This window comes from Streptomyces sp. NPDC049541, from assembly GCF_044465725.1.
Classification (GTDB): Bacteria; Actinomycetota; Actinomycetes; order Streptomycetales; family Streptomycetaceae; genus Streptomyces.
The window spans coordinates 195,154-238,681 of record NZ_JBITLY010000005.1 but is presented as its reverse complement, the minus strand read 5'-3'; the positions used below and the strand labels follow the sequence as shown (position 1 = coordinate 238,681).

Below are 43,528 nucleotides of genomic sequence, written 5' to 3'. Positions count from 1 at the left end.
ATGCCCCGCGCCGCCCCGGGGTCCGGGGACGCCACCCGAGAACTACACCACGACCGGCCTCTCCCACCGCCTCGCCCTCTCACCATGCGCCACGTCGACCGAGGGCCCGGGACGCCACCCGAGAGAAACAGCACGACCGATCCCATCCCGCCACCTCGCCCTCCGGCCACCTAGGAGCTGCTGTCGTGAAGGACGCCTTCGGCCTCCCCCAGTCCCTGCTCGTCCTCGGCGGTACGTCCGAGATCGCGCTCGCCACGGCCCGCCGTCTCGTCGCGCGCCGCACCCGGACGGTGTGGCTCGCGGGACGTCCCTCGCCCGCCCTGGAGCAGGCCGCGGAGCAACTGCGCGGCCACGGTGCCGATGTGCACACCGTCTCCTTCGACGCGCTCGACCCCGACGCCCACGAGACCGCCCTGGGCAAGGTCTTCGCGGAGAGCGACGTCGACATGGTGCTGCTGGCCTTCGGGATCCTCGGCGACCAGGCGCGCGACGAACGCGAACCGGCCCGGGCGGTGCGCGTCGCACAGACCAACTACACGGGCGCGGTGTCGGCGGCCCTGGTGAGCGCCCGCGCGCTGCAGACGCAGGGCCACGGCTCGCTGGTGGTGCTCTCCTCGGCCGCCGGCGAGCGGGCCCGCCGCAGCGACTTCATCTACGGCTCCAGCAAGGCCGGCCTGGACGTCTTCACGCAGGGCCTGGGCGACGCGCTGCACGGCACCGGCGTGCACGTCATGGTCGTACGCCCCGGCTTCGTACGGTCGAAGATGACCGCCGGCCTCGCAAAGACACCACTCACGACGACTCCGGAGGCGGTCGCGACGGCCGTCGAACTGGGGCTGCGGCGGCGCTCGGAGACGGTATGGGTGCCCGGCACGCTGCGCGTGGTGATGTCGGTGCTGCGGCACATGCCGCGCGGGCTGTTCCGCCGACTGCCCCTGTAGCCGCCCGGCGTCAGCGGGCCGGCAGGGAGCCGCGCTCCACGTGCCCGGCCTGCGGCGGCACCACCAGCCCGCCGAAGGGGTACTCCCGCAGCTTGCGCCACACGCCGTCCGCGCCCTGCTCGTACAGGGCGAAGCCGGTGCACGGCCAGTCGGCCTCGTAGTCGGCGAGCTCCTCGAAGGCGCGGTCCATCGCCTCGTCGTCGATGCCGTGCGCGACCGTGACATGCGGGTGGTACGGGAACTGCAGTTCCCGCGGTACGGGGCCGGCCGGGTCGCGGAGCTGCTTCTGCAGCTGGGTGCAGGCCTCGGCGCCCTCGGCGATCCGCACGTAGACGACGGGTGACAGGGGCCGGAAGGTGCCGGTGCCGGACAGCCGCATCGGGAACGGCCGGCCGGTCGCGGCGACCTCGGCCAGGTGCGCCTCCACGGCCGGCAGGTCACTGCCGTCGACCTCGGTCGGCGGCAGCAGGGTGACGTGCGTGGGGATGCCGTGAGCAGCGGCGTCGCCGAAGCCCGCGCGCAGCTGTTGGAGCAGGCTGCCGTGTGGCTCCGGGACCGCGATCGACACGCCGATCGTTACGGTCCCCACGTCGTCTCCTGTCGTCGTGACGGTTTTGTTCTCAGCCGTCGGCTATCGACTGTACGGCCACGGCTGGGTCGCGGGCAGGCGCAACCGTAGTGATGTGCAGCGCTCTGCCGGGTGGCACATACGTGCGCCGGGGTGCGTCAGTGCTTGGCGGGCAGGAAGCCCACCTTGTCGTACGCCTGGGAGAGGGTCTCCGCGGCGACGGCGCGGGCCTTCTCGGCACCCTTGGCCAGGATCGAGTCCAGCGTCTCCGAGTCGTCCAGGTACTGCTGGGTGCGCTCCCGGAAGGGCGTCACGAACTCGACCATGACCTCGGCGAGGTCCGTCTTGAGCGCGCCGTACATCTTGCCCTCGTACTCCTGCTCCAGCTCGGCGATCGTCTTGCCGGTGAGGGTGGAGTAGATGGTGAGCAGGTTGCTGACGCCGGGCTTGTTCTCGGCGTCGTAGCGGATGACGGTGTCGGTGTCGGTGACGGCGCTCTTGACCTTCTTGGCGGTGGCCTTGGGGTCGTCGAGGAGATTGATGAGGCCCTTCGGCGTGGACGCCGACTTGCTCATCTTGATCGACGGGTCCTGCAGGTCGTAGATCTTCGCCGTCTCCTTCAGGATGTACGGCTTCGGGATGGTGAAGGTCTCGCCGAAGCGGCCGTTGAAGCGCGTGGCGAGGTCGCGGGTGAGCTCGACGTGCTGGCGCTGGTCCTCACCGACCGGGACCTCGTTGGCCTGGTAGAGCAGGATGTCGGCGACCTGGAGGATCGGGTACGTGAACAGTCCGACGGAGGCGCGTTCGGCGCCCTGCCTGGCGGACTTGTCCTTGAACTGGGTCATGCGGGAGGCCTCGCCGAAGCCGGTGAAGCAGTTCATGACCCAGGCCAGCTGGGCGTGCTCGGGCACATGGCTCTGGACGAAGAGCGTGCAGCGCTCGGGGTCGAGTCCGGCCGCGAGCAGCTGGGCGGCGGCGAGCCGGGTGTTGGCGCGCAGCTCCGCCGGGTCCTGCGGAACGGTGATCGCGTGCAGGTCGACGACCATGTAGAACGCGTCGTGGGACTCCTGCAGGGCCACCCACTGGCGGACGGCGCCGAGGTAGTTGCCGAGGTGGAACGAGCCTGCGGTGGGCTGGATTCCGGAGAGCACGCGGGGACGGTCAGAGGCCATGTTCACCATTCTCTCAGGTCTGTCGAGTCGATCCGGAACTGGTCGGAAACAGATGGGAACCGATCCGTCTGCTGCGGTGTAACAAGGGTGTGAGGACGCGGGAGGGGGGCCGCATCGTCGATGAGGCCGCGGTGATCGCACGCGTACGCGCCGGGGAGCCGGAGGCGTATGCGCAGCTGGTGCGGGCCCATACGGGCATCGCGCTCAGGGCGGCCGCGGCGCTCGGGGCGGGTGCGGACGCGGAGGACGTGGTGCAGCAGGCCTTCGTCAAGGCGTACTGCGCGCTGGGCAGGTTCCGGGACGGCGCCGCCTTCAAGCCGTGGCTGCTGTCGATCGTCGCCAATGAGACGAGGAACACAGTGCGCACGGCGGCCCGGCAGCGCACGCTCGCCGGCCGGGAGGCGGCCCTCGGTGAGGCGGAGCCGCTGATACCGGAGTCGGCGGACCCGGCGGTGGCGACGCTGGAGGCGGAGCGCCGTGCGGCGCTGCTGTCCGCGCTGGAGAAGCTGAGCGAGGAGCACCGCCTGGTCGTCACCTACCGCTATCTCCTGGAGATGGACGAGTCCGAGACGGCCCAGGCCCTGGGCTGGCCTCGCGGCACGGTCAAGTCCCGCCTGAACCGCGCCCTGCGCAAGCTGGGCCGACTGCTGCCGGATTTCGGGCCTCGGGAAGGGGGTGATGAGCGTGAGTGAGGGACGGGGTGCGTACGACGGCGGGGGACCGCGGGGGCGTGACCGCGGAAGGAAGCGCGAGATGAGCCCTTCCCGGCTGCCGGAGGAGCTGCGGGCGCTCGGCCGGTCGCTGGACGCGCCCGGGAGCGACGCCGACGGCCGTTCTCACGGCACCGAGACGATGGTCGAGCGGGTGCTGGGGCAGATACTGGCCGAGCATGTGCCGGTCCCGGTGGCCGAGCCCCGGGGCGCCCGCGAGCGACTGGGCGCGGTCCGCCGCTGGACCCGGCTGCGGTGGCGCACGCTGACCACGGTCCTGTGCGGTCTGCTGACGGTCCTCGTGCTCACGCCCCCGGTGCGGGCCGCGGTCTTCGACTGGTTCGGCTTCGGCGGGGTCCAGGTGCGGTACGACCCGTCGGCGGTGCCCTCGCCGGGCGCCTCGGTGCCGGGCTGCGGCACATCGGTGTCGCTCGGACAGGCCGGGCACCGGGCCGGTTTCGAGCCGCTGCTGCCGGGCGCGCTCGGCATGCCGGACACAGCGGCGGTAGCGAGCGAGCCACACGGTCGGTTCCTGGTGAGCCTGTGCTGGCGGGAGGGCGGGCGCACGGTACGGCTGGACGAGTTCCCGGAGCGGCTGGACGTCGGCTTCACCAAGGTCCTGCGCGAGGCGCCGGAGTGGATCGAGCTGGGCGAGGAGTCCTCGGCGGACGGTGTGCGCGACTACGCGCTGTGGTTCCCCCGCCCCCATCTGCTGAGCTTCTGGCTGGTCGACACCGAGGGGAACCGCTTCACCCGCCGGGAGCGGACCGCGGGGCCGACGCTGCTGTGGACCCACCGGACCGGGGCGGGGGCCGTGACACTCCGGTTGGAGGGCGTGGCGTCCGAGCACCGGGCCGTGGAGATCGCTAAGTCGCTGGAGAAACCCTCGAAATAGCGCGGTCGGGGTGGGAACCCCGACGGTTCGGGCGGTGTACCAGAAGTGACAGGCGGCTCGGAGAAGAGCCGTACGACACCGACCGCTGGGGGGACTTGATGCATGGGTGGCGGGACAGTCGGGCGAGGGTGCGGGTCGCCGCTCTCTTCACGGCGGTGGTGGCGGTGGCCCTGTGCGGAATGCCGCTGGCCGCGGCATCCGGCGGGGCGGGCGCGGCGGCCCAGGCACAGGTCCGGGACGTCCCCGACCTGGCGATGATCGTCGCGGGCGGCACCGGGCGGACGACGGTGCTGCGGTCCGGCGAGCCGGCCTTCGCCCGGCTGCGGCAGCTGTTACGGCCCACCTACGCGGGGACGGAGCGGGTGCCGGACGCCTGGGTCGAGGGGCGCCATCCACCGGTGGCCTTCACGGTGGTCTGGGGGCTGACGGGCGTCGGGGGCTGGCCGCAGACGACGCGTCCGCCGGGCGGTGACGTGGCCGTCGAGCGCCAGGACCAGCTGTTCGTGGCGGCGGACGGCACGCCCTGGATACGCACCGATCCCGCACCGGCCGTGCAGGACGACGACATCCGCTGGCATCGGGCACCCCGCTCGGTGTTTGTGCAGCTGGAGCAGGCGAAAGTGCTGAGCGGCCTGGGCGACGGGGCGGCCGGGCCCGGCGGGAGCGGCACCGGCGGTGACGGGGCCGCCGGGCAGGGGGCCGCACGGAGCGGTGTCCGGTGGGCGGTGCCCGGGGCGGCTCTTGGGCTCGTGGTCGGGGCGGGCGGGGCGCTGCTGATACGCCGCGCGGCGGCCCGGCAGGGTGCCGGACCGCCGCGGGAGGAACCACGCCAGGAACTCATCGAGCTCTGAGCGTCACCGGTCGCTGAGCCTCACCGATCTCCGAACGCCATCGATCTTTGACAACTCAAGAGAGGGCGCTGGTCAGCCCAGGTCGATCTCCGGGTACAGCGGGAAGCCGGCCACGAGGTCGGTGGCGCGGCGGGAGATCTCGTCGGCGATCTTCGGGTCGAGGACGTGCTGCGCCTTGGACGGGGCGCCCGACTTGGTGGTGCCCGGCTCGGCGGTGGTGAGGACGCGGTCGATCAGGCCCGCGACCTCGTCCATCTCGGCGGTGCCCAGGCCGCGCGTGGTCAGGGCGGGGGTGCCGATGCGGATGCCGGAGGTGTACCAGGCGCCGTTGGGGTCGGCGGGGATGGCGTTGCGGTTGGTGACGATGCCCGAGTCGAGCAGGGCCGCCTCGGCCTGGCGGCCGGTCAGGCCGTAGGAGGTGGCCACGTCGATGAGGTTGAGGTGGTTGTCCGTGCCACCGGTGACGAGGGTGGCGCCGCGGCGGATCAGGCCCTCCGCCAGCGCGCGGGAGTTGTCGACGATGCGCTGGGCGTAGTCCCGGAACGAGGGCTGACGCGCCTCGGCGAAGGCGACCGCCTTGGCGGCCATGACGTGCGGGAGCGGGCCGCCGAGGACCATCGGGCAGCCGCGGTCGACCTGGTCCTTGAGGGAGTCGTCGCACAGGACCATGCCGCCGCGCGGGCCGCGCAGCGACTTGTGGGTGGTGGTGGTGACGATCTGGGCGTGCGGGACCGGGTCGAAGTCGCCGGTCAGCACCTTGCCCGCGACCAGGCCGGCGAAGTGCGCCATGTCCACCATCAGGGTCGCCCCGACCTCGTCGGCGATCTCCCGCATGATGCGGAAGTTCACCAGCCGCGGGTAGGCGGAGTAGCCGGCGACGATGATCAGCGGCTTGAACTCGCGGGCCGAGACGCGCAGGGCCTCGTAGTCGATGAGGCCGGTGGCGGGGTCGGTGCCGTAGGAGCGCTGGTCGAACATCTTGCCGGAGATGTTCGGGCGGAAGCCGTGGGTGAGGTGTCCGCCGGCGTCCAGGGACATGCCGAGCATGCGCTGGTTGCCGAAGGCCTGGCGGAGTTCGGCCCAGTCGGCCTCGGTGAGGTCGTTGACCTGGCGGGCGCCCGTCTTCTCCAGGAAGGGGGCCTCGACGCGGTCGGCGAGGACGGACCAGAAGGCGACGAGGTTGGCGTCGATGCCGGAGTGCGGCTGGACGTAGGCGTGGCGGGCGCCGAAGAGCTCCTTGGCGTGTTCGGCGGCGAGCGACTCGACGGTGTCGACGTTGCGGCAGCCTGCGTAGAAGCGGCGGCCGATGGTGCCCTCGGCGTACTTGTCGCTGAACCAGTTGCCCATCGCGAGGAGGGTGGCCGGGGAGGCGTAGTTCTCGGAGGCGATCAGCTTGAGCATCTCGCGCTGGTCGTGGACCTCCTGGCCGATGGCGTCGGCGACGCGCGGCTCGACGGCGCGGATCACGTCGAGGGCGGCACGGAAGGCGGTGGACTCGGTGGAGAGGGGCTGCTGCTCTGACATGTCGTCGGCCTCCGGGTGGCGTGGCGTGCAAGCGGTCACGGTTCTCGGTCTGGCCCAGGCGCACGGCACTCGGTCACGCATGGGTCGCTCCCCGATGGTCCGTCCCATCCTTGCGCGCCAGTCACGACCCGTCGATCAGCCTACCGGCCACGCCGGAGAGCGCAGGTCCCGCGTCCACCATGCGAGCGACCATAGGAAGAGGGGGCCGCTGCAACCGCCACACCACCGGGAGGTCCCGTGACCACGACGGACGCGCTCATCGCCGCCGCCGACGCGCACAGCGCGCACAACTACCACCCGCTGCCCGTGGTCGTCGCCTCCGCGGACGGGGCGTGGATGACGGATGTGGAGGGGAGGCGGTATCTGGACCTGCTGGCCGGTTACTCGGCACTCAACTTCGGGCATCGCAACCGGCGGCTGGTGGAGGCGGCGAAGGCGCAGCTGGAGCGGGTGACGCTGACGTCGAGGGCGTTTCATCACGACCGGTTCGCGGCCTTCTGCTCCGAACTCGCCGAGCTGTGCGGTATGGAGCTGGTACTGCCGATGAACACCGGCGCGGAAGCGGTGGAGACGGCCGTGAAGACGGCCCGGAAATGGGGCTACCGGGTCAAGGGCGTGCCCGCGGAGATGGCGAAGATCGTGGTCGCGGGCAACAACTTCCACGGCCGCACGACGACCCTCGTCAGCTTCTCCACCGACCCGGAGGCCCGGGCGGACTTCGGTCCGTACACGCCGGGCTTCGAGATCGTGCCGTACGGGGATCTGACGGCGATGCGGTCGGCGGTCACGGAGAACACGGTGGCGGTGCTGCTGGAGCCGATCCAGGGCGAGGCGGGGGTGCTGGTGCCGCCCGCCGGCTATCTGCCCGCGGTGCGGGAGCTGACGCGCGAACGGAACGTGCTGTTCGTGGCGGACGAGATCCAGTCGGGCCTCGGCCGGACCGGAAAGACCTTCGCGTGCGAGCACGAGGGCGTGGTGCCGGATGTGTATGTGCTCGGCAAGGCGCTGGGCGGCGGGATCGTGCCGGTGTCGGCGGTGGTGTCGTCGGCCGAGGTGCTCGGAGTGTTCCGGCCCGGTGAGCACGGTTCGACGTTCGGCGGGAATCCGCTGGCCTGTGCGGTGGCGCTGGAGGTGATCGCGATGCTGCGGACGGGCGAGTTCCAGGCGCGGTCCGCGGAGCTGGGCGGTCATCTGCACCGGGAACTGGGGGCGTTGACCGGCACGGGCCGGGTGCGGGCGGTGCGCGGGCGGGGGCTGTGGGCGGGCATCGACATCGCGCCGCGGTACGGCACCGGGCGGGAGGTGTCCGAGAAGCTGATGGAGCGCGGGGTGCTGGTGAAGGACACCCATGGGCCGACGGTGCGGATCGCGCCGCCGTTGGTGATCGCGAAGGAGGACCTGGACTGGGGGCTCGCGCAGTTGCGGGCGGTGCTCGGGATCTGAGCGGCTCGACGGGGGCGATGAAACGGTGGCGTTCTGGGACCTTGCGTAGGTATGTGAAGCATTAGATCGGTGCGAGCGGATGCCGGGGCATCGCCGCTTCCTGTGCGTCTCCCCTACAGTCACTTTGTGATCTTTGGGATGGTGTGCGCGCTGGGCGCGGCGGTCTGCTTCGGTACCGCGACGGTTTTGCAGGCGGTTGCCACGCGGTCGGCCGGTACGGGTGGGGGCGGGGAGGCGGCGCTGCTGCTGCGGGCCCTCAGGCAGTGGCGGTATCTGGCCGGGCTGGCGCTGGACGGGCTGGGGTTCCTCTTTCAGATCGCCGCCCTGCGGTCGATCCCGATCTACGCGGTCGCCGCGGCGCTCGCGTCCAGCCTGGCGGTGACCGGGGTGGTCGCGGCGCGACTGCTGCAGGTGCGGCTGAGCGGGACGGAGTGGGGTGCGGTCGGGGTGGTGTGCGCCGGGCTCGCCATGCTGGGGCTGGCGTCCGGGGCCGAGGGGAATCGCGACGGGTCGACGGCGCTGAAGTACGCGATGCTCGCGATCGCCGTCGTGGTGCTGCTGCTCGGGTTGTTCGGGGGGTGGTGGTCCGGGCGGGGGCGGGCTCTGGTGCTCGGCCTGGGAGCCGGGTTCGGGTTCGGGGTGGTGGAGGTGTCGGTGCGGCTGATCGACTCGCTCGCGCCATCGGAACTGCTGACCAACCCGGCGACATACGCCCTCCTCATCGGCGGGGGCGCGGCCTTCCTGCTGCTGACGTCGGCCTTGCAGCGCGGCTCGGTGACCACCGCCACCGCCGGACTGGTGATCGGCGAGACGATCGGGCCGGCGGCGGTGGGTGTGGTGTGGCTCGGGGACCGTACCCGGGACGGGCTGGCCTGGCTTGCGGTGCTGGGGTTCCTGGTCGCGGTCGCGGCGGCGCTGGCGCTGGCGCGGTTCGGGGAGGCGCCGACCACGGACGCCACGACCGCGGAAACGGCCTGAGCGAAAGTCCGCGCAGAACAGTGCGATTACGGCTCTGCCGATTCCGGGAGTGCCGCGCACAGCGCGTCCAGGGTGCCCGCCCATGCGCTGTCCGGCGGGGTCCCGTACCCCACCACCAGCGCGTCGTGCGGTTCCACGGTCGCTTCGGGGTGCCGGTAGCGGTGCAGCCCGTGTACCGCGAGGCCCTGCCAGGCCGCTGCCCGTAGCGTCGCCTGCTCGGTGCCCGGCGGCAGCCGCAGCACCACGTGCAGGCCCGCCGCGATGCCCGTGGCGCTGACCTGCGGGGCCCTGCGCGCGAGTTCCGCGACGAGCGCGTCCCGGCGGCGGCGGTAGCGCAGCCGGGCGGCGCGCACATGGCGGTCGTAGGCACCGGAGGTCAGGAACTCGGCGAGCGTCAGCTGGTCCAGGGCCCCGCAGGAGTCGATGTGCCCCTTGGCCTTCGCCGCCTCCCGGGCGAGGTCCGGCGGCAGGACCAGCCAGGCCAGTCTGAGGCCGGGGGCGAGGGACTTGCTGGCCGTGCCCGCGTAGACGACGTGGTCCGGGTCCAGGCCCTGGAGGGCGCCGACGGGCTGGCGGTCGTAGCGGAACTCGCCGTCGTAGTCGTCCTCGACGAGCAGGCCGCCGGTGCGCCGCGCCCAGTCGACGGCGGCGGCGCGCCGGTCGCGGTGCAGGGTGCCGCCCATCGGGAACTGGTGGGCGGGGGTGAGCAGGACCGCGTCCTCGTCCGTCAGCTCCCCCGGGTTGGTGCCCCGTTCGTCGAACGGCAGCGGGACCGTCCGCAGACCGGCCTGAGCCAGCAGGTCCCAGTGCACGTACAGGCCGTACGACTCCACCGCGACCGTCCTCGCGCCGCGCTCCCGCAGTACCGCGCCGAGGATGCGCAGGCCGTGCGAGATGCCCGCGCACACCAGGATGCGTTCGGGGTCGGTGCGCACGCCCCGGGCGCGGGCGAGGTAGTCGGCGAGGGCGGTGCGCAGTTCGATGCGGCCGCGTGGGTCGCCGTAGTCGAGGGCCTGGTACGGGGCCGCGGTGAGGGCGCGGCGGGCGGCCTTGAGCCACGGGGCGCGGGGGAAGAAGGCCAGGTCGGGGGTGCCGGGGATCAGGTCGTAGGCGGGGCGGTCGACGGTGCGGGAGCGGGGTGCCGACGCGGCGGGCCGGCTCACCGCCCGCTCGGACACCCGGGTGCCCGAGCCCTGCCGTGCCGTCAGCCAGCCCTCCGCGACCAGGTCGGCGTAGGCGTCGGCGACCGTGTTGCGGGCCATGCCCAGGTCCGCGGCAAGGGTGCGGGAGGAGGGCAGCCGGGTGCCGGGGGCCAGCCGGCCGGTGCGGACGGCCTCGCGCAGGGCGTCGGTGAGACCTCTGCGGAGCCCCGGACCAGTCGGCTCCAGATGCAGGTCGACGCCCAAAGTGGCCCAGGATTTCGCCATGGGAATGGACCATACCGCTGGGCTGCCTCACTTCTAGGGTCGAAGGCATGACGACACAGGAAGCCACCGCATACGCGCCCGAGCAGCCCGCCCGGCTGCGCTGGGCCCAGCACACCCCCGAGGTCTACAAGGCGATGGTCCGCCTGGACGCGGCCGCCCGGCGGGGCCTCGACCCGAAGCTGCTGGAACTGGTGAAGATCCGCGCCTCACAGCTCAACCACTGCGCGTTCTGCCTGGACATGCACACCAAGGACGCGCTCGCGGCCGGTGAGAGCGTCGAGCGGATCGTCCAGCTCGGCGCGTGGGAGGAGTCGAAGCACTTCTACACGGAGAAGGAGCTCGCCGCCCTGGAGCTGACCGAGGCGGTCACCGTGCTGACCGACGGTTTCGTCCGGGACGAGGTGTACGAGCACGCCGCCAAGCACTTCGAGGAACCCGAGCTGGCGCAGCTGATCGCCGCGATCACGGTGATCAACGCGTGGAACCGGTTCGGCGTGACCTGCCGCATGGCTCCGGGCCACTACGAGGCGGGGCAGCACCGGTGAGCAAGGTGGACGTCTTCCGCGCGCTGCACAGGCGCCCCGCCCCGGACGACCCTCTCGTGCTGCCCGGCCCCTGGGACGCGGTGAGCGCCCGGGTGTTCGTCGAGGCCGGCTTCCCCGCGCTCGCGACGCCCAGCGCGGGGATCGCCGCCGCCCTCGGACACGAGGACGGGTCCACCCCGGCCGACGAGATGTTCGCTGCGGTGGCGCGCATCGCACGCGCCGTGGACGTGCCGGTGTCGGCGGATGTCGAGGGCGGCTACGGGCTCGCACCCGAGGAGCTGGTGGAGCGGCTCCTGGAGGCGGGCGCCGTGGGCTGCAACCTTGAGGACTCGAACGGGGGTGTCCTCAAGGACCCGCACGAGCACGCAGAGTGGCTCGCCGAGGTGCGGCACGCGGCGGGCGACCGGCTCTTCGTCAACGCCCGCGTCGACACCTTCTGCCACGGGGACGGCAACCCCGAACGGGCCATCGAGCGGGCCGCGTTGTACGTCGCCGCGGGCGTCGACTGCATCTATCCGATCGGCGCCCCGGCGGACGTACTGCCGCTGCTGCGGTCCGGGATCCAGGGGCCGGTCAATGTGCACGGCACGCTGGACGGCAAGGGCCCCTCGACCGCCGAGCTCGGTGAACTCGGGGCCACTCGGATCACGTTCGGGCCGGGGCTGCAGCGCTGGGCGGCGCTGGTGCTGCAGGGGATGGCCGAGCAGCTGAACAAGCTGAAGTGATCAGGACAGCCACGCCTTCCACGTCGACGCGTGGCTGTCCACCCACTTCTTCGCCGCCTGCTCCGGGGTCAGCTTCTGGTCGGCGATCATCAGGGAGACCTCGTTCTGGTCCTCGGTCGTCCACCTGAACTTCTTCAGGAAGGCCGCCGCCTTGCCGCCCCGCTTCGCGAAGTCCGCGTTGAGGTACTTCTGCAGCGGGGTGTGCGGGTAGGCGCAGGCGACCTTCGCCGGGTCGGTGTCGCAGCCCTCCTTGTACGGCGGCAGCTTCACCTCGGTCATGGGGACCTTCTTGAACAGCCACTGCGGCGCGTACCAGTACGTCAGGAAGGGCTTCTTCTCCTTGGCGAACTGTTTCATCTGGGTGATCTGCGCGGCCTCGGAGCCCGCGAACACCACCTGGTAGTCCAGCTTCAGGTTCTTCACCAGCGCCTTGTCGTTGGTGACGTAGGACGGTGAGCCGTCCATCAGCTGGCCCTTGCCGCCGCTCTCCGCGGTGCGGAACAGCGACGAATACTTGTTGAGGTTCTTCCAGTTGGTGATGTCGGGATGCTGCTTGGCCAGGTACGTCGGCACGTACCAGCCGATGTGGCCGGTCACCCCGAGGCCGCCACCGCGCGCGATGGTCTTCTTGTCGTCGACGTAGCGCTTCTCCTGGTCGGGGTGGCCCCAGTCCTCCAGGATGGCGTCGACACGGCCCTGGCTGAGCGCGTCCCAGGCGGGGACCTCGTCCACCTGGACGGTGTCGACCCGGTAGCCCAGCTTGTGCTCGAGCAGGTACTGGGCGACGGCCACGTTGGACTGCGCGCCCACCCACGACTGGACGGACAGGGTCACGGACTTGGCGCCCTGCGCGCCTGCGAACGGGGACGCCTGCTTGGTCATGTCGGCGGCACCGCAGCCGGTGAGCAGCACCAGGGAGCCCACCGCGGCGGCCGTAGCCAGAGTCGTACTCATCCTCGTACGAAGTCGCATGTCACGCTCCCTTCTTCGTGCGGCGTTCGGTCGGCTGGGTCACCCGGTCGAGCATCAGGCCGAGGCAGACGATCGCGGCGCCCGCCACCAGGCCGGTCGCCAGGTCGCCCTGCGCCAGGCCGAAGACGGTGTCGTAGCCGAGCGCGCCACCGCCGACCAGACCGCCGATGACGACGACGGCGAGGACGAGGACCACGCCCTGGTTGACGGCGAGCAGCAACGCCGGGCGGGCGAGCGGGAGTTGCACCTGGCGCAGCTGCTGGGCGGGGGTCGCACCGAGCGAGCGGGCCGACTCCAGGGCGGCCGGGTCGACCTGGCGCAGGCCCTGGGTGGTGATGCGGACGACGGCGGGCAGCGCGTAGACGACGGCGGCCGCCGCGGCGGGCGCGCGGCCCACGCCGAACAGCGCGACCACCGGGATCAGGTACACGAACTGCGGCATCGTCTGGAAGACGTCCAGGACGGGGCGGAGCAGCCGCTCGAACCGGTCGCTGCGGGCCGCCGCGATACCGATCGCGAAGCCCAGGACGAGGGTGACGGCGACGGCGGCCAGCACCTGGGAGAGCGTGTCGAGGGATGGCTGCCACACACCGAGCACGCCGATCGCGGCCATGGCGAGGACCGCGGTGAGCGCGGTGCGCCAGGTGCCGATCAGCCACGCGAGAGCGGCGACGACGAGCAGGACCGACCACCAGGGCAGCCCCTGCAGGCCGCTGCGGACCGGGTTCAGCACCCAGGTGGTGAAGTGGCCCGCCCAGTCGGCGGTGCCGCCCACGACGGGCACGCCCGAGTACAGGTGCGCGGTCATCCAGTCGACGGCACGGTTGACCGGCTCGGCGATGTCGAACGTCCAGGAGTCGGGCCAGTCGAGGCGGCCCGCCAGCCGTCCGGCGAGCGCGACGGCCACGGCGGCGGCAGCGGCGTAGAGCCACGGGCGGAGACTTCCGGGCTCCTCGCCGGACTGCTCGCCCGCGGCGCCGGTCACCCGGTCCAGTACGACGGCGAGCAGCACGATCGGGATGCCGGCCGCGAGCGCCGCGCCCACGTCGACCGAGGCGAGCGCCTGGTAGACGCGGTCACCGAGGCCGCCCGCGCCGATGACGGAGGCGATGACGGCCATCGACAGCGCCATCATGATCGTCTGGTTGAGACCGAGGAGGAGCTCCTTGCGGGCCAGCGGGATCCTGGCGGTCAGCAGGCGCTGGGGCGCGGTGGCGCCGAGCGAGTCGACGGCCTCCAGAACCTCCTTGTCGGCGCCGCGCAGACCGAGGGCGGTGAGCCGGGCCATCGGCGGGGCGGCGTAGACGACGGTCGCGAGGACGGCGGCGGGCACGCCCATGCCGAAGATCAGGACGACGGGCAGCAGATACGCGTAGGCGGGCAGCACCTGCATGGTGTCGAGGACCGGGCGCAGGCCGCGGTCGAGACGGTCGGAGAGCCCGGCGGCGAGCCCGAGGACCACGCCGACGGCGACCGACACGAGTACGGCGACCACCATCAGCGCGAGGGTCTGCATGGTCGGCACCCACATGCCGAGCAGACCGCAGGCCAGGAACGCGGCGCCCGTGCCGAGGGCGAGCCGCACTCCGGCGACGCGCCAGGCGACGAGGGCGCCGACGGCGGTGACGCCGGCCCAGCCCGCGGCGAGGAGGACCAGGTACACGGCGCGTACGGAGATCACGACGGCGTTGCTGATGTAGCCGAAGAAGTAGAGGAACAGGGGGTTGCTGTCCCGGTTGTCGATGATCCAGTTGCTGGCGGTGGTCAGCGGCTTGGTGAGGTCGACGGTGAGGGCGGCGGGCCAACTGCCGCTGGCCCACCTGGCGTTGGCGAGCGGGACGAGGACCGCGGCGGCGAGGGCGAGGAACAGGAGTTTCTGGAACGCGCGGTGCCTCAGCAGGCCGCCGGGCAGTGCGCGCGGGGCGGATGCAGTGACCGTTGCCATTACACGCCCTCCATGTCCGTGGTGGGGGGCGGGGTCGCCGGCCGACGCTCGGCCGGTGCCGCTTTCTGTGGGACGGGTGCCGCCCCCGCGGCACGACTGCCCGCAGCTGCGGTGGCTGTGCCGGCCACCACGCTCAGCAGCGTGTCCGCGTCCACCGTTCCGACGCAGTGGCCGTCGGCCATCACGCGGGCCGGGGCGCCTGCGCGGGCGACGGCCTCGATGGCCTCCGAGACCGTCGCGTCCGGGGCGAGCGCCGGTCCGTTGACCGGCTCCCCCGCGGGTGCGGTCCGCATGGCCGTACGCACCGTCATCACCTGCTCGCGCGGCACGTCCCGGACGAACTCGCGGACGTAGTCGTCCGCCGGGCTGCCCACGATCTCCTCCGGGGTGCCCAGCTGGACGACCCGGCCGTCGCGCATCAGGGCGATGCGGTCGCCGAGCTTGAGGGCCTCGTTCAGGTCGTGGGTGATGAAGACCATCGTGCGGCCCTCCTCGCGGTGCAGGCGGACCACCTCCTCCTGCATGTCCCGCCGGATCAGCGGGTCGAGCGCGCTGAACGGCTCGTCGAAGAGCAGGACCTCGGGGTCCACGGCCAGGGCGCGGGCGAGACCCACGCGCTGGCGCTGACCGCCGGAGAGCTGGCTCGGGCGGCGCTGCTCCATGCCGTCCAGACCGACCTTGGCGACGACCTCCTGGGCGCGTGCCCGCCGCTCGGACCTGCCCACGCCCTGGATCTCCAGGCCGTACGCCACGTTGTCGAGGACCGTGCGGTGCGGCAGCAGGCCGAAGTGCTGGAAGACCATGGCGGCGCGGTGCCGGCGCAGTTCGCGCAGCCGGGACCTGTCCATGGCGCGGACGTCCTCGCCGTCGATGGCGATCGTGCCGGCCGTCGGCTCGATCAGCCGGGTGAGACAGCGCACCAGTGTGGACTTGCCGGAGCCGGACAGGCCCATCACCACGAACACCTCGCCCTTGCGCACGTCGAAGGAGACGTCACGGACGGCGGCGGTGCAGCCCGTGCGGGCGCGGAGTTCGGCGGGTGGCAGCGAGGTCAGTCCGGCATCGGCGGGGACGCGGTCGGCCTTGGGGCCGAACACCTTCCACAGGCCCTCGACGGAGAAGACAGGTTTGCTCATCACGTTCGTCGCGTTCATCACACACCACTTCCGATCAGGTCTACGGCTTTCTCCCCGACCATCAGCACTCCGATCATCGGGTTCACGGCGGTCATGGTCGGGAACACGGAGGCGTCCGCGATGCGGATGCCCTCCAGACCGCGGATCCTCAACTGCGGGTCGACGACGGCCAGTTCGTCGTCGCTCGCCCCCATACGGCAGGTGCCGGCCGGGTGGTACACGGTGTGCGCGACCTTGCGCGCGTACTCGCTCAGTTCCGCGTCGCCGGTGAGGTGCGGGCCGGGGGCCACCTCGCGCTTGAGCCAGCTCGCCAGCGGCTCCGTCTGCGCGATCTCGCGGGCGATGCGGATGCCGTCGACCAGGGTGCGGCCGTCGTAGTCGTCCTCGTCCGTGAAGTAGCGGAAGTCGAGGGCGGGCTTGACCGAGGGGTCGGCGCTGGTGAGGTACAGCCGGCCGCGGCTCTTCGGCTTCGGGATGTTGGGCGTCATCGAGACGCCGTACCGGGGCCGTTCGTAGCCCAGCCGCTCCGGATTGTCCGTGAAGGGCACCTGGTAGAAGTGGAACATCAGGTCAGGGCCCTGGTGTCCGGGGTCGCGGCGCACGAACAGCCCGGCGTCGCTGTCCATCGCGGAGTTCTCGGGCAGGGGGCCGTGGGTCTCCCAGACGATCACCGACTCGGGGTGGTCGAGCAGGTTCTCGCCCACGCCCGGCAGGTCGAGCGCCACGGGTATCCCGAGCGCCTCCAGGTCCTGACGGGGACCGATGCCGGAGTGCAGCAGCAGCCGCGGCGAGTCGACGGCACCGGCGCAGAGCAGCACCTCGCTGCGCGCCCGTACGAGAATCTCCTCGCCGTCCTTGGTGCGGACGTGCACGCCCTCGGCCCGGGTGCCGTTCAGCTCCAGCTTGTACGCCCAGGTCTCCAGGAGGATCGTCAGGTTCTCGCGCTCGTCCATCACCGGGTGCAGATACGCCACCGACGCCGAGGACCGCTTGTTGTTCTCGGGGTGGTAGGCGAGGTCGAAGAAGCCCACGCCCTCGGTGAAGGGCGCGCGGTTGAAGCCCTCGATCCGGGGGACACCGAGCGCGTGCTGCGCGGCGTCGACGAAGTCGTCGGCGATGTCGTTCCGGTCCTTCTCGTCGACCGGGACGATGTTGTTCTTCAGCCGGGCGTAGTACGCCTCCATCGGCACCGCGCCCCAGCCCTTGGCGCCGGCCTCCTCCCACTCGTCCCAGTCGGACGGCAGCGGCTTGAAGGCGATCAGCGTGTTGTGCGAGGAACAGCCGCCGAGCACCCGGGCCCGGCTGTGCCGGATGTGCGAGTTGCCGCGTGGCTGCTCGGTGGTGGGGTAGTCGTAGTCGAGCTCACCGCCGAGCAGGCCCATCCAGCGGCGCAGCGTCAGCACGTCCTCACGGCCGACGTCACTGGGGCCGCCCTCGATGACGGCGACGGTGACGTCCGGGTTCTCGGTGAGGCGGGAGGCGATGACGGACCCTGCGGTACCGCCGCCGATGACGACGTAGTCGTAGATCTGGGTGTTCTCGGGCATGGGGGGTAACTCCTGGTAAGTCTTGAGGGGGGCGCCGGGAGCGCACCGAAGGGGCGCGGGGCTGTGGCGATGTGCGGCTCCGCCGCGCGGGCGCGATCAGCCACGAGGGCGCTGCAGACGACGGACGACCGCCGCGGCAAATCCGTAGTCGCCCGGCAGCATCAACCGCCGAACCAGCGCACAGGCCGAGGCGCCAGGTTCTGATAGACGTGCTTGCTCTCGCGGTACTCGGCCAGCCCCGCGGGGCCGAGCTCACGCCCCACCCCGCTCTTGCCGAACCCGCCCCACTCCGCCTGCGGTAGATAGGGATGGAAGTCGTTGATCCAGACCGTGCCGTGCCGCAGCCGGCCGGCCACCCGCCGGGCCCGCCCCGCGTCGGCGGTCCAGACGGCACCCGCGAGTCCGTACTCCGTGTCATTGGCGAGGGCGACGGCCTCGTCCTCGGTACGGAACGTCTCCACCGTGAGGACGGGCCCGAAGACCTCTTCGCGCACGACGCGCATCTCGCGGTGGCACTGGTCGAGGACGGTCGGCTCGTAGAAGTAGCCGCCCGCGGGGCGCTCCGGAGAGGGCTCGGGGCGCTGGCCGCCGGTCCGCAGCACCGCGCCCTCGGCCAGCGCGGAGGCGACGTACGACTCGACCTTGGCGCGCTGCTGCGCGGAGACGAGGGGGCCGCACTCGACGCCGTCCTCGGTGCCGCGGCCCAGGCGGATCCGGGCGGCGCGGCGGGCGAGTTCGGCGACGAAGCGCTCCCGTACGGACTCCTCGACGATGAGGCGGGAGCCGGCCGAGCAGACCTGGCCGCTGTGGATGAAGGCCGCGTTCAGGGCCTGGTCGACGGCGGTGTCGAACCCTTCGTCCGTCGCGCAGGCGTCGGCGAAGACGACGTTGGGGTTCTTGCCGCCGAGTTCCAGGGCGACCTTCTTGACGCTCGGGGCGGCGGCCTGCGCGACCTTGGTGCCGCTGACCAGGCCGCCGGTGAAGGAGACCAGGTCGACGTCGGGGTGCTCGGCGAGCCGGGCGCCGACCGTGTGGCCGGGGCCGGTGACGATGCCCGCGACGCCGGTGGGGAGCCCGGCCTCGGAGAGCAGGTCGATGAGAGCGATGGTGGTGAGCGGGGTGATCTCGCTCGGCTTGATCACGAAGGTGTTGCCCGCCGCGAGGGCCGGGGCGATCTTCCAACTGGCCTGGAGGAGCGGGTAGTTCCAGGGGGTGATCAGCGCGCAGACCCCCACGGGTTCGTGCACGACGACGCTGTGGATGTCGGGCGAGCCCGCGTCGACGACCCGGCCCGGGGCCTCGCCTGCCACCAGGTCGGCGAAGTAGCGGAAGGCGTCGGCGACGCAGTCGATGTCGACCCGGCCCTCCTCGACGGTCTTTCCGGCGTCACGGCTCTCCAGCAGCCCGAGCCGCTCGCGGTCGCGCACGAGGAGGTCGGCGACGCGGCGCAGCAGCGCCGCGCGCTCGGCCACGGGGGTGCGGGGCCAGTCGCCGTGGTCGAAGGCGCGCCGGGCGGCCGCGACCGCCAGGTCGGTGTCCTTCTCGTCGCCCTCCGCAACCAGAGCGAAGCCCTGGCCGTCCGCGGGGTCGATGATCTCGCGCGTGGCACCCGAGGAGGCTTCTCGCCATTCCCCGGCCACGTGGATGGTCGCCTGCGCGTCCAGCCCCTGGGTTTCCGCTCTCTCCGCCATGATCCGTATTGCCTTCCGTTCCTGTTCGGTGCCCCTGAGTGACACGTATGTCCCTCATGAGGACCGTGAGCGCCTGCCCCCCGCCTTCGGTTGCATGCGCAATCCATGGCGGAAAGTGCGCTGCGTCACTGAAAATGCGGGCAAACAGGGCGAAACAGGAACGGAATGCAAACGGAGAGCGGTCAGTCGGTGCCCGGGTCCGGGTCGCAGGTCGTGTAGGGCGGGCAGAACCAGTCCAACGCCGTGGTGAGCTGGGCGAGTTGGTCCTCGTGGCTGTCGGAGTCGGGGCCGTAGGAGGCGATGGCGTAGATGTTGCCGTCCGCCGCGGTGAAGCGCTCGTCGTAGACGTGCCAGGTGCCGACGTCGGGCTCGCCCTTGATCGTGTGGGCCTGGTACTCCAGCCGGGAGCCGGTGAACTCGCCGTCGTCGAGCTTCTGCAGATCGAGCTTCTTGAAACCGGCGGGCTTCTTGGTCTGGTCGGACAGGTACAGCTCGAAGGAGGATTCGGGCGACGACTCCGCGACCTGGTACACCTGCAGCCGGTGTGTCCGGTCGGCGCTGCGGTAGTTGACCACGGCCATCCCGAACATCGAAGCGACGCTGCTGCGCGACCAGCCCTCGGGTGTCGCGATCCGGAACCCCTCCGTGTCGTCACGCAGCTCGTACCCCGCGGGCGGCGCGGAGGCCGACGGGGACGGCGATGCCGTGTCGTCGGCGAACGGCGACTGGGACAGGTCCGGCGCAGCGGAGGCCGTCGCGGAGGGGGCAGGACTCGCCGCCACGTGCTGCTTCCCCGAGCCGTCGTCCTTGCCGACGACCAGGGTCAGAACGAGGCTCACGGCGACCCCGACGACGGCGGCACCGACGACCACGGACCAGACGAGCCGCCGGTTGAGCCCTGGGGCGGGGGCGGGCGCGGGGAGCGGCTCGGGTGGTGTCCAGGAGGCACCACTGGACCACTCGGGCACGGGGCCCCCGGCCCCCGGACCGTGCCAGGCGCTGTCCGCACCGCTGCCGGGCCAGCCCTGTGCGCCCACGGTGGGGGTGCCTGTCCCCGCAGGGGGAGTCTCCATCCCCACCGTGGGGGTCGAGGTCGGAGGTGCCGGGTAGTCCGGGGCCGTGATCTGCGCCCCCTCCTGCACCGGCGTCGGCAGCGTCGGTTCGGCCGCCGCGGGCCCGCCCGTGCCGTCCTCCCAGCGCTGGGTGTCCTCGTTCCAGTACCGCTGTCCCCCGCTCATGGTGTCGCGCTCACCGCCCCAGGAGGCCGGCCAGGGCGCCGGCGGAGGACAGGAAGGTGACCAGGGCCTGGGAGTCGGTGAGCAGTTCACGCAGACGCTGGCGGCGCGTGGGCGCCGCCTGGCCGGTGCGGGTGATCTCGGTCTCCGTGTCGGCGAGCGCCTGGCCGAGTGCGACCGTCTGCTCGGTGCTGTTCACCAGCGCCAGGTCCTCCCGCAACTTCCGCACGGCCGCGAGGAGTTGCCGGGTCTCCTCGTCCGGCTGCGCTCCCGTGCCCTGGTGGACATGGCTCTGGGCGCTTGCGTTGTGGCCGGCTGCGACCGCGTTGTTGCTGCCCGAGATGTCACCGATGTTGATGCTCGGCTGTTCACTGGCCATCGCTGTCGGCCCCCTTCTGCGGCGCCGCGCCGCCCGTGACATTGGAACCAGAGGAGTAGGACGCCGAGGCGGAGTTCTGCATGCCCGCAGCGATCGAGTGGTTGCTGCCGGAGATGTTGCCGATGTTGACGTCGCCGTTGCTGATGTTAACGATCTTCTGCATGAACTCGCCGGTCTCGTAACCGGCCTCGGCGAGGGCGGCACGCACCCCGTTGGCGACCCGGTCCTGCACGCTCTTGAGATAGCGCGCCACGTCCATCTCCTGGAAGAGCGAACCGGTCTGCACCGAGCCCAGTTCGCGCACCGACAGCGCCGGGCCGTCGGGCAGCGCGCCCGCGTACCCGCCGGTCAGCAGCCGCCACACGTACACCAGGCCGCGGCCGAGCTGGGCGAGCGAGCGCCCCGCCGAGGCGGGCACCAGGACGACGGCGCCGGCCGCCTTGCCCAGCACGTTGTTGTTGCGGAACCGGTGCGCCGTGCGGTCGGCGTCCTTGAACTCCGCACGCACCGGCGTCAGCACATGCGGTGCGATCTCCAGCATCAGCATCCGGCCCTGGGTGTGGATGCGCACGAAGACCGTGACGACCAGCTCCTCCTCCCAGCCGCCGACGCGGATGCGCAGGAAGTGGCGCCGCTTCTCGGCACCCTCCTCGACCGCCCGCGCCCGGTGCTCCTCGAAGGCCTGCGGGGTGTACGGCGCCTGGTCCCGGGTGAGCAGCCCCTCCGCGGGCAGGAACACGCACTCGTCGATCTCCAGCCAGCGCAGCCGGTCGCGGACGCCGGGGCCCGCGTACTCGGCCGGGACGCGGAGCTGTTCGAGCAGCGGGCGGATCCGCTCCAGGATCGCGCGGTTGCTGAGCGGCTGCTGCTTCTTCAGCTCGTCCCGCCGCAGTTCGACGGCGAGCACCCAGGTGTTGTACGCCGCTCCGGCCCCGCAGAACGGACGCGCCTCGTGGTACATGACCAGCGGTGCGTGCTGCTCGATGCGGATGCGCTGCTTCAGTCGCTGGAAGCGGGGGTTCTCGGCCTGCTCGGCCGGGTCGGAGGCGGCGTCCGGGAAGCGCTGCGGGGAGAGCTCGGCGGCCAGGGCGCGGCTGAACTGGTGGCGCTGGACGTGCACGCACCAGGCGATGAGCGCGAACACGAGGAGCGTGAGCCAGGCCTGCCAGGGCTTGATCACGTCGGCGATGCCGCTCGGCGAGAACGCATCGCTGACGCTCGGCGAGTCCGAGTAGCCGTAGCCGTAGTCCGAGCCGTACGAACCGTAGGAGGAGCTGTCGTCCGAGCCGCCGCCGAACGCGGCGACGACGAGCAGGGCCAGTATCGTCGCGAAGAAGGCACGGCCCCACCAGCGGACGAGGAACGCGGCGATCCGGCGGTACAGCGGCGGCTGTTCGCCGCGCCCCCTGACCCACGGCGCGAGGGCGAGCAGCACGCTCGGCCAGAGGAAGAAGAGCAGCAGCCCTCCGCTGAGGACCGAGCCGACCACCCACAGCCCGAGGATCGCCCCGGCCCACAGCAGCTCCTGGCGGCGGGCGCGCAGGGCGTGCGCGAGGACGCGGGCGGCGTCGAAGCCGAGCGAGGGCGCCACGATCCGCTGCTCGTTGAGGTGCAGTTCCTCGATCACGCGGTCGCGGTAACCGGAGTCCAGATAGGTGCCCGCGCACAGCAGCCGGGTCGCCTCGCTGGCGTGCGGCGGAGTGGGCGGTGGTGTGGGTGGCGCCCCTGTGGGCGTCGTCGGCTGCGGCTGCTGTGGCACATACGCGGTGCTCACGCGAACTCCCCCGATGCGTGGAAAGACCGTTGTCAGACGTTCAGTTGACAAACCATCAGCATAGAGGGGCGGGTGGGACGGGTGGAAGCGGAATGCCAAGGGACGGACACGGAGAGCAGGGATGGACGCCCCGATATTCTTTGACTAGAGTCAAAGAATGGAGCCAGGGCATACGGAGCCGGTGTCGACGGAGCAGGTGGCGGCGCTCCGCCGGTTCAACCGCTACTTCACCCGCCGTATCGGGGCGCTGGACGATCACTACCTCGGCCAGGACCGCCCGCTCGGCGAGGCCCGTCTGCTGTTCGAGATCGCCGAGACCCCGGCCGGGGTCTCCCTCAGGGAGCTCAGGAGCCGCCTCGGCCTCGACGCCGGCTACCTCAGCCGCATGACGAAGGCGCTGGAGACACAGGGCCTGGTGCGGCTCAGTGTGCACCCGGACGACAACCGGCTGCGCATGGCCGAACCGACGCCCGCCGGACGCGTCGAGGTCAAGGAGCAGAACCGCCGGGCCAACGCCCTCGCGGCGGGCCTGCTGGACAGCCTCGCTCCTGGGCAGCGCGCGCAGCTGATCGAGGCGATGGCCACCTCGCAGCGCCTGCTGCGGCTGGCCGCGATCACCGTCGAACTCGTCGACGGCGGCTCCCCCGACGCCCGCGCCTGCCTGGACGCGTACGCCGCCGACATCGACGCACGCTTCCCCGAGGGTTTCGACAAGTCCGACCTGGTGGGGCCGGAGGAGGTGTCCGGGGAGGCGGGCGCGTTCTTCGTCGCGTACGAGGAGGGCCGCCCGGTGGGCTGTGGCGCGCTGCGCCGTCTGGAGCCCGGTGTCGGCGAGATCCGGCACGTGTGGGTGCACCCGCAGGCCCGGCGGCTCGGCCTCGCCCGCCGGATCCTCGGCGCCCTGGAGGACGCGGCGGTCGCGCGCGGCTGCACGGTCGTACGACTCGACACCCATGCGAGCCTCACCGAGGCGCAGGCGATGTACCGGTCCTCCGGCTACACCGAGATCCCCGCCTACGTCGACCACGTCTACGGCGACCACTGGTTCGAGAAACGGCTGTCAGGCCCGGCCGGCTGACCACTGGGCCAGCACCTCCCGCACGGTCCGCCGCAGCCAGGCGTGGGCCGGGTCCGCGTCGTGCCGCGGATGCCAGGCGAGGCCGAGGTGGAGCGGCGGGAGCTTGAGCGGGACCTCGAAGGTGACCAGGTCCAGGCTCGCCGCGGCCGGCAGGGCCCACGAGCTGATCAGTCCGACGAGATCGGTGTCCCGGACGATGAACAGCGAGGCCGGGAAGGTGGCGACCGCCCCCACCACCCGCCGTTTCAGGCCGAGTTCGGCGAGTGCGGTGTCCACGGGCCCGTGCAGCCTGCCCCGCCGCGACACGGTCAGGTGACCGGCCTCCGAGGCGAACCGCTCCACGGTCAGCTCGCCCTCCAGCAACGGGTGCCCTGCCCGTACGACCCCCACCATCCGGTCCTCGTACAGGGCCTCCACATGCACCTCGGGTGCCGTCGTGTCCACCACCCCGATCTCGAGATCGGCGGTCCCCTCGCGCAGCACCGGTGCGTCCACATGGCTCTCCGCCAGGAACCGGACACGGATGCCGGGCGCCTCCTCGGCGGCGCGGGCGAACAGGGCGGCGCCGCAGGCGGCGGGGACGGCGTCGTGGCCGATGATCGTGAGGGTGCGCTGCACGGTCCTGAGGTCCGCGTCCCGGCCCGGCGCGAACAACGCGCGGGCCCGCTCCACCACCGCACTGACCTCGGCCCGTACGGCCAGCGCGTGCGGCGTCGGCACCATCTGCCGGCCGGCCCGCACCAGCACCGGGTCGCCGAGCGCCTTGCGGATCCGGCCGAGGGTGCGGGACATCGCCGGTTCGGACAGGTGCAGCCGGCGGGCGGCGCCGCCCACGCTCTGTTCCTCCAGCAGCACGTCCAGGGCGACCAGCAGATTCAGATCCAGCCCACTTGATTGCGTCACACGCATCGATCCCTTGCAAAGCTTGCACTGGAGTGCAGGACGTGACCGAGCCTACGGTGACAGGGCGTCCCACACCACCCGTCGAGCTCCCTGGGAGGAGCCATGCCCCCGCACGCCCTGAAACGGTCCACCCTGCTGGCGCTGTGCGCCTGCGTCCTGGTCGCCCAGAGCATGGTCGCCGCCGTCAACCTCCTGATACCGCAGCTGAGTTCCTCGTCCCTGCATCCCTCGCACGCCGAGATCCTGTGGACGGTCGACGCGTACGTCATCGTCTTCGCGTCCCTGCTGATCCCGGCCGGTGCGCTCGGCGACCGGTACGGCCGCAAGGGCGCCCTGCTGGCCGGCCTCGGCCTGTTCGCGGCGGGCGCGGCCGCCGGCGCGCTCGCGCCGAGCCCCGCCCTCCTCATCGCCGGGCGCGGCATCTCCGGGGCGGGGGCCGCGCTGATCACCCCGGCCACGATGTCGATCCTGATGCGCCTCGCCGGCCCGGAACGCCGTGCCCAGGCGATGGCCTCCTGGACGCTGGCCATCGGCCTCGGCGGCATGTTCGGCAACCTCGGCGGCGGTCTGGTCGGTCAGTTCCTCACCTGGCGCGCCCTGTTCGGCGCGATGGTCCCGCTGGCCGCGCTGCTCGCCGTCACCGTCGCGCTCACCACCCCGCGCACCCAACGAGCCGCCGGCAACCATCTCGACCCCCTGGGCACCCTGCTGCTCACCGCGGCCCTGGTCGCGCTCCTCTTCGGCATCATCGAGGGCCCGGCGTACGGCTGGGGTTCCGCGCGCATCCTGGCCGTCTTCGCGGTAGGCGCCGTGCTCACGGCCGCCTTCACGCTCCACGCCCTGCGCTCCCGCACCCCGCTCTTCGACCCCCGGGTGTTCCACTCCCCCGGCCTGCGCGCCACGACCCTCGGCATGACGACCGGCTTCTTCGGCCTCTTCGCCCTCTTCTACGTCAACTCCCAGTACCTGCAAGGCGTGAAGGGCTACGGCCCTGCCCTCACCGGGGTCGCGGTCGTGCCGCTGATCGTCGGCATGGCGCTCGTCCCGAAGCTGGCGGCGCGCTGGGCGTCCCGCCCCCGCCCGGTCATCGGCGCCGGTCTCGCACTGATCGGCCTCGGCCTGCTCGGCGCGTCCACCGCGGACGCGGGCACGCCCTACGCCCTGTACGCCTGCTGGCTGCTCGTCATCTCGGCCGGCGCGGGCCTGTCGATGCCTGCCCTCACCCTCGGCGTCGTCACGTCCCTCCCCGCCCACCAGACGGGGCTCGGCTCGGGCCTCGGCACCTCGGCCCGCGAGATCGGCGCGGCCCTCGGCATCGCCGTCACCGGCACGGTCCTCGCCTCCCACCCCACCTTCACCGACGGCATGGGCCCGGCCCTGCGAACGGTGGGCGTCCTGGTCCTCGCGGCAACCGCAGCCGTCATGGCCGGCTATCGCGAAAGCACCGGCCCCTCCCACACACCGACCGCGTCCGCCGACGCCAAGCAGCCCGTCGCATGACCGCCCGGATCCATCGAACAGGCCGGGCGACGTGTGCCCTGAAGGCGCAGGGCGCAATTCAGCACTGCGCCCCGGCCGGGCAGAAGGAGCGGACCGCCATCCTCAGCGGCTCCCGGACCCGCTCGGGGGCGAGGTTCGCGGGGCCGCTGGAGCGGATGGCGTAGAGGGTGCCGTCGGCTGAGCGGAAGCGGTGGTCGATGACCTGGCGGGTGCCCTTGTGCTGGTCGTGGTAGCGGTACGTCAGCTCCGCCCAGGTGTCGCCGTGGTCGCGCTGGACGACCCGGTAGCCGGGCTGCTTGGCGAAGCCGTAGCCGGGGTCGGTCTCGGCGAGGGTCAGGGAGTCGTAGGGGGTGGACTCGGTGACCTCGAAGATCTGCAGTTGGCGGCCGTCGGAGGGGGCGTCGTAGTAGACGATCCGCGCGAGCTTGCCCTGTTCCTGACGTCGGGTCCAGCCGTTCGGGACGTCGACGGAGTAGCCCACGGGGTCCTGGGCACGGCGGTAGCCGACCGAGGGGGACGACGAGGACGTCAGGAGCGAGGCCGAGGCGCTGGGGGTGGGCGTCGGACTCTGCGGCGGGGTCGTCGTGGCCGTGACGCTCACGCTCGTCGCGGGCGCGGCCCCGGTGCCGCGCGCGTGGTCGCGGGTGAGGTACCAGGCGCCCGCTCCGGCGCCCGCGCCGAGGACGAGCGTGGCCGCAAGGACGGCAAGGACACGGCGCAATCCGGCACGCGGCTGCGCGGGAGGCGGCGGTGGCGGCCAGGTCGGCGGCAGGACACCGCCCGTGTGGGTCGGAGCGAAGGCCCATGGCGGTGGCGCCTGGCCCGTCTGCGTCTCGGCCGACGACCACGGCGGTGGAGTCGCCGGCTGCCGGGCGGCCCAGGCCGCCTGACCTCTCTCCTCGCTCGGTTCCCGCTCCGGACCGGAACCGGACCGACCCTCGTCGTAGCCGTACCGATCGCTCATGACGCACCCCCCGAATCACCCCACTGGGTACCGCTTCTGACCGTAGCGGCGAAAACGGCCACGGGCCCCGTTCCGGAAGGAACCGGAACGGGGCCCGTGCAGGGTGGTGACAGAACCGTGAAGCCGTACGGCTCGGTTCAGATGAGGCCGAGACCGCGGACCGCCTCGCGCTCCTCCTCGAGCTCCTTCACGGAGGCGTCGATGCGGGCGCGGGAGAACTCGTTGATGTCCAGGCCCTGGACGATCTCGTACTTGCCGTCCTTGGTGGTGACCGGGAAGGAGGAGATCAGGCCCTCCGGGACGCCGTAGGAGCCGTCCGAGGGGATGCCCATGGAGGTCCAGTCGCCGTCCGCGGTGCCGTTGACCCACGTGTACACGTGGTCGATGGCGGCGTTGGCGGCCGAGGCGGCCGAGGACGCGCCGCGGGCCTCGATGATCGCCGCACCGCGCTTGGCGACGGTCGGGATGAACTCCTCGGCCAGCCACTTCTCGTCGTTCACGGTCTCGGCGGCGTTCTTGCCGGCGACCGTGGCGTGGAAGATGTCCGGGTACTGGGTGGCCGAGTGGTTGCCCCAGATCGTCAGGCGCTTGATGTCGGCGACCGTCGAGCCCGTCTTCTTCGCGAGCTGGGTCAGCGCACGGTTGTGGTCGAGGCGGGTCATCGCGGTGAAGCGCTCGGCCGGTACGTCAGGCGCGGCGGCCTGCGCGATGAGCGCGTTGGTGTTGGCCGGGTTGCCGACGACGAGGACCTTGATGTCGTCCGCGGCATGGTCGTTGATGGCCTTGCCCTGCGGCTTGAAGATGCCGCCGTTGGCCTCGAGCAGGTCGCCGCGCTCCATGCCCTTGGTGCGCGGGCGGGCGCCCACGAGGAGGGCGACGTTGGTGCCGTCGAAGGCGACGTTCGGGTCGTCCGTGATGTCGATGCCCTGCAGGAGCGGGAACGCGCAGTCGTCGAGCTCCATGGCCGTGCCCTCGGCGGCCTTCAGCGCGGGCGTGATCTCCAGCAGGCGCAGCTTGACCGGCACGTCCGCGCCGAGCAGCTGGCCGGAGGCGATGCGGAAGAGCAGGGCGTAACCGATCTGGCCGGCCGCGCCGGTGACGGTGACGTTCACGGGAGTGCGGGTCATGGCGTTCTCCGTATGACAGCTGGCGGTGGGCGTCCTTGCCCTGGGGTGCGGACGTACAAATGATCGATCTCTTGGTATCAAGAGATCCACCGGTCAGGCTATCGCGCATCCGGGATCCCGGACGGCCGGGTCCGTGTGGCCCGTCCCACAGAGTGAACCGGCGACCCAGCAGGCTCAGAAGAAAAGCGGGACGGGAGGAATAGTCGCCCCCATCCCGGGCACGCGAACCGTACCCCCACGGGAGTCCGGCACGGTCGGTCCCCCCACGGCGGCCGCCCAGTCCCCCCTCTCCCGGACGGGCGGCCGCCCCCCTTTTCTTGTCTTGCTCGCTTTGGGCTGCCTTACTCCGCGCCGGCTACTTCGTGCACCCCTTCTGCCCGGACGCCAGCGTCGCGCAGGCCGTGGCCTCGCCCGCGTCCTTGACCGCGACCATCGGCGTGTAGGCGATGTTGTCCCCGGCGGCCGTGATGCTGTCGCTCTCCTTGGCCTTGCCGGCGGTCACCTGAACGGAATCCCCCTGGGTGGCCTGGGTGACACGGCCCCACGCCGCACCGCACGTCTTGCTGTACCGCACCTCGACCGTGGAGGTACCGACGACGACGGTCTTGGCGGTGGTGACCGAGGCGGCGTCCTTGGTGCAGCCCATCGCCTCCGCGTCCTTGCCGGTGCAGGAGGCGCCGCTGCACTTCACTCCGGCCGGCAGGTCGGTCCGGACGCTGGCGGACGGGGACGGCGAGGCGCCTCCCTCGTTCTTCTTGCCCGTGCCGTTGTCGGTCAGATAGAACACGGCCGCTGTCACGACCAGTACGCCGACGAGACCCGCGAGGAACATCGTCAGCTTCCGCCTGCCGCCGCCCGCGGAGGAGTCCCCGCCGGGCCGCGGGCCCTGCGGCGGCTCACCGAACGGACTCGGCGTCGTCTCCGGCGTCCGCCCCTGACCGCCGGCCGCCGGCTGCGGCGCCGGAGCCGCGGCCCCGGGAGCACGCGCACCGGACGGTGCCGGGCCCTTGTACCCGGCCAGCCCCCACGAGTTGGCACCCGAGGAGCTCTCCGGCGCATCCGCGGCGGGCGAGGCGCCGCTCTCCCGCACCGCGCCCGCCGCGTCCCGCACATCCGGGCCCACCGGCTGCGGCGGCACCGTCGGCGCCACGCCCGCCGGTCCCGCGATCCCCGGCGTCGCCGTCGCGCTGCCGGACCTGCGGGCCGTGGTGCTGCTCTTGCTGCTCACCTTGGCATTGACGGGAGGCGCCCCGAACTCACCGAGCGCGGCGCGCGCCTGGGAGATGCGGATGGCCTCCATGGTCATGTCGTGGCGCATCTCCGAACGGCTCCAGGCACGTTCGGCTAGCTCCCACATGGTCGTCAGATGGATCGGGTTGGTACCCGTGACCTCGGCCAGCGCCACGATCGCGCCCTTGGGCGCGAGCAGCCGGCCGTTCAGATACCGCTCCCAGGACGTCTTGCTGTAGCCCGTGCGGTCGGCCACCGACGCGATGCTCAGGCCACTGCGGTCCACGAGCCGGCGCAACTGGCTCGCGAACTCCCTGACCTGCGGATCGAGTTCGTCCGGCAAGGCCCTCCAACGAGGCATTGCTTCCCCCCTCTTCCCCCCGGTTTGGTGCTGGTGTTCCTCGCGTTCCCCCGCGCGCGGTGCCCGTTCTGGCTACCCACAGGGATGCGCCCAGTAAGGATCTCAGTTCCCGGGACGGGGGCGCACGGGAGCGTTGGGGTCGTTCGGCACGCTCCGTTGCACGCCGACCGACCGCGGTTCACTGTCCCACCGGCGGCCCCCTCCGCCCCCGGCCGGACCCACCCACCCTAGGGCCCGCATCGAACAACCCCGTGTCGGTTCCGCAAACTTGCCAATACATCGACACCGGAGACACACACGGACAACCTCGCCCGTCACGGGCGTATTCACCCCGCCCAGGGGCACCTCACCCGAGCGCGAAAACGCCCACCACCGCGATCACCAGCATGAGGAGCAGCAGCAGTACGGCGTACAGCAGCAGCCCGTCCGGCCGCCGCCGGGTCTCTTCGGGCGTGTCCCACCAGGGCAGGGTGGGATCGTCCTCGTACTCGGTCGTGCTTTCCTCACCGGCGGGTTTCACCGGGCGCGGCCAGGCCTGCACCGCCAGTTCCCAGCGCACCCCGAAGCGCTCGGCCTCCGTGTCGGCGAGGCCCGCGATCCGGCACAGGGCGGCGACCGCCTGCCGGGGCGGCGGCTGGGTGGCGTTGAGATAGCGGTGCCAGGAGGACTTGCTGTACGCGGTGCGGGCGCCGAGCGAGACGAGGCTGAGCCCCGTCCGGTCCTTGAGGAGCCGCAACTGCTCCACGAAGTGCCGCACCTCCGGCGGCAGATCGTCCGGCAGCGGCTGCCAGCCGCCCATCGCGCACCTCCACCAGATCTCGTTGCCCGTCCTGACCAGGTGACGACGCAGACCCCCCGTTGGTTCCCGGCGCCCCGAAGGGGCGCGGGGCTGTGTCGATGTGCGGCTCCGCCGCGTGTGCGCGAGCAGCCACAACAGACCGGCAGACGATCGACGGCCCGTCTCGCCCCAGGGAACGCCCCTGCGCAGCTAACTGCTCACCGTGAAATGCAGCGTGTCCTTCAGGAACGGAATCTGCAGCCACGGGTGCGGCTGCACCATCATCGCCAGCAGCACGATCGCAAGGCCCAGCACGCCGTACGTCACGATGTCCGTGAAGCGGGACCGTACGGCGAGCATGCCGACGTCGGGCAGGATCCAGCGCAGCGCGGCCCCGGCCACCAGGGCGATGCCGATCAGCAGGGTGCCGTACCGGAAGACGTCCAGCGCGGTCAGCAGCAGGCCGATCCCGACCAGGGCGAGGACGGCGAGGATCGGCCACTGCCGGGCGGGCGCGGGGGCATCGCCGGGGGCGGCCCGGCCGCCGCCCTCGGGACGCGCGGTGTCCTTCGTGAACAGCGGGAAGCGGCGTGTCACACGGCGCGGTCTGCCCTCGGCGTCGGGCGCGCTGATCGCGTCGCGGACGGTCTCCTCCGCCTGCTGCTCGGGGTCCTCGACCGCACGCTCGGGCTGCTTCGCCGCACCCTGGGGTCGCTTCGCCTCAGCCGGCACTGCGCTCCGCCGCCTCGACCACGTTGACGAGCAGCTGGGCACGGGTCATCGGGCCGACACCGCCGGGGTTCGGCGAGATCCAGCCGGCGACCTCGGCGACGCCCGGGTGGACGTCGCCCACGATCTTGCCCTCGGCGCTGCGCGAGACGCCGACGTCGAGGACGGCGGCGCCCGGCTTCACGTCCTCGGGCCGGATCAGATGGGCCGAACCGGCGGCGGCGACGATGATGTCCGCGCGCTTGAGGTGGGAGGAGAGGTCACGGGTGCCGGTGTGGCACTGGGTCACGGTCGCGTTCTCGCTGCGGCGGGTGAGCAGCAGCGGCATCGGGCGGCCGATGGTGACACCGCGGCCGACGACCACGACCTCGGCACCCTTGATCTCCACGCCGTACTGACGGAGGAGGGTGAGGACGCCGTTCGGGGTGCAGGGCAGCGGGGCCGGCTCGTTCAGGACGAGACGCCCGAGGTTCATCGGGTGCAGGCCGTCGGCGTCCTTGTCCGGGTCCATCAGCTCCAGGATCCGGTTCTCGTCGATGCCCTTCGGCAGCGGCAGCTGGACGATGTAGCCGGTGCACGCCGGGTCCTCGTTCAGCTCCCGGACGACCGCCTCGATCTCCTCCTGCGTCGCCGTCTCCGGCAGTTCGCGCTGGATGGAGGCGATGCCGACCTGGGCGCAGTCGCGGTGCTTGCCGGCGACGTACTTCTGGCTGCCGGGGTCGGTCCCGACGAGGATCGTGCCGAGGCCGGGCGTGACGCCCTTCTCCTTCAGCGCCGCCACGCGGGCGGTCAGATCGGACTTGATCGCGGCTGCGGTGGCCTTGCCATCGAGAATCTGGGCGGTCATGCCCCCATCCTCGCGGATGACCACCCCCCGGTTCCAATCCGGGTGCCGTACCGGCGGGACGGCCATGATCGGCAAGATTGCACTTGCACAACACATGCGAAATGCCACTGGACAAGGCGAGCAGCCGTAAAGAACGATGAACGGCGCAGTATCGCGGTTCGTGTTCGGGGGGCAAACCGCTCACATCGTGTGATTCCTCCGCGCAAATCCGCAATGTCCCCATATGCGCAACGGAGGAATCCCGCCATGAGTTACGGCGACCCGAACAACCCCTACGGCCAGCCTCAGCAGCCGCCGCAGCAGCCCGGTTACGGCTACCCCCAGCAGGGCGGCCAGCAGCCCTACGGCTACCCGCAGCAGCCCCCGCAGGGCGTGCCGCCGCAGCAGCCGGGCTACGGCTACCCGCAGGCACCCCAGGCCCCGGCCGGCTACGGCTACCCGCAGCAGCCGGGTTACGGCATGCAGCCGCCGTACGCGAACTGGGGTCAGCGTTTCCTGGGCACGCTGGTCGACGGGCTCGTGTTCCTGGTCCCGTACATCATCGTCATCGTCGGTGGGGTCTCCAAGACCTGGGCCGTGGCGATCATCGGCTACCTCGCCATCATCGGCGTGGCGATCTGGCAGCTGATCAAGGAGGGCCAGACCGGCCAGACCGTCGGCAAGAAGGCGGTCGGCATCCGCCTGGTGCGGGAGGCCGACGGACAGCCCCTGGGTGTCGGCATGGCCTTCGTGCGCCGGCTCGCGCACTTCCTGGACAGCCTCGCCTGCTACCTCGGCTGGCTGTGGCCGGCCTGGGACGCCAAGCGCCAGACGTTCGCGGACAAGGTCTGCTCGTCGATCGTGATCCGTACGAACTGAGCGCTGTCCCACCCCATTTCACGGAGGAACACTCCCCATGAGTTTCGGCGGCCCCAACAACCCCTACGGCCCGCAACAGGGCCAGCAGCCGGGCTACGGCTACCCCTCGGCTCCCCCGGTGGGTCCCTACGGCGGCATTCCCGTGATGACGACGATGCCGAGCACCGTGAGCGCGGGTCGTGTGCTGCTGTGGGTGATCGTCCCGCTGCAGCTCATCGGCGTGGCCCTGTTCGCCTTCGTCGCCGGGGTGGTTCGGAGGACGTCGAGCGCCGGCGTCGAGGACGACGCCTCCTTCGAGAAGATCAAGGAGTACTCGTCCGGCGTGCTGTGGGCGCTGGTGGTGTTCGCCCTGGCCTGGGCGGTGTTCGCGGCCGTGCTGGCGTTGAAGTTCAGCGACGGCGGCAACCGTGTCCGGGTCACGGCCATCGTCTTCGGCGTCATCACCGCGATGCTCGGGATCTACCCCTTCGTCGTCGTGGGTCTCCTCCACACGGTTCTCGGCATTCTGATAGCCGTGTTCGCCGGCAACGCGAACGGAACCGCCTGGTTCAACCGCGTACGCCAGTGAACACCCCGGCGCCACTGAACAGTTCGCGCCAATAAATCGCCAAGGGCCGTGTCTCCCCGTCGGAGGGGGACGCGGCCCTGGTGCGTCGCCCTACTCTGACGTGGGTAGCCGGCAGGCACGGGAGACGCACCTTGTACAGCATCATCGTGGTACCTCCGCCGACCACGGAGGACCAGTCCACTCGCACCCAGCTCAAGCTCGCGCCCGGCGAGCGGCTGACGTTCGGGCGCAGCGCCGACTGCGACGTGGAGATCCCCCACAAGGGCGTCTCCCGCAGGGCCGGTGAGATCACCGCGCAGGGCGCCTTCTGGATACTGAGCAACCTCAGCCGGGAGCAGACGTACGTCGTGGAGAACCCGGAGGGCGCCGGCGAGCATGTGAAGGTCGGCCCCGGGCGCCTCGACGCCCCCGTCCCCTTCGAGTTCTCACGGATCGTGCTGCCGGCCGCCGGGGACCTGCTGGCCGTCGAGGTGTGGGCGCCGCGCCACGACTACCTCCACTCCGAGGGCGGCCTCGACGGCGCCACCACCGCCCCCGCCTTCTCCGTCGACCGCACCAAGCGCTACTTCGCGGTCCTCGCGGCCCTGTGCGAACCGCGCCTGCGCGGCGAACCGCACGCGCCCCTGCCCACCGTCGACCAGGTCGTCGACCGCCTGCGCCCCAACTGGCCCGCCGCGTCCCGCACTTCGGTGCAGTGGAACATCGACTACCTGGCGGTGAAGCTGCGCCTGAAGCCGGGCCCGGACGAGGCGGACACCGGCCCGCGTCTCAACGGCAAGAAGGAGTCCCTGGTCTCGCTGGCACTCCGCTTCGACCTCGTCCGCGAGGACGACCTGGTGGTCCTGGCGGCCTCCCCGTCCGGCCGGGTGGTCCGGTGACCGAGCCGTACGCCGTGCCGGTGCCCAAGGGGTACCGGGTGGGTGTCTGGGAGGTGCGGGACCCGATCGCGACGGGTGCCTTCGGGAGCGTGTACGAGGGCAGACGCACGGGCGACGACCTGGCGGGCACCGGCGAGGAGCTGCCCCGCACGGCCGCCCTGAAGTTCCTGCCGACCGGCACCGGAACCCCCCGCCGACTCGCCCATCTGCGCGAACTCGTCGACCGCGAGGTCGAGTTGCACCGCCGTCTGAAGCAGCCGCGTCTGATCCGGATGTACGGCACCCTCACGGTCGACGACCCCGGCAGGCCGGAGCTGGACGGCGCCACCGTCCTCGTACTGGAGAAGGCGGAACGCTCCCTGGCGGCGCTCCTCGCGCACTCGCCGAGACCGGAGGCCGGGCCGGCGCTGCTCGCGCAGATCTGCGAGGGCCTGGCCCAGCTGCACCGCGCGGGCTGGGTGCACGGCGACCTGAAACCGGCCAACGTGCTGCTGATGAAGGACGGTTCGGCACGGCTCGCCGACTTCAACATGGCGGCGGAGCTGGAAGGCACGCACGCATACACCCCCGCCTTCTCGACGCCCGACTACACCCCGCCCGAACTCCTGTGGTCGGAGATCGGCACCCGCGGCCGCCAGATCCGCCCCTCCGCGGACGTGTGGGCCTTCGGTGTCCTGGCGCATCTGGTGCTGACCGACTCCTTCCCCCTCCCCGGCGGCACCCCGACCGCCCGCCGCGACGCGGCCGCCGCCTACGCCCGTGGCACCGACGAGCTGCGCCTCTCGCCCGAACTCCCCGACGCCTGGCGGCACATCGTCCGCGACTGCCTCTCGCGCACGCACGCCGAACGCGTCGGCACGGACACACTGCTGCGCCGGGTCGCGGAGGCGGCGGGCACGGGCCGACCGCCCCGCCTTGCGCGCCTCGGACGCCGGTCGACGGTGATCGCGAGCGCCACGGCGGCCACCGTCGCGATCGCGGCACTCGGCTACGGCATCAGCACCTGGGCGGACTCCGGCAGCAAGCCGCCGGCCGTCAGGAGCGCCTCCCCCACGACGAAGATCACCCCCGCCACCTACGGCTCCGCCGAACTCCGCACGGACCAGGACATCCCGGCGGCCTACCGCCCGATGATCGTCGACGCGGCTCACCACTGCGACCAGGCGAACGTCACACCCGCGCTCATCGCGGCGATGCTCAAGGCGGAGAGCAACTTCGACCCGAAGCTCTCCGACCCCGGCAAGGACGAGTACGGCATCGCACGCTGGACGCCGAGGCTGCTGCGCTGGTGGATCAGGGCCGACGGCCGGCCGGTGAAGTCGATCCCCAAGCCACCCCTCTCCGTCCCCGACTCGATCACGGCCCTCGGCCACTACCTCTGCTACATCGAGCCGAACCTGACACCCAACCTGCCCGGCGACAAACGGGTGCTGATCGCCGCCGCGTACCGGACCTCGTACAAGAGGGTGAATGCCGAACGCGGGATCCCCTCCGAATACCGCGCGTACTGCAAGCGGCTCACCCAGTACCTCAAGGAGTACACGCCACCCGGGAGTTGGTGACCCTGAGACCTCCGAGGTACCGGTCGGCGGGGGCCGGCGGCACGGTGGTACCACTCCGCCACTGCGGAACGACCACCAGAGTTCATGGGGGGACACGTGAACATCGCCAAGCCCGCCGCGCTGCTCCTCGCGGCCACCGCACTGCTCGCCGGCTCCACGGTCGCGGCCACCGCGGCCGACACCCCGGACGGCACCCGGGTGACCTCGACGCCGGACGGCATCCGCGTCAACAGCCTCCAGCAGACCGCCGACCAGGTGCTCGCCGGCCACCCGAAGGCCCTCAAGTCCACCGCCAATGAGGTCACGTACGACGGCCTGACCCTGACCCGCGCTTCGAAGGGCAAACTCGGCGCGCAGGACCTGGCCTGTGACTACGGCCATCTGTGCATGATCGTCAGGGGCACCAAGTTCGACTTCTACAAGTGCCAGACCTGGACCGTCAGCAACTGGACCGACGACGGCCCGTTCACCAACAACCAGACGCCCGGCACGGTCGCCAGGTTCTACAACCAGGACGGCAGCGTCCGCTGGACGTCCACGGCCTACCAGGCGGGCACGGCCACCTGGGACCCGATCTGGTCCCTGCGCCCCTGCTGACGGGGCACCCCACAAACAGCGGTCTCCGGCTCCCTCGGGGGAGGGCCGGAGACCGCGCAGCGCGCTCCGGCGACCCGATAGTCTCTCGTCAACCAGCGGTGCCACGGGGCACGTTGGGGTGACCGAGGTCGACAGAGAACACGTCGGGGGATCCATGTCAGACGCCGCCCTCGTGGAGACGTGCGCGAGGCTCCTGCGGCCGGCCGATCCGGTGCGTATCGGGCCGTACGTGCCGTTGGGGCTGCTCGGCAGCGGTGGCATGGGGCGGGTCTATCTGGCGCGGTACGGCGACGGGACGCCCGGGCCGGCCGCGGTGAAGGTGGTTCGGCCCGAGCTCGCGGAGGACCCGCGTTTCCGGCGGCGTTTCGAGCGGGAGGCCACCGTGCACGCGCGCGTGGGCGCGCCGTACACACCGGAGCTGTTCGGTACGGGCTTCGAGGCCGACAGCGAGTTGCTGTGGATGGCGACCGCGTATCTGCCGGGTCTCAATCTCGCGGACGCCGTACGGGACTGCGGAGTGCTGGAGCCGTCCGGGGCGTGGCGGCTGGTCTCGGATCTCGGCCGGGCACTGGGCGCACTGGCGGCCGTAGGGATCGTGCACCGGGACTTCAAACCGTCGAACGTACTGCTGACCCAACAGGGCGCGCACGTCATCGACTTCGGCATCGCGCAGGCCGTCGACGCCAGCGCGATCACCATCACCGGCAGCCGGGTCGGCACCCCGGCCTTCATGTCGCCGGAGTACCTCAGAGACGGCCGCTGCGACACGGCCTCGGACGTGTTCTGTTTCGCGAGCACCGTCGTCCACGCGCTCACCGGCCACGCCCCGTTCGGCGACGGCACCGGCATGGACGTGCTGCACCGGGTCGCCTCCGAGCAGCCGAACGCCGAGGTCATGGCCAAGGTTGCGGCAGCCGACCCCGCCCTGGCCGCGCTGCTGACCGCCTGTCTCAACAAGGATCCCGCGCTGCGGCCGGGCCCCCAGGACCTCGTCGACACCGCCGCCGCACACCCACGGGCCACCTCCTGGCAGGAGCCCCTGGGCGGCCGCCTCCTGGCCCGGCAGCAGGCGTACGACGTGCTGCGGAACAGCCCCGTACGGAGCGAGGCTCAGCAGCCACCGACCCAGCGGGTCGTGTACCCGGCTGCGGGGCCGGGCTTCGGCCCGGCGGTGCCTCCGCCGGTGACGCCGACCGCACCCGTCCGGCCCCGCGGGAAGCGGTACGTCGCCCTCACCGCCGTACTCGGGGTGTGCGCCGTGGCCGTGACCGCCTTCCTGCTCACCCGCCCGCCGTCCTCCGACGCCACCAGGGGCGCCGCCGCCACCGCCGACGACGCCGCCGGGCCCTCCTCGCCCTCCAGCAATCCGAAGGAGAAGGGGCGGCGGGAGAGGCCGAAGAGACAGGGGCAGCTGGTCGACACGGGTGCCTCCACCACCCCCTCCCCGTCCGGCAACGGCGCGCGGAGCACCGGCCCCACTCCCCGCCCCGCCGCCACGACACCCGGCGCTTCGGCCCCCACCTCCTCGAAGTCGACGGCCGCCCCCGCAAAACCGCCCTGGCTCACCGACTGCACCTACTACTCCGGCACCGAACAGACCCAGCTCGGTGACCGTGGCCAACGCGTCGTCCAGGTCCAGTGCATGCTGACCAAGCGCGGCTACGGCGTGGGGAGTTCAGGCGTGGACGGCGACTTCGGCAAGGCCACCGACGCGGCGGTGCGGAGCTTCCAGAGCGACAAGGGGCTGGAGGTCGACGGCCAGGTCGGACCCCACACCTGGGCGGCGCTGCGCAGTTCGACCTGAAGCGGAACCCTTAGGGATAGTACGGGGTGTACGTGATCGAGGAGACCTTCAGATACCTCGCACCGTCTCCCGTGGCCCACGTCGAGTCGTTGGGGTTGCCCGGCCAGTCACCGCCGACGGCGGTGTTGACGATGAAGTGCATTCCGACACCCGAAGGAGTGGTGTACCACTTGGTGCCGGTGATGGTGCCGTCCACGGCGAAGTCGATGTGATCCGGCCACCAGGTGAACGAGTACGTGTGGTACGCGTTGGTCCAGCCCGCGGAGTTCGTCTTCGAGAACTGGGTCTGGGCGTTGTTGGTGTCGTGGGATGTCTGGTAGACGGTGTTCGCTTTCTGGCCGACGATTTCGGCGGCGTCGAACTCGGGCAGCCAGGGGTTCAGGTAGGCCGCCCACACCGCGGGCAGGAGTCCCTGGCCGTTGGGCATGTTCGCGGTGAAGCTGTAGGTGCCGTAGCCGTAGAGCGCCTTGGACTCCACGCGGCCCGAGTAGTACGTGCCGCCCGACTTGTAGGTCTTGATGACCAGGGTGTTGCCTTCGTACCAGACACAGCCGGGGGTGTAGGTCTCCAGCTCGTTGTTGGCGGTCCACCGCCCGTTGATGACGTTCCAGGAGTTGACCGTCTGCGGGGCTCCCCAGGACGCCGCGTGGGCTTGCGGCTGCCCCAGGAGAAGCAGTGACAACACCGCCAGGACGCCGGTTATCAGGCGTCCCGGCCGGAAAAGTGCGGATGACATCGCGGCTCCATTGCTCGGATGACACGGCAGGTGGGAGCGGTCCCACCCCCATCAGCCGGACTGTAGGAGTCCGTTCAATGTTTGACAAGACACGTGGCACGGATCGCTTCCTGGCTTCTGGACTTGAAGCCACGCCGCGGGGCCTGGCTAGCCGGGCCCCCTGGCGACCGGACATGTCGAGAAGGTCAGAGTCGGGCCGTAGGAGCCGTCCTCCTCGTCGCTCACCGCGACGGTGATCTCCCGGTCGGGGTGGCGCGTGGACAGGACACCCTGCCAGCACTCGCCCAGCGCGAGCGCGAGTTGCGGGAGCTCCTCGCCGAGCCGATCGTCGTCCGTCAGGGGGGTGTTGCCGAAAGCCGTCCACAACTCGACGTGGTTGACGACGGCTTCGATGCGCTGCCGGTCGCCGCCCAGGTTGGCGAACCAGTCGTCGACAGTCCCCCGGCTGAAGCGCTCCTTGAGGAACACACCACCGCGGTACTCGACCGTCTCGGGGCAGAACAGCCAGGCCGCGGCCAGGACGAAGCGCAGGCCGCCCTCGTAGTCGAGGTAGTCGCCCGGGGAGAGCTCCTCGTCCCTCCATTCGGTGCGCCACCGCCTGAAGAACGCCGGCAGCTCACGCTCGGACCACGCCGGTTTGCTGCTGGTCACGGGTCTCCCAAAGAGCCTACGGAAAGACGACCGCCCGTACGCGGCGAGAACCGCGTACGGGCGGATGATGCTGGGGCGAATGCGCCGCCCTGCGAAAGCCGCTCAGTGGAAGAAGTGCCGCGTCCCCGTGAAGTACATCGTCACGCCGGCCTTCTTCGCGGCCTCGACCACCAGCTCGTCGCGGACCGAACCGCCCGGCTGGACGACCGCCTTGACGCCGGCCTCGATGAGGATCTCCAGGCCGTCCGGGAAGGGGAAGAAGGCGTCCGAGGCGGCGTACGAGCCCCGGGCGCGCTCGGCGCCCGCCCTCTCGACGGCGAGCTTGGCGGAGTCGACGCGGTTGACCTGGCCCATGCCGACGCCGACCGAGGCGCCGTCCTTGGCGAGCAGGATCGCGTTGGACTTGACGGCGCGGCAGGCCTTCCAGGCGAAGGACAGCTCGGCCAGTTCGTCCGCGGAGAGCGCCTCGCCCGTGGCCAGCGTCCAGTTGGCCGGGTCGTCGCCCTCGGCCTGGAGGCGGTCGGTCACCTGGAGGAGAGCGCCGCCGTCGATGGGCTTGATCTCGGCGGGGTGGGAGGGGGCCGCCGGGGCCTTCAGGACGCGGATGTTCTTCTTCTTGGCGAGGGCCTCGAGGGCGCCGTCCTCGTAGTCGGGCGCGACGATGACCTCGGTGAAGATCTCGGCGACCTGCTCCGCCATCTCCTTCGAGACCGGGCGGTTGACGGCGATGACGCCGCCGAACGCCGACAGCGGGTCGCAGGCGTGCGCCTTGCGGTGCGCCTCCGCGACGTCCGAACCGACCGCGATGCCGCAGGGGTTGGCGTGCTTGATGATCGCGACGGCCGGCTCGTCGTGGTCGTACGCGGCACGGCGCGCGGCATCCGTGTCCGTGTAGTTGTTGTACGACATCTCCTTGCCGTGCAGCTGCTCGGCCTGTGCGAGGCCGCTGCCGCTGCCGTCGACGTACAGGGCGGCGGGCTGGTGCGGGTTCTCGCCGTAGCGCAGGGTGTGCGCGCGCTCCCAGGTGGCGCCCAGGAAGTCGGGGAACTCGGAGTCGTCCACAGGGGCGTAGGCGCTCGCGAACCAGCTCGCCACCGCGATGTCGTACTCGGCCGTGTGCCGGAAGGCCTCCGCGGCGAGCCGCTTGCGGGTGGTGAGGTCGAAGCCGCCGTCCTTGGCCGCGGCCAGCACGTCGGCGTAGCGGGCCGGGCTGGTGACCACGGCGACCGAGGGGTGGTTCTTGGCGGCCGCGCGGACCATCGACGGGCCGCCGATGTCGATCTGCTCGACGCACTCGTCGGGGGTCGCCCCGGAGGCGACGGTCTCGCGGAACGGGTAGAGGTTGACCACGACCAGGTCGAACGGCTCCACGCCCAGCTCGGCCAGCTGCTCGCGGTGGCTCTCCAGGCGCAGGTCGGCGAGGATGCCCGCGTGCACCCTGGGGTGCAGGGTCTTGACCCGGCCGTCCAGGCACTCGGGGAAGCCGGTGAGCTCCTCGACCTTGGTGACGGGGACGCCCGCGGCGGCGATACGGCCGGCGGTGGACCCGGTGGAGACGAGCTCCACGCCCGCCTCGTGCAGGCCGCGTGCGAGGTCCTCGAGGCCGGTCTTGTCGTAGACGCTGACGAGCGCCCGGCGAAGGGGCCGCTTGTTGCTGTCGGCGGTCACTGGATAACTACCTTTCGTCCCTCAATGCGATAGCCGTTGCGGGCGAGCCGCCCCACGACATCGACGAGCAGCCTTCGCTCGACTTCCTTGATGCGCTCGTGCAGCGCGCTCTCGTCGTCCTCGTCCCGGACCTCCACCACGCCCTGAGCGATGATCGGTCCGGTGTCGACGCCGTCGTCGACGAAGTGGACGGTGCAGCCGGTGACCCTGGCGCCGTACGCGAGCGCGTCGCGCACACCGTGGGCTCCGGGAAAACTGGGGAGGAGGGCCGGGTGCGTGTTCACGAACCGGCCGCCGAAGCGGGCCAGGAACTCCTTGCCCACGATCTTCATGAACCCGGCGGAGACGACCAGGTCGGGCTCGTACGAGGCGACGGCCTCGGCGAGCGCCGCGTCCCATTCCTCGCGGGTCGCGTAGTCCTTCACCCTCGTCACGAAGGTCGGCAGCCCGGCGCGCTCGGCGCGGGCGAGTCCCTCGATGCCGGCGCGGTCGGCCCCGACGGCCACGATCTCGGCGCCGTAGGCCTCGACGCCGGTCGTCTCGATGGCGTCCAGCAGCGCCTGGAGGTTGGTGCCGGATCCGGAGACCAGCACGACGAGGCGCTTGGCCACGGGCTTGGCGGCCACGGTGGGGCCCTTTCTCGGGGGAGCGGTTCCGTACAGTCGGCCGTATGTACGTTCGTACGAATGCTTCACGCCCCGGGATACGGGGAAGTCTACGAAGCGGCCGAACGTCAGCAACGATACCGGCACTCCGGGCGGCCCCCACGGGACGGGGGCGCGGCCGGAAGGTAGCGTCTGGGAGGGCCCGGGTCGGGAACGTGATCGTGGTGCTGTGCGTTTCCGAAGTGGAAGCTCGTGCGCGGACAGCCGTACGAACGCCTGATCATTGCTTGATCGACGCCTGCTCACTGCCGTATCGCCTAGGGGAAGACGCTCACTTGATGCCGGACCGCAGCCTGCGACTGCTCACGCTCCCCCCGCAGTCGGTGGAGGGAGGGGAGCACCGCGGCGTGCTGCTGCGGGAGCGCCCCGCCTCTCCGCCCGACGCACCCTCGGACCGGAAGACCGGCGACTCCCCCGAGGACGACAACCCATTCGCCCCGCCTCCGGAGGGCACCCCGGACCGCCCGTGGCGGCCGCGCCGCCCGGCCGAGGGGGAGAACGGCGAGGGGGCCGGCGAGTCCGGTTCCCCGTGGGGCAGCCAGTGGAGCGACCGCCAGCCGGGCCGCTCCCCCGGCGGTTTCGGTGAGCGCCCCGGCAGTCCGCCCCCCGGCCCCGAGGGCCAGGGCGGCAACACCCCGGGCTCCGGTATGCGCTGGGACCCGACGGACCCCTCGCAGCGGCGCGCCCGCTACGCCCTGCTGTGCGGCATGTGGGCCTTCTTCTTCGCCCTGTTCAGCTGGCCGTACGTGGCCCTGCTGCTGGGCGCCCTCGCCCTGTACTGGGGGATCAGCGCCCTGCGCGCCAGGACCGGCGCGGAGCCCGCGGGCGACCCTGGCGGCCGTCCGCAGACGACGGCGGCGGTGACCGGCCTGGTGACGGCCTCCCTGGCGATCGCGCTGGTGGCCGCGACCTTCACCGCGCAACTGGTGTACAGCGACTACTACAACTGCACCAACGACGCCCTCACGAACCAGGCAAAGCAGTCCTGCACCCAACTCCTGCCGAAGGAACTGCGGGGGCTGCTGGGCCCCAACGGCTGACCAACCGGCGGCGCAGGCGGGTCGGACGCATCCTTGAGGGCCGCCCAGCGGGACTCGCGGGTGGCCTCCCTGGCCATTCGGCCGTCGGCGGTGGGGCGATGATTCGACAGCCAGGAAACGGCTACCGAACAGCCGCAACACCAGCGCCGCTCACGACCCGTCCGGCGCATCCGGCGGCGCAGGCGGGTCGGGCACGTCCTTGAGGGCCGCCCAGCGGGACTCGCGGGTGGCCTCGCCGGGCCATTCGGCCGCCGACTGGGGCGAGGGTTCGGCGGGCAGGAAACGGCTGCCGAACAGCCGCAACACGATCACCACTCACGACCCGTCCGGCGCATCCGGCGGCGCAGGCGGGTCGGACACGTCCTTGAGGGCCGCCCAGCGGGACTCGCGGGTGGCCTCGCCGGGCCAGGAGGTCGGCGGCTGGGGTGAGGGTTCGGCGGGCAGGAAACGGCTGCCGAACAGCCGCAACACGATCACCACTCACGACCCGTCCGGCGCATCCGGCGGCGCAGGCGGGTCGGACACG

At 71.6% G+C, this 43,528-nt stretch carries 41 protein-coding genes and 1 riboswitch; of the genes, 17 read left to right on the top strand and 24 right to left on the bottom strand.

Features of this window, described 5'->3' with window-relative positions:
• Window positions 1-185 precede the first annotated feature (185 nt).
• Window positions 186-941, top strand: a complete 756-nt coding sequence (locus ACIBW9_RS20390; protein ID WP_398956872.1) for a decaprenylphospho-beta-D-erythro-pentofuranosid-2-ulose 2-reductase — start codon at window positions 186-188, stop codon at window positions 939-941.
• 10 nt (window positions 942-951) lie between these two features.
• Here the strand turns inward: ACIBW9_RS20390 and ACIBW9_RS20385 are convergent, their stop codons facing one another.
• Together ACIBW9_RS20385 and trpS are read right to left on the bottom strand one after the other, a co-directional pair.
• Complete coding sequence (locus ACIBW9_RS20385) at window positions 952-1,530, bottom strand: 2'-5' RNA ligase family protein (protein ID WP_398956870.1); 579 nt, start codon at window positions 1,528-1,530, stop codon at window positions 952-954.
• A gap of 137 nt (window positions 1,531-1,667) precedes the next feature.
• The gene (gene trpS, locus ACIBW9_RS20380) at window positions 1,668-2,681 is read right to left on the bottom strand and encodes a tryptophan--tRNA ligase (protein ID WP_398956868.1); all 1,014 of its coding nucleotides are present in this window, start codon (window positions 2,679-2,681) and stop codon (window positions 1,668-1,670) included.
• 131 nt (window positions 2,682-2,812) lie between these two features.
• Between trpS and ACIBW9_RS20375 the strand changes: the two genes are divergently transcribed.
• The 3 genes from ACIBW9_RS20375 to ACIBW9_RS20365 all read left to right on the top strand — a co-directional run bounded on the left by ACIBW9_RS20375 (window position 2,813) and on the right by ACIBW9_RS20365 (window position 5,137).
• Window positions 2,813-3,373 (top strand): RNA polymerase sigma factor, encoded by a 561-nt coding sequence (locus ACIBW9_RS20375; protein WP_398956866.1) that lies wholly within the window; start codon window positions 2,813-2,815, stop codon window positions 3,371-3,373.
• The gene (locus ACIBW9_RS20370; RefSeq protein WP_398956864.1) at window positions 3,360-4,286 is read left to right on the top strand and encodes a hypothetical protein; all 927 of its coding nucleotides are present in this window, start codon (window positions 3,360-3,362) and stop codon (window positions 4,284-4,286) included. The genes ACIBW9_RS20375 and ACIBW9_RS20370 overlap by 14 nt, the downstream gene beginning before the upstream one ends.
• Window positions 4,287-4,465: 179 nt before the next feature.
• Window positions 4,466-5,137 (top strand): hypothetical protein, encoded by a 672-nt coding sequence (locus tag ACIBW9_RS20365; RefSeq protein ID WP_398957632.1) that lies wholly within the window; start codon window positions 4,466-4,468, stop codon window positions 5,135-5,137.
• A gap of 72 nt (window positions 5,138-5,209) precedes the next feature.
• Here the strand turns inward: ACIBW9_RS20365 and ACIBW9_RS20360 are convergent, their stop codons facing one another.
• Window positions 5,210-6,661, bottom strand: a complete 1,452-nt coding sequence (locus ACIBW9_RS20360) for a glycine hydroxymethyltransferase (protein WP_398956862.1) — start codon at window positions 6,659-6,661, stop codon at window positions 5,210-5,212.
• A gap of 45 nt (window positions 6,662-6,706) precedes the next feature.
• A riboswitch (ZMP/ZTP riboswitch) is annotated at window positions 6,707-6,796 on the bottom strand.
• A 102-nt stretch (window positions 6,797-6,898) separates the two neighbouring features.
• On the opposite strand from ACIBW9_RS20360, the gene rocD reads away from it, so the two are divergent.
• Together rocD and ACIBW9_RS20350 are read left to right on the top strand one after the other, a co-directional pair.
• The gene (rocD, locus tag ACIBW9_RS20355; protein WP_398956860.1) at window positions 6,899-8,104 is read left to right on the top strand and encodes an ornithine--oxo-acid transaminase; all 1,206 of its coding nucleotides are present in this window, start codon (window positions 6,899-6,901) and stop codon (window positions 8,102-8,104) included.
• Between the two features lie 138 nt (window positions 8,105-8,242).
• Window positions 8,243-9,082 carry a hypothetical protein gene (locus ACIBW9_RS20350; protein WP_398957630.1) on the top strand — a complete coding sequence of 280 codons (840 nt, stop codon included), beginning with the start codon at window positions 8,243-8,245 and terminating at the stop codon, window positions 9,080-9,082.
• 26 nt (window positions 9,083-9,108) lie between these two features.
• On the opposite strand, the gene ACIBW9_RS20345 is transcribed toward ACIBW9_RS20350, so the two are convergent.
• Window positions 9,109-10,509: a PLP-dependent aminotransferase family protein gene (locus ACIBW9_RS20345; RefSeq protein WP_398956858.1), complete on the bottom strand. Its 1,401-nt coding sequence runs from the start codon at window positions 10,507-10,509 to the stop codon at window positions 9,109-9,111.
• 47 nt (window positions 10,510-10,556) lie between these two features.
• On the opposite strand from ACIBW9_RS20345, the gene ACIBW9_RS20340 reads away from it, so the two are divergent.
• Together ACIBW9_RS20340 and ACIBW9_RS20335 are read left to right on the top strand one after the other, a co-directional pair.
• Entirely contained in the window at window positions 10,557-11,054 is a 498-nt protein-coding gene (locus ACIBW9_RS20340) for a carboxymuconolactone decarboxylase family protein (RefSeq protein ID WP_398956856.1), read from the top strand.
• A complete protein-coding gene (locus tag ACIBW9_RS20335) occupies window positions 11,051-11,779 on the top strand; it encodes an isocitrate lyase/phosphoenolpyruvate mutase family protein (protein WP_398956855.1) in 729 nt (242 codons plus the stop codon). The genes ACIBW9_RS20340 and ACIBW9_RS20335 overlap by 4 nt, the downstream gene beginning before the upstream one ends.
• Here ACIBW9_RS20335 and ACIBW9_RS20330 read toward each other — a convergent pair whose 3' ends face one another.
• The 8 genes from ACIBW9_RS20330 to ACIBW9_RS20295 all read right to left on the bottom strand — a co-directional run bounded on the left by ACIBW9_RS20330 (window position 11,780) and on the right by ACIBW9_RS20295 (window position 22,458).
• On the bottom strand, window positions 11,780-12,733 hold the full coding sequence (locus tag ACIBW9_RS20330; RefSeq protein ID WP_398956853.1) for an ABC transporter substrate-binding protein: 954 nt from the start codon (window positions 12,731-12,733) through the stop codon (window positions 11,780-11,782). It abuts the gene before it with no gap.
• A 19-nt stretch (window positions 12,734-12,752) separates the two neighbouring features.
• On the bottom strand, window positions 12,753-14,696 hold the full coding sequence (locus tag ACIBW9_RS20325) for an ABC transporter permease (protein ID WP_398956851.1): 1,944 nt from the start codon (window positions 14,694-14,696) through the stop codon (window positions 12,753-12,755).
• Complete coding sequence (locus tag ACIBW9_RS20320; RefSeq protein WP_398956849.1) at window positions 14,696-15,850, bottom strand: glycine betaine/L-proline ABC transporter ATP-binding protein; 1,155 nt, start codon at window positions 15,848-15,850, stop codon at window positions 14,696-14,698. The genes ACIBW9_RS20325 and ACIBW9_RS20320 overlap by 1 nt, the downstream gene beginning before the upstream one ends.
• On the bottom strand, window positions 15,850-17,379 hold the full coding sequence (locus ACIBW9_RS20315; protein ID WP_398956847.1) for a GMC family oxidoreductase: 1,530 nt from the start codon (window positions 17,377-17,379) through the stop codon (window positions 15,850-15,852). Before ACIBW9_RS20315 ends, ACIBW9_RS20320 begins: the two co-directional genes overlap by 1 nt.
• Before the next feature lie 161 nt (window positions 17,380-17,540).
• Complete coding sequence (locus ACIBW9_RS20310; RefSeq protein WP_398956844.1) at window positions 17,541-19,070, bottom strand: aldehyde dehydrogenase family protein; 1,530 nt, start codon at window positions 19,068-19,070, stop codon at window positions 17,541-17,543.
• 182 nt (window positions 19,071-19,252) lie between these two features.
• Window positions 19,253-20,308 carry a hypothetical protein gene (locus ACIBW9_RS20305; RefSeq protein ID WP_398956842.1) on the bottom strand — a complete coding sequence of 352 codons (1,056 nt, stop codon included), beginning with the start codon at window positions 20,306-20,308 and terminating at the stop codon, window positions 19,253-19,255.
• A gap of 10 nt (window positions 20,309-20,318) precedes the next feature.
• Window positions 20,319-20,684, bottom strand: a complete 366-nt coding sequence (locus tag ACIBW9_RS20300; RefSeq protein ID WP_398956840.1) for a hypothetical protein — start codon at window positions 20,682-20,684, stop codon at window positions 20,319-20,321.
• The gene (locus tag ACIBW9_RS20295; protein ID WP_398956838.1) at window positions 20,674-22,458 is read right to left on the bottom strand and encodes a hypothetical protein; all 1,785 of its coding nucleotides are present in this window, start codon (window positions 22,456-22,458) and stop codon (window positions 20,674-20,676) included. The genes ACIBW9_RS20300 and ACIBW9_RS20295 overlap by 11 nt, the downstream gene beginning before the upstream one ends.
• A 157-nt stretch (window positions 22,459-22,615) precedes the next feature.
• Between ACIBW9_RS20295 and ACIBW9_RS20290 the strand changes: the two genes are divergently transcribed.
• Window positions 22,616-23,536 (top strand): GNAT family N-acetyltransferase, encoded by a 921-nt coding sequence (locus ACIBW9_RS20290; protein WP_398956836.1) that lies wholly within the window; start codon window positions 22,616-22,618, stop codon window positions 23,534-23,536.
• Here the strand turns inward: ACIBW9_RS20290 and ACIBW9_RS20285 are convergent.
• Window positions 23,519-24,445, bottom strand: a complete 927-nt coding sequence (locus ACIBW9_RS20285; protein WP_398956834.1) for a LysR family transcriptional regulator — start codon at window positions 24,443-24,445, stop codon at window positions 23,519-23,521. The two genes, ACIBW9_RS20290 and ACIBW9_RS20285, sit on opposite strands and share 18 nt — an antisense overlap.
• Window positions 24,446-24,541: 96 nt before the next feature.
• Between ACIBW9_RS20285 and ACIBW9_RS20280 the strand changes: the two genes are divergently transcribed.
• Complete coding sequence (locus ACIBW9_RS20280) at window positions 24,542-25,939, top strand: MFS transporter (RefSeq protein WP_398956832.1); 1,398 nt, start codon at window positions 24,542-24,544, stop codon at window positions 25,937-25,939.
• Window positions 25,940-25,997: 58 nt separating this feature from the next.
• Here ACIBW9_RS20280 and ACIBW9_RS20275 read toward each other — a convergent pair whose 3' ends face one another.
• The 6 genes from ACIBW9_RS20275 to ACIBW9_RS20250 all read right to left on the bottom strand — a co-directional run bounded on the left by ACIBW9_RS20275 (window position 25,998) and on the right by ACIBW9_RS20250 (window position 31,975).
• Window positions 25,998-26,903 (bottom strand): hypothetical protein, encoded by a 906-nt coding sequence (locus ACIBW9_RS20275; RefSeq protein WP_398956829.1) that lies wholly within the window; start codon window positions 26,901-26,903, stop codon window positions 25,998-26,000.
• Window positions 26,904-27,040: 137 nt separating this feature from the next.
• Window positions 27,041-28,030 (bottom strand): malate dehydrogenase, encoded by a 990-nt coding sequence (locus tag ACIBW9_RS20270; protein WP_389076717.1) that lies wholly within the window; start codon window positions 28,028-28,030, stop codon window positions 27,041-27,043.
• 355 nt (window positions 28,031-28,385) lie between these two features.
• A complete protein-coding gene (locus tag ACIBW9_RS20265; protein ID WP_398956827.1) occupies window positions 28,386-29,603 on the bottom strand; it encodes a DUF2690 domain-containing protein in 1,218 nt (405 codons plus the stop codon).
• Window positions 29,604-29,967: 364 nt separating this feature from the next.
• Window positions 29,968-30,420, bottom strand: a complete 453-nt coding sequence (locus tag ACIBW9_RS20260) for a helix-turn-helix domain-containing protein (RefSeq protein WP_398956825.1) — start codon at window positions 30,418-30,420, stop codon at window positions 29,968-29,970.
• A 189-nt stretch (window positions 30,421-30,609) separates the two neighbouring features.
• Window positions 30,610-31,131: a DUF3017 domain-containing protein gene (locus ACIBW9_RS20255; RefSeq protein ID WP_398956823.1), complete on the bottom strand. Its 522-nt coding sequence runs from the start codon at window positions 31,129-31,131 to the stop codon at window positions 30,610-30,612.
• The gene (locus tag ACIBW9_RS20250) at window positions 31,121-31,975 is read right to left on the bottom strand and encodes a bifunctional methylenetetrahydrofolate dehydrogenase/methenyltetrahydrofolate cyclohydrolase (protein ID WP_398956821.1); all 855 of its coding nucleotides are present in this window, start codon (window positions 31,973-31,975) and stop codon (window positions 31,121-31,123) included. Before ACIBW9_RS20250 ends, ACIBW9_RS20255 begins: the two co-directional genes overlap by 11 nt.
• A gap of 246 nt (window positions 31,976-32,221) precedes the next feature.
• Here ACIBW9_RS20250 and ACIBW9_RS20245 point away from each other — a divergent pair, with 246 nt between their 5' ends.
• From ACIBW9_RS20245 to ACIBW9_RS20220, 6 genes are all read left to right on the top strand, one after another.
• Window positions 32,222-32,833, top strand: a complete 612-nt coding sequence (locus tag ACIBW9_RS20245; protein WP_398956819.1) for an RDD family protein — start codon at window positions 32,222-32,224, stop codon at window positions 32,831-32,833.
• A 37-nt stretch (window positions 32,834-32,870) separates the two neighbouring features.
• Window positions 32,871-33,401: a hypothetical protein gene (locus ACIBW9_RS20240; protein WP_398956817.1), complete on the top strand. Its 531-nt coding sequence runs from the start codon at window positions 32,871-32,873 to the stop codon at window positions 33,399-33,401.
• Window positions 33,402-33,532: 131 nt separating this feature from the next.
• Window positions 33,533-34,279, top strand: coding sequence for an FHA domain-containing protein (locus tag ACIBW9_RS20235; protein ID WP_398956815.1), 747 nt, complete (start codon window positions 33,533-33,535; stop codon window positions 34,277-34,279).
• Window positions 34,276-35,841: a serine/threonine protein kinase gene (locus ACIBW9_RS20230; RefSeq protein ID WP_398956813.1), complete on the top strand. Its 1,566-nt coding sequence runs from the start codon at window positions 34,276-34,278 to the stop codon at window positions 35,839-35,841. Before ACIBW9_RS20235 ends, ACIBW9_RS20230 begins: the two co-directional genes overlap by 4 nt.
• A 96-nt stretch (window positions 35,842-35,937) precedes the next feature.
• Window positions 35,938-36,438 (top strand): hypothetical protein, encoded by a 501-nt coding sequence (locus tag ACIBW9_RS20225; RefSeq protein WP_398956811.1) that lies wholly within the window; start codon window positions 35,938-35,940, stop codon window positions 36,436-36,438.
• A 154-nt stretch (window positions 36,439-36,592) separates the two neighbouring features.
• Window positions 36,593-38,242, top strand: a complete 1,650-nt coding sequence (locus ACIBW9_RS20220; protein WP_398956809.1) for a protein kinase — start codon at window positions 36,593-36,595, stop codon at window positions 38,240-38,242.
• 10 nt (window positions 38,243-38,252) lie between these two features.
• Here ACIBW9_RS20220 and ACIBW9_RS20215 read toward each other — a convergent pair whose 3' ends face one another.
• The 4 genes from ACIBW9_RS20215 to purN form a co-directional block, all read right to left on the bottom strand.
• A complete protein-coding gene (locus ACIBW9_RS20215; RefSeq protein WP_398956807.1) occupies window positions 38,253-38,978 on the bottom strand; it encodes a family 16 glycosylhydrolase in 726 nt (241 codons plus the stop codon).
• Between the two features lie 147 nt (window positions 38,979-39,125).
• The gene (locus ACIBW9_RS20210; RefSeq protein WP_398956805.1) at window positions 39,126-39,629 is read right to left on the bottom strand and encodes a hypothetical protein; all 504 of its coding nucleotides are present in this window, start codon (window positions 39,627-39,629) and stop codon (window positions 39,126-39,128) included.
• 102 nt (window positions 39,630-39,731) lie between these two features.
• Window positions 39,732-41,297 (bottom strand): bifunctional phosphoribosylaminoimidazolecarboxamide formyltransferase/IMP cyclohydrolase, encoded by a 1,566-nt coding sequence (gene purH, locus ACIBW9_RS20205; protein ID WP_398956803.1) that lies wholly within the window; start codon window positions 41,295-41,297, stop codon window positions 39,732-39,734.
• The gene (gene purN, locus ACIBW9_RS20200; protein ID WP_398956801.1) at window positions 41,294-41,923 is read right to left on the bottom strand and encodes a phosphoribosylglycinamide formyltransferase; all 630 of its coding nucleotides are present in this window, start codon (window positions 41,921-41,923) and stop codon (window positions 41,294-41,296) included. Before purN ends, purH begins: the two co-directional genes overlap by 4 nt.
• Before the next feature lie 317 nt (window positions 41,924-42,240).
• Here purN and ACIBW9_RS20195 point away from each other — a divergent pair, with 317 nt between their 5' ends.
• Entirely contained in the window at window positions 42,241-43,002 is a 762-nt protein-coding gene (locus ACIBW9_RS20195; RefSeq protein ID WP_398956799.1) for a hypothetical protein, read from the top strand.
• Window positions 43,003-43,152: 150 nt separating this feature from the next.
• On the opposite strand, the gene ACIBW9_RS20190 is transcribed toward ACIBW9_RS20195, so the two are convergent.
• Window positions 43,153-43,317: a hypothetical protein gene (locus ACIBW9_RS20190; RefSeq protein ID WP_398956797.1), complete on the bottom strand. Its 165-nt coding sequence runs from the start codon at window positions 43,315-43,317 to the stop codon at window positions 43,153-43,155.
• Between the last annotated feature and the right edge of the window lie 211 nt (window positions 43,318-43,528).

Coding starts and splice junctions, on each gene's coding strand:
- ACIBW9_RS20300 (WP_398956840.1), bottom strand. CDS start 20,684: ATGGCCAGTGAACAGCCGAGCATCAACATCGGTGACATCTCGGGCAGC.
- ACIBW9_RS20365 (WP_398957632.1), top strand. CDS start 4,466: ATGCCGCTGGCCGCGGCATCCGGCGGGGCGGGCGCGGCGGCCCAGGCA.
- ACIBW9_RS20285 (WP_398956834.1), bottom strand. CDS start 24,445: ATGCGTGTGACGCAATCAAGTGGGCTGGATCTGAATCTGCTGGTCGCC.
- ACIBW9_RS20315 (WP_398956847.1), bottom strand. CDS start 17,379: ATGCCCGAGAACACCCAGATCTACGACTACGTCGTCATCGGCGGCGGT.
- ACIBW9_RS20215 (WP_398956807.1), bottom strand. CDS start 38,978: ATGTCATCCGCACTTTTCCGGCCGGGACGCCTGATAACCGGCGTCCTG.
- ACIBW9_RS20275 (WP_398956829.1), bottom strand. CDS start 26,903: ATGAGCGATCGGTACGGCTACGACGAGGGTCGGTCCGGTTCCGGTCCG.
- ACIBW9_RS20220 (WP_398956809.1), top strand. CDS start 36,593: ATGTCAGACGCCGCCCTCGTGGAGACGTGCGCGAGGCTCCTGCGGCCG.
- ACIBW9_RS20195 (WP_398956799.1), top strand. CDS start 42,241: ATGCCGGACCGCAGCCTGCGACTGCTCACGCTCCCCCCGCAGTCGGTG.
- ACIBW9_RS20260 (WP_398956825.1), bottom strand. CDS start 30,420: ATGGGCGGCTGGCAGCCGCTGCCGGACGATCTGCCGCCGGAGGTGCGG.
- ACIBW9_RS20330 (WP_398956853.1), bottom strand. CDS start 12,733: ATGAGTACGACTCTGGCTACGGCCGCCGCGGTGGGCTCCCTGGTGCTG.
- ACIBW9_RS20340 (WP_398956856.1), top strand. CDS start 10,557: ATGACGACACAGGAAGCCACCGCATACGCGCCCGAGCAGCCCGCCCGG.
- ACIBW9_RS20290 (WP_398956836.1), top strand. CDS start 22,616: ATGGAGCCAGGGCATACGGAGCCGGTGTCGACGGAGCAGGTGGCGGCG.
- ACIBW9_RS20270 (WP_389076717.1), bottom strand. CDS start 28,030: ATGACCCGCACTCCCGTGAACGTCACCGTCACCGGCGCGGCCGGCCAG.
- ACIBW9_RS20305 (WP_398956842.1), bottom strand. CDS start 20,308: ATGAGCGGGGGACAGCGGTACTGGAACGAGGACACCCAGCGCTGGGAG.
- ACIBW9_RS20250 (WP_398956821.1), bottom strand. CDS start 31,975: ATGACCGCCCAGATTCTCGATGGCAAGGCCACCGCAGCCGCGATCAAG.
- ACIBW9_RS20325 (WP_398956851.1), bottom strand. CDS start 14,696: ATGGCAACGGTCACTGCATCCGCCCCGCGCGCACTGCCCGGCGGCCTG.
- ACIBW9_RS20280 (WP_398956832.1), top strand. CDS start 24,542: ATGCCCCCGCACGCCCTGAAACGGTCCACCCTGCTGGCGCTGTGCGCC.
- ACIBW9_RS20310 (WP_398956844.1), bottom strand. CDS start 19,070: ATGGCGGAGAGAGCGGAAACCCAGGGGCTGGACGCGCAGGCGACCATC.
- ACIBW9_RS20320 (WP_398956849.1), bottom strand. CDS start 15,850: ATGAACGCGACGAACGTGATGAGCAAACCTGTCTTCTCCGTCGAGGGC.
- trpS (WP_398956868.1), bottom strand. CDS start 2,681: ATGGCCTCTGACCGTCCCCGCGTGCTCTCCGGAATCCAGCCCACCGCA.
- ACIBW9_RS20360 (WP_398956862.1), bottom strand. CDS start 6,661: ATGTCAGAGCAGCAGCCCCTCTCCACCGAGTCCACCGCCTTCCGTGCC.
- ACIBW9_RS20245 (WP_398956819.1), top strand. CDS start 32,222: ATGAGTTACGGCGACCCGAACAACCCCTACGGCCAGCCTCAGCAGCCG.
- ACIBW9_RS20240 (WP_398956817.1), top strand. CDS start 32,871: ATGAGTTTCGGCGGCCCCAACAACCCCTACGGCCCGCAACAGGGCCAG.
- ACIBW9_RS20345 (WP_398956858.1), bottom strand. CDS start 10,509: ATGGCGAAATCCTGGGCCACTTTGGGCGTCGACCTGCATCTGGAGCCG.
- ACIBW9_RS20350 (WP_398957630.1), top strand. CDS start 8,243: ATGGTGTGCGCGCTGGGCGCGGCGGTCTGCTTCGGTACCGCGACGGTT.
- ACIBW9_RS20370 (WP_398956864.1), top strand. CDS start 3,360: ATGAGCGTGAGTGAGGGACGGGGTGCGTACGACGGCGGGGGACCGCGG.